Origin of the sequence: Nereida sp. NH-UV-3, assembly GCF_042939535.1 — a bacterium.
Lineage (GTDB): Bacteria > Pseudomonadota > Alphaproteobacteria > Rhodobacterales > Rhodobacteraceae > Nereida > Nereida ignava.
On the sequence record NZ_CP132157.1, the window covers coordinates 2,322,410 to 2,378,494 of the forward strand.

Here is a 56,085-nt window from a genome sequence, read left to right on the forward strand (position 1 = left end):
CGTTGCCCGCCAGACAGCGCTGACCCCCTTGGACCTGCGGGGGTATCAATGCCTTGCTCAAGCTTGGGCAAAAACGCACTGACGTGGGCCGCATCAAGGGCAGCAGCAAGCTGTTCGTCTGTGACGTTGCTCTGACCCAACAAAATATTTTCGCGGATGGTTTCATCAAAGAGCAGCGCGTCTTGTGTCACCACGGAATAAAGTGAGCGCAGCGCGTTGATGTCAAATTGGGTAATGTCCGTATCGCCCAACATTACCTGACCGGCGCTTGGGTCATTGAGGCGCGTTAGCAAGTTGAACACAGTCGATTTGCCCGCGCCAGATGCGCCCACCAGCGCGGTTGTTTGACCCGCGGCGGCGGTAAAGCTTGCGCCCTGCAACACTGGATGATCGCCGTAGCTAAGATGCACGTCGCGTAGGACAATGTCGCCGGTTTCTACAGGTAGCGGGGTTATGGAAACTGGCGCTTTGATCTGATCCGGCGTGGTTTCAAATAACTCTTTGAGCCGTTCAATCCCCGCCGCAGCCGTTTGCCAAATACCTGCAAGACCGGCCAAGCGGCGCAGGGGCTCAAACGCAAATCCCATGGCCGTAAAGAAGGACATGAATTCACCGATTGTCTTTTCGCCCGAAATGATGTCGCTCGCGCCATAAACCAGCACTGCAAAAAAGCCGATGCCTGCCACCAAATCCGCAAGACCAGACATCATTGCACGGCCAATCGCGGCTTGTACTTCAACGCGGACACGTTTCGAGATCAGTCCAGTGTAGCGGTCATCTTGATACGTCTCCAAGCGGTTCAGCTTGATGGGGGCCATGCCGTGAAAAATTTCGTCAAGACGCGTAGACATAGAGGCCGCAACATCGCGGGCATTGGTGGCTTTGCGCCGCACAAACCGCTGCATCAGCTGGCTTGGTAGGATCATAAGCGGCAGCCCGATCAGGGTAACAAGCGTCCAGACCCAATCGATGGACAGCACCACAACCAAAAGTGCCACAAGGGTCACTGCATCACGGCCCGCACCGGTGATCAGCGCCATCCAGACTTGGTTCACGCCTTGCACATCGCCTTGCACACGCTCAATCAGATATCCCGGTGGGTTCTTTTGATGAAACCCCATGTCGAGGCTCATCAGGTGGCGCGCCATATCGGATTTAATGGTGCCTTCGGTCTTTTGGGCGATGCGCGTCAGGATCGCGCGCTGACCGACAGTTGTGATGGCACGAACCGCAAAGATGCCAAAAATAACGCCGCCTACGACGTAAGCCGCACTTTTGTTGCCGCCCACAAACACCGTATCGAACATCGGCTGTAGCATATACGACAACAGCCCCAACATAGAGCCTTCGACGGCCATGAAGATCAACGCGATGATCAGCCAGCCTGTGTGCGGACGCAAAAACCGTGTCCAAAGCCAGCCAAAAAGCGCACGGTCCGTGAGGGTCCGAGGTGTGCCCGCAGCAACAGGGCTTTGCGCGGCTATATCAGTTGAAGGGGGGGATGTTTCGGTCACTGTCGTTGCGCACTTTCAGTTAGGCAGGGCAGATGCGTAACCTACGGTCTATTCTGGCAAACACGTTGGCGCAAGGGTCACGAATTGACCAACGCGCATCGGCGGTCTAGCTCTAAGCCATCGGAACAGATCCGAGCCTTTCAAGGATATTTAAAATGACATCGCTTACCCACGGTCGCCACTACCTCGCTATTCCCGGTCCTTCTGTTATGCCAGACCGCGTTTTGCAGGCGATGCACCGCCCGTCGCCCAACATTTATGAGGGTGAACTGATTGAGATCACTGAAACACTGCCTGCTGATCTCAAGGCGATGGCGCGGACCAAGCATCACGTTGCGATGTACATCGGTAACGGCCATGCCGCATGGGAGGCCGCTTTGTTCAACACGCTTTCTGCAGGTGATGAGGTGATCGTCATCATGACCGGGCTGTTCGCTAATGGCTGGGCAGATATGGCCAAGGCGATGGGCGTCACCGCGCATGTTCTGGATTTTGGCAGACGCAGCAGTTTTGATCCCGCCCGTGTCGCCGAGGCTCTTGCGGCGACGCCTCAGGCCAAAGCGGTCTTGATGGTGCACGTTGATACATCGACCTCGGTGAAAAACGACGTGTCTGCGGTGCGTGCTTTGATGGACGAGGCGGGCAGTGATGCGCTGTTAATGGCGGATTGTATCGCAAGTTTTGGCTGTGATGATTTCCGCATGGACGCGTGGGGCGTCGATGTGATGGTCGCAGGTTGTCAAAAGGGCCTGATGGTGCCGGCGGGGATGAGCTTTGTTTTCTACAGTGACAAAGCCGATGACATTCGCGAAGCAAACGGATGCCTGTCGCGTTATTGGGATTGGCGCCCGCGCACGAACCCAGAGTTTTTCTATCTGCATTGGTGCGGCACAGCCCCAACGCATCATATTTATGGATTGCGTGAAGCGTTGGATATGATCAACGAGGAAGGCTATGAGAACGTCTTGGCGCGGCACCGTGTGTTGGCTGAGGCCGTTTGGGCCGCGTTTGAGTGTTGGTCAAAAGATGGCCCTCTTGAGTTGAACATCGCAGATCGTGCGCTGCGCAGTCATGCGGTGACAACATTGCGCACCGGTGCCCCGCACGCGACGACCCTGCGAAATTGGGTGAGCGCAAATGCGGGTCTTACCCTTGGTATCGGGTTGGGTATGGCAACCGAAGACGATCCAAAGTCAGACGGTTTTTTCCGTGTCGGTCACATGGGCTATGTGAACGCGCAAATGATTTTGGGTGCGTTGGGCACAATTCAAACAGGGCTTGTAGCCACCGGTTTGCCCCATGGGGACGGAGCACTTGAAGCAGCGACGCGCCTTCTGGCGGGGCAGGGATAACAGCACAGGATGCTTAATGGTTGTCAGGCGCGTTCTTTGATTTTTTGTGGAATGCGCCTGATGATTAACAGGTCAAAACTGTAGGCAAAGAGCATCACGCCAACAGTGCCCCAATGGGTGTAGATCGCGAAGATCGCCATAAAGAGCAGCGCTCCAAAACTCCATAAGAACGGCTTTGTGTAACGCTCTGCACGGTCAGAAATGGGTTTTCGATAAGACATACTCTGCACGCTAGAAGCCAATGGTTAAACATAACTTTATGGCGGCAAAGCTCTCAGGCAAGAATTAATTCAAATTACGCTAACTTCGCCATAGTCGCTGCAAATGCCTTTTCAAATGCGTCCATGGCGTCTTGCGGGCCACAGGACACGCGGATAGCACGGCTTTGGGGGGCCACGGCGGGCTTGCGCACGAAGATGCAGCGTTCGAGCAATTCGTTCATCACCCGGACTGCGAAAGCCTCGTCACGGCCGCAATCAATTGCAACAAAATTAGTATGTGAGGGCAGGCAGGTAAGTCCGTGTGCGCTAGCGATTTCGGCAATGCGCGCCTTGGATGCGTCAATTTGTGCTACTGTTTTCTTCAGATAGCTTTGGTCTTGCAATGCGGCCAGCGCACCTGCCATCCCGACCCGCGACATGCCGAAATGGTTTCGCACTTTGTTGAATGCCGCGATGACCTCCGGCGCGCCAAGTGCGTAGCCGACCCGTGCCCCTGCAAGCCCGTAAGCCTTTGAAAATGTGCGCATCCGAATGACATTCGGGGTATTGGCATCAATCTGCGGCAGGTCATGATGGGTGTCCGCATAGGCCTCGTCGAGCACCAAAAGAACGCCTGCAGGAATGTCCTTAATGGCTGCCTCAATCACTTTTGCACTATGTGCCGTGCCCATCGGATTGTCGGGATTAGAGAGATACATCAGCTTGGTGCGCGGGGTCTGTCGCGCCTTTTCCCAGAGGGCAGTGATGTCTTCACGGTCGTCCCGGTATGGCACTGTCGCCAATGTGCCGCCAAATCCCACAACATGATAATTGAACGTGGGGTAGGCCCCCAGTGACGTGACCGCATGGTCACCTTCAGTAATTGTGAGACGCACCAGATTGGCCAGAAGACCGTCGATGCCTTCGCCAATCATGATGTGATCCGGGCTGACGTTGTGGAATTCCGCCAAAGCGTGTTTCAACTCATGCGCCTCTGGATCGGCGTATTGCCAAGCCTCAGTCGCCGCGTGCTGCATAGCCGCAATCGCTTTGGGTGAGGGGCCAAAGGCAGACTCGTTTGCGCCAAGCCGCGCGGTAAAGGCTGCACCACAGGCGCGTTCTTGCGCCTCTGGCCCAACAAAAGGGACTGAGGCCGGCAAGTCACGGGCGAGCGGCGTTAGAAAATCATTGCTCATGTTCAACACCTTTCTTTGCCGCCCGAGTGCCTGGGAACGCCTGCCTAAATTTCGGCCAAGCGGGCCAAAGCAGAGCGAACAATCTCTGCCTCGCCTTGACGTTCTGACAGGTTCGCTTTGGCTTCTTCAACCACTTCCGCAGGTGCGGATTGCGCGAACTTTGGATTGTTGACGCGGCCCTCGAGCCCTTTGATTTCCTTCTCAAGCTTGAGCAGGTTTTTGGACAGGCGGGCGTTTTCTTTGTCCACGTCGATAATGTCTTTGAGCGGCAGCGCAAAGCTTGATGCACCGGCGTTCACAGAGATCGCCCCTTTGGGGGTCTCTGCCGCATCAGACAGGTTATCGATCCGCGCAAGACGTTTGATCATTGCCTCATTGGCGGTGTAAGCCGCCCGTGCTGCCGGATCGATATTCATCGCGAGAACCGGAATATAGAGGCCCGCAGGCACGTTCATTTGCGCGCGTGCGGAACGGACCGCGTCGATGAAAGAGATTACCCAGTTCAGTTCTTCGTCCGCGGCCGGATCCACAAGGTCCGCGCCGTAGCTTGGCCATTGTGCATGGACCAACATGGATTTGCGGTCGCCTGATGTGCCCCAAAGTTCTTCGGTGACATAAGGCATAATGGGATGCAGAAGGATCAAGCACTGGTCCAAAACCCATGCCATGGTCGCTTGGGTTTCGGCTTTGTGCGTATCATCATCGCCCTGCAACAGCGGCTTTGACAGCTCCACATACCAATCACAAACCTTGCCCCACACAAATGCATAAAGCGCATTGGCCGCATCGTTAAAACGGTAAGCTTCAAGGGCTGCGTTCACGTCTGCAAGCACTTTGGCCGTCTCACCAATGATCCAGCGGTTGACTGCTGCGGTGGGCTCTGGACGCGTGCCGTTGCCGCCCACAGCGCCGTTCATTTCGGCAAAGCGGTGGGCGTTCCAGATTTTGGTGCCAAAGTTACGGTAACCTGCGATACGCTGCATATCGAGTTTCAGCACCCCGCCCAGAGACGCCATCGCCGCATTGGCAAAACGCAAAGCATCCGCGCCGTATTCGTCAATGATATCGATCGGGTCGATCACGTTGCCGGTGGTTTTCGACATCTTCTTGCCTTGGGCATCGCGCACAAGGCCGTGCAGATAGACTGTGTCGAACGGAATGTCGTTCACCACGGACAGCTGCATCATCATCATTCGGGCTACCCAGAAGAACAGAATATCTGTGCCAGTGATCAGTGTTGATGTGGGGTGATAGCGCGCCAGTTCCGCGGTTTGTTCTGGCCAGCCAAGTGTGCCGATTGGCCAAAGGCCGGACGAGAACCATGTGTCCAGAACATCGGGATCACGGGTAAGTGCAACACCGTCACCTGCAAGGGCCTGAGCCTCTGCTTCGGTTGCGGCGCAATACTGGTTGCCGTCGCCGTCAAACCAAACGGGGATCTGGTGTCCCCACCACAATTGCCGCGAGATGCACCACGGTTCGATGTTCTCAAGCCAGTGGAAATATACTTTCTCTTCGCTTTTGGGCAAAATTGTCGTGCGGCCGTCACGCACAGCATCAAGGGCGGGACCCACGATTTTCGACGCGTCGACAAACCATTGATCCGTTAGCATAGGCTCCATCACCACTTTTGAGCGGTCGCAGAACGGCTGCATGATCGGCTTGTTCTCAACAAGCGGCACGCTGCGGGTTGCCTCGTTGCCATCCTCATCTTTGAAGGTCTCTTGTGTCATCACGGCCAAACCTTCGGCTGTGATGTCGGCGATCACTTTCTTGCGGGCCTCAAACCGGTCAAGGCCGCGGTAATCATCGGGAACAAGGTTCATCGCGGCGATTTTCGCCTCGTCGAAGTCTTCCTCGCCCCGTGCGATGCGCAAAGCAGTTGCGGCTTCTTCGGCATAGCTGCGGCCATCGGCACGCATCGCTGCTTTGGTGTCCATAAGGTTATAGAGCGGGATGCCTGCGCGCTTTGCCACCAGATAGTCATTAGGATCGTGCGCGCCGGTGATTTTCACCGCACCAGAGCCGAACTCCATATCAGGATAATCATCGGTGATGATCGGGATCAAGCGGCGATGCTCTTTGGGCCCCACGGGAATTTCGCACAGCTTGCCAACGATTGGCGCATAGCGTTCATCGCGTGGATTTACGGCAACAGCACCGTCCCCAAGCATTGTTTCAGGGCGCGTGGTCGCGATGGAAATATAATCCCGCTCTTCACGCAGGATTTCGACGCCGTCAGCATCTTTTTCGATGTACGTATATGTCTCACCACCCGCGAGCGGGTATTTGAAGTGCCACATGTGGCCTGCAACTTCGACGTTCTCAACCTCAAGATCAGAGATCGCCGTTTCAAAATGGGGGTCCCAGTTCACCAGACGTTTGCCGCGGTAGATCAGGCCCTTGTTGTACATCTCTACGAAGACTTTGATGACTGCGTCGTGAAAGTTTGGTGCGCCGTTGCCGGCTTCCGGGTCACCTTTGGCGCCGCCCATCGTAAAGGCCTCACGGTCCCAGTCACAAGACGCGCCAAGACGTTTCAATTGACCGATGATATTGCCACGTGTGCGGGTTTTTTGCTGCCAGACGCGCTCGATGAAGGCGTCACGACCCATTTCAGCACGGGTGGGTTCGCCGTTGGCAGCCATTTCACGCTCGGTCACAAGCTGGGTTGCGATGCCAGCGTGATCTGTGCCCGCTTGCCACAGGGTGTCGTAGCCCTGCATGCGTTTCCAGCGGATCAAGATGTCTTGCAGCGTGTTGTTGAATGCGTGCCCAACGTGCAGATTGCCGGTGACGTTGGGGGGCGGGATCACGATAGAGAACGTCTCGGGGCGCGATGCGTTTGCACCTGCTTTGAAGGCACCGCTGTCCTCCCATGCTTTGTAAAGACGCGCCTCTGCCTCGGCTGCATTGAAAGTTTTGTCCAGTGCCATCGATCTTCATCCCTTATCAGATTGGCCCTCAGATAGCCGAGCTACGCCCCAAGGAAAAGGCCTGTGAGCAGACAACTGACCCATTGCGGCTGCGTTACGAAATATTACACTGTTTTCACGTCAGTTTGGTTGGGGTGTGATGGCCGCTTGTGCGATAGCTGGTCCAAGGAGAGCGCGTTGTGTTTAGGCGATTATTCAGGTGGATTACGCGGGGGCCTGCTCCGCAGCAAATCAAAGAGGGCACGCATAGCGCCAGCGTGACCCATGTCATTATCCTTGATGGTACCATGTCATCGTTGAGCGCGGGGCGTGAGACGAACGCGGGGCATGTTTTCAAGCTACTTCAAGAAGTCGGCGAAAGCCCGCAACTATCCGTTTATTATGAGCCGGGCATCCAGTGGTTTGACTGGCGCACAACGTGGGATGTCATGGTAGGGCGCGGCATCAACCGGCAGATCCGGCGCGCCTATGGGTATCTGGCAAGTCGCTACAGGGCAGGCGACAAAATTGTTCTGGTTGGGTTTTCGCGTGGGGCTTATGCGGTGCGCAGTTTGGCGGGCATGGTGGACCAGATTGGCCTTTTGCAGCGCGAACATGCAACAGTGCGCAATATTCGCACGGCCTACAGGCATTACGAAAGTGGCAGCAACTCAGACGTGCGGCGCGCGTTTTCGAATGCCCATTGTCACCCAGATACACCGATTGAGATGATTGGTGTTTGGGACACGGTCAAAGCCCTTGGGCTACGGTTGCCTCTATTGTGGCGGATCACCGAAAAGAAGCACCTGTTTCATTCCCACACGCTTGGCCAGAATGTCCGAAACGGATTTCACGCGTTGGCGCTTGATGAGACGCGGCGGGCATATATGCCGGTCAAATGGGAGACCCGGCCAGACTGGCGCGGTGTGCAGATGGAGCAAGTTTGTTTTCGGGCACGCACGGTGATGTGGGCGGGCAGATCGGGGCGTATGTGGTGGACCGCGGTTTGGCGAATATCCCACTGAACTGGATGTTGGGTCACTTGGATCACTGCGGCGTGCCGTTGCCCCGTGACTGGCGCGGGCGGTTTGTAGAAAACCCCAACGCGCCTTCAACGGGGAATTGGCGTGGGCTGTCAGTGGTGTTTTTGTCCCGCAAACGTCGGCGCGTCGGGCTTGATCCGTCCGAGGCGATCCACCCGCTGGCCGTTGAGATGCGCCGCGGTGTCAGGCGACTTTCTCAAGTTCGAGTTGCGGAGTAATCCCCAAGGCGTGGCATACGTCCCGGGTCATTTCTGGCTTGTTCAGCGTATAGAAATGCAGCTGTTCGACACCTTCCGTAATCAGCGTATCGCACAGTTCTGTTGCCAGGGAAATTGCCAGCAGGTCGGCACGGTTATCGCGGGTTGCTTTGTCGAATGCATCATCAAGCCAGCGCGGCGTTGGTGTGCCGCAGGCGTTGGCAAAAGCGCGCACGCCAGACCATGTCTCGATTGGCAAAATGCCGGGGATGATCGGCGCGGTGATGCCTGCTGCTGCGCAGTGATCGCGAAACCGCAGGAACGTGTCGGCCTCAAAGAAGAACTGCGTTAATGCGCTGTCGGCGCCTGCGTCTATCTTACGTTTCAGCCAGTCAACATTGGCCTTCATGTTCGTGGCATCAGGATGGCAATCTGGATAAGCGCCGACGCGAATGTGCTCAGCGCCTTCAACTTTAAGCGCGCTGATCAACTCAAGGGACGATGCAAAGCCTTCGGGGTGCGGTGTGAACTGCGCTTGGCCTTTGGGGGCGTCCCCGCGAAGCGCCACAATCTGGCGCACGCCTTGGTCCATGTAGGCGCGCGCAATTTCCAACGTCTCATCACGGGTTTGATCGACGCAGGTCAGATGTGCGGCCACGGTCAGGTCTGTCTGGCTACTCAGCGCACTGACGGCCTCGTGGGTGAGTTTGCGGGTCGTGCCGCCCGCGCCGTAGGTCACGGACACGAATGACGGATCAAGGGGCGCAAGAGTTTGCACGCAATCCCAAAGGCGGAACGCGGCGGGGATGGATTTGGGCGGAAAGAACTCGAAACTCACAGATGGGCTTGGCATGGCATATTCCTTTTTGGCTTGCGTTTTTGTGCCTGCGGGCATTACTTGAGGCAAGTTCATAACGCTCACCATCATTATGAGGACAGCATGCATATCGAGTTTCGCCATCTCCGCACGATCAAAGCGATCCATGAAGCCGGTGGGCTGTCGGCTGCTGCGGACAGGCTCAACATTACCCAATCTGCGCTGAGCCATCAGATCAAAGGTCTTGAGGATCAAGCGCAAGTTGAGCTGTTTATCCGGCGCTCAAAGCCTTTGAAATTGTCTGCGGCGGGCATGAAGCTGTTGGGTCTGGCTGAGCAAGTGTTGCCCCAAGTCGCAGCGCTTGAGGCCGAGTTTGCGGGCATTGAGCAGGGCCGCGCAGGACGCCTTCATATCGCGATTGAGTGTCACGCCTGTTTTGAGTGGTTGTTTCCGGTGCTTGAAAAATTCCGCAAAGCCTGGCCTGACGTGGACGTTGATATTTTGCCCGGCTTGGCCTTTGACGCGCTTCCTGCGTTGCAAAAGGAAAAAGTTGATCTTGTTGTATCATCGGATCCGGCGGATCTGGCTGGTGTCGATTTCACACCTCTTTTTGATTACGACGCGGTTTTTGTTGCCTCGAACCAGCACCCGCTGGCCAGCAAGCCTTTTGTCGACGCCGAGGATTTTCGCGGCGAAACTCTGATAACCTATCCTGTTGAACGCTCGCGGCTTGATGTTTTCTCACAGCTCTTGATCCCTGCCAAAGTTGAACCGGCAGAGGTCCGTCAAGCGGAACTGACGGCCGTAATCTTGTTGTTGGTTGCCTCAAATCGCGGTGTGGCGGTGTTGCCTGATTGGGTCGTACGCGAGGTAAAATACTCGTCTGACTACGTGACGCGGCCACTGACAGAAACAGGCATTACGCGCAGGCTTTACGCCGCCACACGCAGCAACGAGACCACGCTTCCCTACATGGCGCATCTTCTAAAGCTGGCTGGCATCGAAGCGGTTAAACTTCAACGCCATTAGCACCATTTAGCGCGCAGCGATCACTTGCGCCTCTACCGCAGCGATCACGTCGTGGATTGTTTGCGATGTAGTGCGGTGGTTCACGATCGCCGCGCGCAAACAGTTTTTGCCATCAACAGTCGTGGTCGAGAAAACTGCATCACCAGACAGCTGCAAGGCCGCCGCAATATCAGAGGCGTCACCGGCATTTGGCGTAAAGACGCACAGGTTTGAGATGACAGGATGCGCGAGCGTTAGATAGGGGGAGGCTTCAACCAACTCGCCCATTAGCGCGGCTTGATCACAGTTGTCCGTGATGGCGGCGCTTATTGTATCGCGGTCGTGAGTTTTGAGCGTGGTCCAGAGTTTAAGCGCGCGCATCCCGCGGCTAAGTTCGGTGCCATAATCCGTGGGCCACCAATCTCCCGCACCGATCCCTGCGGATTGCGCGGTCAAATATTCTGCACGGTCTGAGAATGTCGCGCGGTGCAGATCATGATCGCGTAGCAAACACGCGCCGCAATCGTATTGCACGCCCAACCACTTGTGCCCGTCCAGTGCGATGGAATTGGCGTGTTCAATGCCGCTCGCAAGGACGTTGAGGCGTGGTGCGGCGATACGGATCCAAAAACCGAAAGCCGCATCAACGTGCAGCCATGTGCTGTGCTCTTGGGCGATGCGCGAAAGAGTGTTCAGATCATCATAAGTGCCTGTGTTAACGCTTCCGGCGGTGCCGACAATTGCCAACGGTACAATGCCGGAAGCGGCGTCTTGGGTCAGCTGTGTTTGCAGTGCGTCCGTATCCATCGCCCCGTCTTTCAGGGCGATCTGGCACACGGCGTCCCCACCGAAGCCAAGAATTTCCATGGCCTGTTTGATGCAGCTGTGCGCACCTTGGGCGATATACACACGCACGGTTGGTAAATTTTGAACGCCTGTTTTGCGGACATCTGCACCAAATCGGGCTACTTTTGCTGCAGACAGCGCATAGATTGTGGCCTGCGATGTGCCTGTGGTCAGGATGCCGCTTGCATTTTCGCCTAGTCCCGCCAAATCGGTCAGCCAGCGGATGCATTCTTTTTCAATGCGGATGCCCCCATGATCGCGGCCTCCGCAGTTAGAATTCATCGCGGCGGCTACCATTTCCGAGGCAAGCCCCATGGCTTGGCCCGTGCCGTGGACCCACCCAAAGAACGCTGGATGCGTGTTGCCGGTGGAGGCGGGCATGATTGTGTCCGTCAATAAACTGGTCGCGTCCCCGCGCGTTGGCGTGTCAAGCGATATGGCCGCATCAAATCCATCGGGAACGGGCCGCCACGGATGATTGCGGGCATTTTCAAGGTGATCGACGCAGGCATCAAGGACCTGATGCATCTCGGCGCGAAACGCGGTCCAGTCAGTTGGGTCCATCCGGTTGCCTTCATGAGGGTTCTTGTTTGTCATGGGTTACAACTCCTTGCGCGATGGTGGATGACGTTCTATAGCCGCGGCTTGAGCTTTATAGGAGTTGAGCCATGCAGGGCAGTGCCAATCTTAATGTAATGATAAAAACTGCCCGAAAAGCGGGCCGCGCGCTTTTGAAGGATTTTGGAGAAGTTGAACAGCTCCAAGTCAGCGTCAAAGGGGCGGGCGATTTTGTGACGCGCGCTGATCTGAACGCAGAACAAATCATTCGCGAAGAACTTATGGAAGCGCGTCCGACCTATGGTTTCTTGGGCGAAGAGAGCGCCGAGATCGAAGGGCAGGACCCAACCCGCCGCTGGATCGTTGACCCGCTCGATGGCACGACAAACTTTTTGCACGGCCTGCCGCACTGGGCTGTTTCAATCGCGCTTGAGCACAAAGGCGCGGTTGTTGCCGGCGTCATTTACGATCCGGTGAAAGATGAATGTTTCTTTGCTGAAAAGGGACAGGGTGCCTGGCTGAACGAAAGCCGTATTCGGGTGTCTGGACGCAACCGTTTGATCGAATCAGTTTTTGCGACTGGCTTGCCTTGGGCGGGTCGCGCAGACCTTCCGCAGACACTCCAGGACTTGGGCCGTTTGTTGCCTGCAACATCCGGTGTGCGCCGCTTTGGTGCGGCCTCGTTGGATTTGGCCTATGTAGCGGCTGGCCGCTATGAAGGTTTCTGGGAGCGGCGCCTTAAGCCGTGGGACATCGCTGCGGGCTTGATCATCGTGACTGAGGGTGGCGGCATGATTGACGCCGTAACAGCAGGTGACGACATCATCGGCAGCGGCACAGTGATTGCTGCAAACAACGAAATCTTCGACAACTTCGCCAAAGTCATCCGCTCTTAAGGTCTGCGCCTGAAGTTTGACCGCTAGGTTTATCTGCGCCGCGTTACGCGCGGGACGTTGCTGCGCGCGTATGTGTATTGCGCTTCGGGGTGGGGCGGCTGCATCTGCCGCGCCCGCCAGAATGCAGGCCCGCCGTTTTTGACCCAGAAGGGCACAGTCGCGGCCATCCCGATCAAAAAGCCCCCCGCGTGCGCCCAGTAGGCAACGCCCGCGCCAGCAGGAGCTGTGATCCCGCTAAAGAGTTGGAAGGCAAACCACAGCCCCAGCATGATCCACGCGGGTACGGGAATGACTTTGAAGATGATCACCAAGATCAACAAAATATCCACTCGCGCCTTGGGGTAGAGGAGCAAGTACCCCCCCATCACAGCGGCGATTGCCCCTGATGCACCGACAGTGGGAATTGTGCTTAGCGGATCAGAAATAACATGTGAGAGACCTGCGCCCACACCGCACGCCAGATAGAAAACAGCAAAGCCAAAATGGCCAAAGGCGTCTTCCATGTTGTCGCCGAAGATGAATAAAAACAGCATGTTTCCGGCCAAATGCATCAGGCCACCATGCAAAAACATGGACGTCACCAACCCCGCAAAGTCCAAGCCACCCGTTACCTGACGCGGGATAAGCGACCACTCTATATAAAATCGCGTCAGCGCGCGCGGGTCGTCCATAATAGGCCAGTAACTGAGGAAAATGCCGATGTTCAGTGCCATCAACGTGTAGGTCACGAAGGGCACGCGGCCTGACGGGTTATGATCGCGGATTGGAAACATATCCGCAAAGGTGATCTGCGCCTATGCATTGGTCAAGGGCAACAGCGTGCTTGGCGGACATATACTAACGTGAGAACACATAAGCGCGGCACAAGGTGGCTTTCTTTTGATGCGGGTTCGGCGTATCGCAATGCGTATGAAATATATTCAACTCTCCGAAGCCAAGACCCTGCCGGTTTGGCGACAGCCTGTTGCTCTGCTGTTTTTGATGGCGGCCGCGATGCCAATTGCCTTTTCCACATGGTCCGCACTGCTCAATAACTTTGTGATTGAGGTCGCGGGTTTCGACGGCAGTGACATCGGCTGGCTGCACACGGTGCGCGAAATTCCGGGCTTTTTTGCAATCGGGGTGATCGCTGTTTTGATGGTGATGCGTGAGCAGGTTCTGGGAATTGTGGCGTTGGTTTTGCTGGGTGTTGCCACAGCTTTGACCGCAAAGTTTCCTTACATGGGCGGTATTTTGACGCTTACGATGCTCAGCAGCATCGGCTTTCATTATTATGAGACGGTGAACCAATCGCTTCAGTTGCAGTGGATTGATAAGGCGCGCGCGCCACAAACACTGGGCTGGATCATTGGGGCAGGGTCTGCGGCCACGTTGTCTGTCTATATCGGCCTGCAGTTTTTGTGGGAGCCGCTCGGCCTGAGTTATAACGCAGTCTATATGACAGGCGGTTTGATCACGGCGTGCCTCGCGATCTTTGCGTATTTTGCCTATCCACAGTTTGAAAGCCCCAGCCCACAGCGCAAGGAGTTCGTTTTGCGCAAGCGGTATTGGCTCTATTATGCGTTGCAGTTCATGTCCGGTGCGCGCCGCCAGATTTTTGTGGTTTTCGCAGCTTTCATGATGGTTGAGCGTTTCGGCTATAAAGTAGACGAGATCACAGGGCTTTTAATGATTACTTTGGTCGCGAACATGGTTTTTGCGCCGATGATCGGCAAAGTCGTCGCAGTCTTCGGCGAGCGCCGCGCATTGGCAGTTGAATATGTGGGACTGTTCGTGGTCTTCGTGGCATATTCTGGCATCTATTATTTGGGATGGGGCGTTGTTTTGGCGGCGTCACTGTACGTGGTAAACCATCTGTTTTTCAGTCTTGCGTTGGCGATTAAAACGTATTTCCAGAAAATCGCTGATCCTGCAGATATCGCGCCCACGGCGGCTGTGGCGTTCACCATTAACCACATCGCAGCGGTCTTTTTGCCTGCTCTGTTAGGGTATGTGTGGCTGACATCACCGGGGCTGGTATTTATCTTGGCGGCGGGGATGGCTGCTTTGTCGCTTGGCTTGTCCTTGTTGATCCCGCGTCACCCGACCCCTGGCAACGAAACTGTGTTTAGTCGCGTGCTGGCCGAGCCGGCGACCTGACCCTATATCACTGACCAAAGAAGCTGCGGAATGGAGTTTTTGCGATGATGTTATTTCAAAGAAAAAAGATGCAGATGGTAAGCGCGCAAAACGCGCTTGCGGGGCGTGCTGATCCGATTGCAACGGCTGCGACGCATTTTGTGTCGGGCCGCGATCTGACGATGGACGTGCCGACAGGCATGGAAGTGGTGCAGTTTGGAATGGGCTGTTTTTGGGGCGTTGAGCGGATTTTTTGGCAACTTGAAGGCGTGTGGTTAACCATGGTTGGCTACGCTGCGGGTCATACACCGAACGCCACATATGATGAGGTCTGCACTGGCAAGACGGGGCACAACGAAGTGGTGCGGGTGGTTTATGATCCGGCGGTTATTTCGTTCGAAGAGTTGCTTGTGGCTTTTTGGGAGGGGCATGATCCCACCCAAGGTATGCGGCAGGGTAATGACCTTGGCACGCAGTACCGTTCGGGCATTTATTGCAGCACTGAGGCGCAAATGGTTGCGGCATTACAAAGCAAATCTGCCTATCAAGAGCGCTTGGATGCGGCGGGTTTTCCAACGGTTACCACTGAAATTCTTGAGGCACCGACGTTTTATTTCGCGGAAGATTATCACCAGCAATATCTGACGAAAAACCCTACTGGGTATTGCGGGATCGGCGGAACCGGCGTCAGCTGCCCTGCAGGACTTGATGCATGATTAACGTTTTTGACGTTCTGGAGGGGTGCTCTTTCGATGCAGCTCGGGCTGAAGTAAATGCGACATTCGCACCAGACGCCACAGTCCACCTTGCCCATCCGTTTGAGACAATGTCCGTTGCTGATTTTGCCGCAGCTGACAGGGCAGTTGATGACGGTCCCTCAAGTGGTGGGCCATTGAGCGCGCTCTACACTGCGTTTCCCGATCTTGAACGCCGTCCGTTCATCAAAATGCAGGGCGTCGATACCCATGGTCAAACATGGATCGGGCACTGCGGGCATTACGCGGGTAAATTTGCGGCACCCTTCTTGGACATCCCGCCCACGGCGCGCCTTGCAACAATGCGGTTTCATGAGTTCTTTCGTGTTGAAGGCGATCAGATCGTTGAAATGCAGGCGCTTTGGGATATTCCCGAATTGATGATGCAGGCCGGTGCATGGCCGATGTCGCCCAGCTTGGGCCGCGAAATGACGGTTTTTGGACCGTCAACCTGTGACGGTCTGCGCATTGAAGGGGATGGTACTGCGGCATCTGCGGTGGTGGGCGATATGTTGCACCATCTCAGCTTTAACAACGACGGCGAAGAGGCGATGCGGCTTCCTGCGTTTTGGGATCCGCGCTGTAGTTGGTACGGGCCTGCGGGCATTGGGACCGCGCGCGGGATCGAAGGTTTTCGCAAGCACCATCAAATCCCGTTTTTGAATGCTATGCCTGACCGTAAAGGTGAGGTTGAGAAGGGGCATTATTTTGCGCAAGGCGACTATGTTGCTTTCACTGCATGGCCCGGCATGAATATGACGCTCGATGGCGGTGGATGGCTTGGAATTGCACCATCGGGCAAGCGCATCACCATGCGCAGTCTTGATTTCTGGCGGGTGAAAGGCGGTCTTATCCGTGAAAACTGGGTGCTTGTTGATTTGCTGGATGCTTACGCACAGCTTGGCGTTGATGTTCTGGCGCGGATGCGTGAATTAACCCGGTAAGGGCACGCGCTTCAAAAGTATCACGGTGAAAGTGGCGATGTTAAACGAACGGCACCGCCATATCCGCGTATCGGCTGAGAAATCTCATCACATGTCTCGACATTTAAGGCGATCACCCTAAGGGGATTGTCAGGTGTAAATCTTGGGCGTAGGGTAATCTTGCAAACCTATGCAAGAGTGAGTCTGAGCCATGATCCCCAACACCCCGTCGTTCCGTCTTGATGGCAAACGTGCACTGGTTACTGGCGCATCGCGTGGTATCGGTTTGGGCTGTGCTGCCGCTTTGGCGCAAGCAGGCGCGCATGTGGTGATGGCTGCGCGTGGCATGTCCGAGTTGCAGGCCGCCACGGATGAAATGGCCGCTCAGGGCCTTTCTGTTGAGGCAGTTCAGCTTGATGTGACGGACCTTGAAGCGGTGCGTGATGTGCTGAAAACACCTGTTGATGTTGTGTGTAACTCCGCCGGTATGGCGCGCCACGGTCCGGCGATTGATGCGCGTCCTGAAGATTTTGATGCAGTGTCAGCGATTAATTTCAAAGCGGCGTATTTTCTTGCACAAGAAGCGGCCAAAGGCATGCAGAACGGTGGCTCGATCATCCAGATCAGCAGCCAGATGGGCCACGTCGGCGGGATGGAACGTGCTGTATATTGCGGCACAAAACACGCCGTTGAGGGCATGACCAAGGCGATGGCCATCGAATGGGGCCCGCGCAACATTCGCGTGAACACCATTTGTCCGACGTTTATTCGCACACCGTTGACCGAAGCCACTTTTGAAGATCCAGCAAAGCGCGCGTGGATCGAAGAAAAGATCAAACTGCCCCGTGTGGCTGAGATCGAAGATATCATGGGGGCCGTGGTATTTTTGGCCACGGACGCCAGTGCGATGGTCACGGGAACGTCTATTTTAGTGGACGGCGGCTGGACTGCGGGATGAGGTGTGCGCGCCAAAATGGTGCCCAATGAAGGGTAAGGTCACTTCGTTTGATGTGGCGCAGCGGGCGGGTGTAAGCCAGTCTGCAGTCAGCCGCGTTTTCAGTGGTGCTAGCGCCAGCAAGGCCACCCAAGACAAAGTACGCAGCGCGGCTGATGCCCTTGGGTACCGGCCCAATAGGTTGGCGCGCGGGTTAATTACGGGGCGCTCAAAGATCATCGGGTTGGTCGTGGCTTACCTTGATAATCAGTTTTATCCAGATGCGCTTGAGCGGCTGAGTAATGTGCTCAAAGAGCAAGGTTACCACATCCTGATATTTACAACCAAAGGCCGCGGCGACGAGGTTAAACAGACTTTTGATCAGTTAATGGATTATCAGGTAGACGGCATTATCGCCGCAAGCGTGGGCATCAGTGATGAGCTGACCAATAAATGCGCCGCTGCTGGCATCCCACTGGTCCTTTTTAACCGGGGTCAACGGGGCGGCGCATTGGCCCAGGTCACCAGCGACAACCTTCAAGGTGCGGCCAAGATTGCGTCGTTTCTCGTTAAAGGCGGGCATCGGCGGATCGGTCATATTTCGGGTTGGATGGGCTCGATCACGGGCCAAGACCGCGCGCAGGGCTTTGCAAGTGGGCTACAAGCTGCGGGATCAGAACTGGTGCATCAGATTGATGGGATGTACCGCCGTGATACTGCGGCTGAGGCGGCAGAAACTCTGGTGAGCGAGCACGGTTGCGACGCAATTTTTGTGGGTAATGATCACATGGCGTTCGCAGTGATGGATCATTTGCGCGGTGCAATGAAGATATCTGTGCCAAATGATGTTTCGATCGTAGGATATGATGATGTCTCCATGGCGGCGTGGGGCGCGTATGAGCTGACGACCCTTCGTCAGCCGGTAAACCGTATGGTTCATGCAACCGTCGACACTCTTTTAGCGATGATTGAGGACGCGGATGCCTCTGCAGATCAAATTACAATAGATGGACCCCTCGTGGTCAGAACTTCAGCCAAAGTACCAAAGGAAAACTGATGCGCGGCTTCGACAATAAATTCAAAGATTTCCCTGATTATATTATCGGCATTACCAAAGAGGTTTGGGAAGATCGCGGCCTTGGCGAAGCGATGGAGCGCTATTACCACCCTGATGTCTATGTCCGGATGCCCGGTGTTTTTGCGCGCGGTGAAAAGGGTGCGACGGCGGCGACGATGGCGACGCTGGTTCAGTTTCCTGATCGGACTTTGCTCGGGGAAGACGTAATTTGGTCCGGCACGCCGGAAGAGGGGATGTTGTCGTCTCACCGGATCCGCTCAACGGCGACGCATCTTGGGGATGGTGCGTTTGGCGCGCCCACGGGCCGTAAGGTGGTTAGCCTCGCGCTGGCAGACTGTTTTGCCCAAGACAACATGATCTCTGACGAATGGCTGATCCGCGATAATGGCGGCATTGTACGCCAACTTGGCTATGAGCCACGGGAATTTGCAGCCGAGCGTTTGAACGAGATGACGCCGTTCACCCCTGCGATTGACGAAGACGGTCCCTACCTTGGACGCGGCAACGACAATGAATGGGGCGCTAAGACCGCCAATCTTATCGAGCGGATGATGCGCGCAGAATTCAGCGTAATCAGTCGTGAATATGACCGCGGCGCACAGCTTGAATACGCGGGCAACAAGAAAGGTCACAGCCACGAGTTTGCTGATGCATTCTGGCTTGGACTGCGCTCTGCGTTCCCTTCTGCAGAATTCAAGCTGAACCACGTTATCGGTCGCGAAGACCCGATGATGCCGCCACGTGCCGCGGTGCGCTGGTCACTGGACGGCAAACACGACGGATGGGGCATGTTCGGAAAACCCACCGGTGCGCCGGTCCACGTGATGGGCATCACGCACGTGGAATACGGGCCTTGGGGCCTGCGCCGCGAGTGGACGCTGATTGATGAAGTCGCCATCTGGGCGCAAATTTTGAAACACCAAGGCTGAGCCAGCCACCATACTACGGGAAGACCAACATGACTGATTTGTCAGATCGCATCGTTCGCTACGGCGAACTTAAACCCTGCCGGACCGCATTTATTGATGCACATACGCCGGGTTCTGATCAAAAAGAGAACTTCACAATCATTGGGGGCGGCGTGTCTGAAAGCGCCGACCAGCACGTCCATATTTCCGATCAGATCGGCTTTAACATCGGTGCTGCCGGACAGCCTCCTAAGTGCCGCAACTCTCTGCACAGCCACCGCACTGCAGAGGTTTTCTTTGTTCTTAAAGGCAAGTGGCGCTTTTTCTGGGGTCGTTGGGGTGATGCAGGTGAAGTCACTTTGGAAGCGGGCGATATCTTCAATATTCCAACAGGTATTTTCCGCGGGTTCGAAAACATCGGTGATGACTACGGCATGATCATGGCTATTTTGGGCGGTGATGATGCAGGCGGCGGCGTAATTTGGGCGCCGCAAGTCATTGAAGATGCCGGTGCGCACGGTTTGCTTCTGGGCGACAACGGACGTCTTTATGACACCAAAAAAGGGGAAACCTTACCTGATGGGGTTGTTCCGATGCCCGTGCTGAGTGACGCGGAATTGGCTGCGTTTCCTGAACCCACCACATCCGAAGTCGTGCCGGGATATGTGGCGCGGTATTACGACATGCTTGCATTAGCGGACAAACAGCCCGCGCGTGTTATCGGTGAGCACGGGATGCTCATTGATAAGCCCGGCTTTGATGTGGACATGATTGGCCGTGGCTCCCTGCCCGAGGCGGGATACACTACAGAAAAGCATGAGGTGCTTATGGGCATGACTGGCCATTGGAAAGTGAATGTCGAAGGCTTTGAAACGGTTCTGGCCCCGGGGGACACTTTTGCTATTCCTCCTAACAAAGCACGTACCATCACACCTGCGATGACAGGCGAGGCAGCGCTTTACCGTGTGAGTGCTACGGATGACGCTGCCGGCCTTACTTGGGTCCAGTAAAATGATTGGCCTTGCCCGACTATCGGGTTGAGGGCAGGGCCAAAATGCCTAGTGTGGCGTTGAATAATTTTGGGGATATCAGATGGTTAAAACAACGCACGTAGGCTCACTTCCGCGGGTTCAAGAAGTGGTGGATTTCATTTTTGCCCGTGAAAAAGAACAGCCATACGATCAAGCCGCATTTGACAGCTGCATGACAAAGGCAGTCGATGATGTGGTGGCGCGCCAAGTGGCCGCGGGCGTTGATATCGTCAGTGATGGTGAGACATCCAAGATCAGTTATGCGACCTATGTCAAAGACCGTTACACAGGCTTTGACGGTGACAGCCCCCGCAACGCGCCCGCTGATTTGAAGCTGTTCCCCAAGTTTCTTGAGCGCCAAGCCCAAGGTGGCGGCACCCCTACATATAACCGCCCCATGTGTGTGGGCGAGGTGAAGGCCAAACCTGTTGATGATCTGGCTAAAGACATCGCAAACCTGAAAGCCGCGATGCAAAAGCATGGCGCGTCTGAGGGCTTTATGAATGCCGCGTCCCCCGGTGTGATCAGCCTCTTTTTGCAAAACGACTACTACCCCACGCGCGAGGCTTATTTGGCGGCGCTCGCGGATGTAATGCGCGCTGAGTACCGCGCGATTGTTGATGCGGGCCTGTACCTGCAGCTTGATTGTCCTGATCTGGCCTTGTCGCGCCACATGCTTTTCCAAGACCTGACCGATGCGGAGTTTTTGAAAATCGCAGCGGGCCACGTTGAGGCGCTGAACCACGCCCTTGAAGGGATCGACCCGTCACGTGTCCGCGTTCATATTTGTTGGGGCAACTACGAGGGACCGCACGTGTGCGACATTGATATGGACACGGTCTTCAGCACGCTGATGTCGGTCGGCGCTGATCAGTTGCTCTTTGAAACATCAAATCCGCGTCACGCCCACGAATGGACAGTGTTCCGTGATCGCGTCTCTGAAATTCCTGACAGCAAAATCTTGGTACCAGGTGTTGTTGACACAACGACGAACTTTGTTGAGCACCCCCAGCTGGTTGCTGAACGCATTGCCAAGTTTACCAATATCGTCGGTGCAGACCGTGTGATCGCTGGTAGTGACTGCGGCTTTGGCACGTTTGCGGGCTTTGGTGCCGTTGATCCGGACATTGCGTATGCAAAACTTGGTTCACTTAGTGAAGGAGCCAAGTTGGAAAGCGCATGAGCGAACCAATTGTATTTTTACCCGGTATGATGTGTGATGCGCGGCTGTTTGGGCCGCAGTTGGCGGCGATGTCGTCAACACATGCTGTGATGGTCGCACCCATCACACAAGGTGAGCGGGTCGAGGATATCGCAGGTGCGCTTCTTGATCTGCTGCCGCGCCGGTTTGCATTGGCTGGCTTGTCGATGGGGGGCATCGTTGCGATGGAGTTGATGCGCCGCGCGCCTGAACGGATCACGCGGCTTTGCTTGCTGGATACGAACCCGCTTGCTGAAACTCCCCAAGTTGCTGCAATGCGCGAGCCGCAGATCGTGGCGGCGAAAACGGGTCGTTTGCTTGAGGTGATGCGCGACGAAATGAAGCCCAATTATCTGGCGCCGGGTCCTGCACGCCAAGATGTGCTTGATCTGGTGATGGAAATGGCGCGGACCCTTGGGCCTGATGTATTCATCCGTCAGTCTCGTGCGCTACAGCGCCGCCGCGACCAGCAAGGCACCCTGCGCCGTGTACATGTGCCGACCATGGTCATTTGCGGTGAACATGATGCGCTGTGCCCTGTGCGACGCCACACGTTTATGGCCGAGCTGATCGTAAACGCGCGGCTTCACGTGCTGGAAAACGCGGGCCACTTGCCCACGCTTGAGACGCCTGATGAGGTCATTGACCTGCTCTATGACTGGATGAACATGCCTACGGCAGCTTAAGCCGCCCGCGTTACCTTGGTTGATACGCAGCGGTGCGTTCGTCTGCGGTAAGAGTATAGGGTGTAACAACCGGTTCCATCGTGGATGCGTCGAAAAAGGGCGTGTCACGCCACCTTCCCGAGATACGCTCACGGGCCATGCGGCCAATCATGCGGCTCAGCATTCCGACCATATTCTTATGCGTGGTTTTTCCGCCCTTCTTGACAAAACCTTGTGCGCGCACAGGACCAAGCGCTTCGGGGCTGTCGACGTTGCTGGCAACAACGCCCACCACGGGCAGCTTCGGGCTGGCCATGGTGTTATACATCGGTGTGTCGCAGCATTTCGCATACCAGCGTAGCAGCCCGCCGGATTTATGAAGCCTCAAAACACTCAGGTTCTCACCACCCGATAGGATTTTCAGGTTTGAGGGGCTGGTTTGATAAAGATCAATCGCCGTATTTTTGGGGTCATGTACGCCGTGGTGATTGTTGGTGGCGTGGCAATCATCGCAATCACAGGAGGCATGAAAGCCGTGTTGCGGTCCCACATTTAACAGTTTTGCCGAAAGCGCGCCGCAGCTGCAGCTGAGCGTTACATCAGTAGCCATGAATGACCCCGTTTAAAGTTAAGCTGCAGTGTTTGAATTTGCAGCGTCAGTACTCGTTGTTCGTGCGTTGCTGGCCATAAAATCGATGACCAACGGACGGATATTCTCGCGCCATTTGCGGCCTGCAAAAATGCCATAGTGACCTGCGCCTGGCTCCAAATGACTAGCCTTTTTCGCATCGGGCAGGCCAGTCAATAAATCGAGAGCAGCAAGACATTGCCCAGGCCCTGAAATGTCGTCGTTCTCGCCTTCCACGATTTTGACGGCAACATCGGTGATCTTGCTGATGTCTACTTTCTTGCCGTTTACCGTGAAACAGTTACGTGCAATTTCGCGTTCTTTGAAAATGCGTTCAACCGTAGAAAGGTAGAATTCGGCGGTCATGTCCATGACGGCAAGGTATTCGTCATAAAATACGTTATGCTTGTCGTGATCACCGGCCTCATCGCGGGCAACGCGGGCGATTTGATCACCAAATGCTGTCGCGTGTTTTTCAAGGTTCATCGAGATGAACGACGAAAGCTGCAGCAAACCGGGGTATACTTTGCGCCCAACACCTTTGTATTTGAAACCGACGCGCTGGATCATTGTTTCATGCAGCTGGCCCATTGAGACCGAGTGGCCAAAGTCCGTCACATCAGTTGGGTTGGCATCAGGATCCACAGGCCCGCCAATCAAAGTCAGGCTGGCTGGCTGTGCGTCTGGGTTTTCTTCTGCAAGATAAGCCGTTGCCGCCAGCGCAAGCGGTACGGGCTGACACACTGCAACCACGTGTGTTTCTGGCCCAAGTTCGCGCATAAAGTCCGCCAGATAGAGCGTGTAGTCTTCTACATCGAACTTACCCGCGCTGACGGGAATGTCGCGGGCGTTGTGCCAATCTGTGATGTAGACCTCGCAATCTGGCAGCAGGCTCAAAACAGTTGATCGCAGCAATGTTGCATAGTGGCCGGACATTGGCGCGGCGAGTAGCACTTTGTGGCGTTTCTTTTTGCGACCCGGAATATGAAAGTGCAGCAGATCACCAAAATCGCGTGCCATGACGACACGCGGCTCAACCAGACGGTCTTGGCCTTTTGCATTGGTGAAATGCGCGATGTCCCAGTCAGGTTTGACGGTCATGCGCGAAAAACTGCGTTCGGTGACTTCGCCCCATGCACGGACCCAGTCCAGCATCGGGTTGGGCATTGCAGCCGTTGCTGGGTAGGACGTGAGGGCGCGCGCGGATGCACCAAGCCACTGGTTGGTGTTTCGAACCGTCTCCATCCAGTCATACATTGCCATATATTTCATGTTCGTCTCCTGCATCGGTTCACGCATGCGCTACGTTGATGTATGGTAACACATAGTGGGGCTGCTTTGGGAACAAAGCATGTGTTATGCTGCGACTGCACGGTATGGGGCTTAGATCGATATGACAACCAAAGAATCTTCTATCAGTGGGGGTCCTTCTGAAACAATCGATCGACCAAATGACCTTTTGGTTGGTGAGCACTCAGCAAAACTTGCGCAAAACCTATCGAAAGTCGAAGAATTGTCCAAACGGCTCACTGCTGCAATGCAGCAAAAGCGGCAGGTAAATCCCTCGCTTGAGGGGCCGGGCCAAGACTTGATGTTGAAGGCCGCTGCCAGTTTTTGGAGCGAGGCGGTCCGTGATCCATCAAAACTGTTTGAACAGCAGATTGCCTTTTGGGGCAAATCAATGGCTCATTTCGTTGAGGCACAGAATACGCTGGCAGCAGGTAAGCTTGAAGCACCAGCAGACGAGACCCCTTCTGATGGCCGGTTTTCAAACCCGCTGTGGCAGAGCCATCCGTATTTTAACTTTATCAAGCAGCAATACATGATGAACGCACAAGCGATGTCTGATGCGGTTGACGCGCTTGATGGGTTGGCCCCCGAAGATCGCAAACGCGTATCATATTTCACTCAGCAAATTGTGGATATGATGGCGCCCACAAACTTTTTGCAAACCAATCCAGATGCGCTTGAGCGCGCGGTTGAAACCGATGGTGCCTCGCTTGTGCAAGGCCTCGAAAATTTGGTGCGCGATATTGAGGCAAACGACGGTGATCTTCTGGTTACGCTTGCGGACAAAAATGCGTTCACGGTTGGTGAAAATCTCGGAACATCCCAAGGTAAGGTGGTTTTCCGTAACCGCATGTTTGAACTGATCCAATACACGCCGACCACAGACAAGGTTCATGAGACGCCGCTGATCATCTTCCCGCCTTGGATCAACAAGTTCTATATTCTCGACCTGAAAGAGCAAAACAGCCTGATCAAATGGATCGTCGATCAAGGGTTTACGCTGTTCGTTGTCTCATGGGTAAACCCAGATGACAGTTATGCGGACGTTGGGATGGAGGAGTATGTCGAGAGCGGGTATTTGACAGCCATCGAGCAGGTTAAGCAAATTTGTGATGTCAAATCGGTCAACGCTGTCGGCTACTGTATCGCGGGGACCACGCTGTCGCTGACTTTGTCCTTGCTGAAAAAGCGCGGCGATACGTCGGTGAACGCGGCCAGCTTTTTCACGACCCTCACGGATTTTTCTGATCGCGGTGAGGTGGGTGTTTTCCTTAACGATGATTTTGTTGACGGTATTGAATACCAGTGCAGCAAAGACGGCATTTTGGACAGCTATTACATGTCCCGCACGTTCAGCTATCTGCGTTCGAACGATCTGATTTATCGTCCGGCGATCCGCAGTTATATGCTGGGCGAGGCCCCGCCTGCGTTCGATCTACTTTATTGGAACGGCGACAGCACCAACCTTCCGGGCAAGATGGCGATCCAGTATTTACGTGGCCTGTGCCAGCGCGATGAGTTTGCCTCAACTGGGTTTGAGCTTTTGGGCGAAACCCTTCACATCAGCGATGTGACAGTGCCCGTCTGCGCCATTGCTTGTGAGACTGATCATATTGCTGCGTGGAAATCCAGCTATGCCGGTATTCAGAAGATGGGCAGCACGGACAAAACGTTCATTCTGTCCCAGTCAGGACATATCGCGGGCATCATCAATCCGGTGAGCCGCAACAAATATGGGCACTACCTTAATCCGGACATGTCAGGCACCGCGGAAGCGTGGCAAGAGGCGGCCGAGTTCACGCCGAAATCTTCGTGGTGGCCGACGTGGGGCGATTGGTTGGCAATCCGTTCCGGCAAGAAGTGCAAGGCGCGTATGCCTGGCGAGGCGACTCACAAAGTGATTTGTGACGCGCCGGGGACATATGTGCTGCCAAAATAATTTACGCATCTGAAGCCTGCCTTGGGGCTGCGTTTCGCTAGTTCCTTGATTGTTAACCTCTTTTTTGCCCAATGCTGCATTGCAGAAAAAGCTTGATTTGCTGCGATGCAGCATGTATCAATATTGCAGACGCAGAAAACAGCAGGGTTGTCTTGCTGGCGAATTTAAGAGGTATGACCAATGGCACAAGATTTCACAGCCGCAATGAAAGACATGATGGGCGCATTCCCTGTGGATACATTCGCAATGACAGACGCGTTCAAAACGCAGGCCTCATTGTCTGAAAAACTTTCTGCAGTTGCATTGAGTGCAGCAGACCAATCTTCCGAGATTTCTGCAAAATGGACCAAAGAAACGCTGACTAAGCTTTCTGGCGTTACCAAAGCACAAGCCGAGCCTGCTGATTACGCAAAAGCGATGACAGATTTCGCCTCTGCGTCTGCAGAAGCCTCTGCTGAATACATGGCAGCTTTCGCGGAAGTTGCGAAAAAAGTTCAGATGGAAACAGTTGAGTTGGTTTTGGCCGCTGGCAAAGACATGTCCGACGAGACAACAGCAGCAGTTAAAAAAGCGACTGCTGATGCCACTGCGGCCACGAAAAAAGCCACATCGAAGTAAATAGCCCCTTAGGCTTATCCGCGTCATTCCTCCCAATTACTGACGCGGATACAAAAGAGCGGGTGCCAGTTTTGGCGCCCGCTTTTTCTTTGCGGTACGTTCCCTGTGCAGTCTGTGCTGCGCCACAGCTTTGAACGATCACAAGTCTCTTTCCTTTTTTGCTGCACGCGCATAGGCTAATTCCCAGTGCATCATCTTGGGAGGATCGTCGCGTGGCTGAAGAAAAATCGACATTGCTAATTAAGCGCTACGCAAGCCGCAGGCTCTATAATACCGAGACCAGCGATTACGTGACCCTCGAAGATATCGCGAGCTTCATCCGTGAAGGCCGCGAAGTTCAGATTGTCGATTTGAAATCAGGCGATGATTTGACCCGCCAGTATTTGCTGCAGATTATCGCAGATCACGAAAGCCGCGGTGAAAGCGTTTTACCTGTCGGTGTGCTCAATGATTTGGTGCGTAGCTATACGACCCAGACCGCCAGTGTCGTTCCGCAGTTTTTGCAGATGTCGTTTGATATGCTTCGTGACGGGCAATCAAAGGTGGTTGATAGCATGAGCACAATCAATCCAATGGCCAAAATGCCCGGATTTGAGGCGATGCAAGCCCAACAAGAAGCCTTCATGAAGGCAATGACCAGCGGCATGACAGGGTTTGCGGCACCGCCTGCTGCGAAAGACGAAGGCCCCGCGCCAAAGGGTGAAGACCTAAGCGATATCAAAAAGCAACTGGCAGAGCTGCAAGATAAACTTTCCAAATTGTCCTAGTCCATGCGCGCATCTCAAGACCGTTTCACCCTCTGGGGCATCGAAGTATTTTTGGCTACTGTCGAGGAGGCAAGCATCAGTGCGGCTGCACGCAGGCTTGGCACATCTCCGGCCACGGTTAGTCAGCAGTTGACCAATCTTGAAGGCGCCATCGGAGTCACGCTGTTGAACCGCTCGCATCGCCCCGTGCTGCCAACCCCTGCTGGTGAGACGTTCCGGCTCCGCGCACAAAACATTGTTAACGAGGCAACCCAAGCACGCAGTGAACTGGCTCTTGATGGGCAGGCGCTGACCAGCTTTCGCCTTGGGATGATTGAGGATTTTGACGCAGATGTGACGCCGCGCCTTCTATCTGGCATGGCCAATGATCTGAAAGGGTGTCAGTTCTTGCTGGAAACGGGGGCCTCGCACCGGCTGTTTGATTTGCTGGACGCCCGCGCGCTGGATATTGTCGTGGCTGCAGATGTTGGTGCATCCGGCGAGTGGATGGATGTGCACCCGTTGATGAGAGAAGACTTCATCGTCGCCGTGCCCAAAGGCCAACCCACAGACGCGGACGCGCTTAAGAAAATGCCGCTTATTCAGTACACGCAGCGCCATCATATGGGCCGCTCGATCACGGCTCATTTGGCGCGGCAGCGGCTAAACCTTGCACATCAGTTTGAACTCGATAGCTATCACGCGATCATGGCGATGGTGGCTGCAGGGCAGGGTTGGACCATTTTCACCCCCCTTGGCTGGCTGCGTGCAGACCGGTTCCGTGAACAGGTTGATGTGGCCCCGCTGCCCTTTGGCGCGCTAAGCCGGACAATCAGCCTGACGGCGCGACGCGGTATTTTGCGTGATATGCCTGAACAAACGGCTGCGCGCCTCAAAGGCCATCTTGATGAGATGATCGTTAAACCGGCATCACAGCGGCACCCGTGGCTTAAGGATGCGCTGACCATTTTGTAGCGCGCGTCACTGTTGCGTGGCTAATTCAACTCGCCGCTAGGCAATGAGTTTAGTAATATTTCTCCGATCATGTCGCACTCTTGCGGTGTCAGGCGTGCGGGCAACCTAACATCACAGGCGCGCATCAGCATTGCGCGGGTCTTGGGTAGCTCTGGGGTATCGTTCAAAAACTGCCAGTTCCAAAATGCGCGCGCGTTGTCTGCTGACATGCCAAAGACCTGCACTTTGATGCCTTGTGCGTCCGCGCGGCGCACAAAGTCGGTGACCGCAGCATCAGTCATATCGGTCAGATTGAATTGGATGCTGTCAGGGGCGCGGTTTTCGGGGTCAAGTTTTTCGGGCACCGTCACATTGGGGTGACGATTAAGCTGTGCGGCTAGCCGGTCATTGTTGCGCCGCCCGTCCGCAACACGCCGCGCAATTTCCGGCAGCTGCGCGCGCACGATAGCTGCAGACATGTTGGACAGCCGCAAATTATAAAGCGGCAGTTTGTTTTGCCACTTTTCCACAGCTTCAGCGGCGATATCGTGTTTCTCCCAAGCGTGCTCATAGGCACCGGACATGATGGTGGCGCGCGCAACCAAGTCCGCATCATCAGTAATCAAAATGCCGCCCTCACCGGCATTGAGGAGCTTGTAGGATTGAAACGAAAAGCACCCGATCCGTCCTAACGTACCAATGTTTTTGCCGTGCCATGTCGTACCCAAGGAATGTGCCGCATCCTCAATAACTGGGATATCGCGCGCATCACAAAGACGCATAATGGCGTCCATCTCAGAGGTATGGCCACGCATATGGCTGATGATGACGGCGCTGATATCTTGTTCAAGTTTGCCCGCAAAATCGTTCAGATCGATCCGGTAATTTTCGCCCACTTCACAAAGGACTGGAACACATTCCGCGTGGACCACAGATGACGGCACCGCAGCGAACGTGAAAGCAGGAATAAGAACCCGCGCATCACGCGGCAGGTCTAGCGCCTTAAGGGATAGAAATAATGCTGCTGAACATGATGACACCGCCAGCGCGTATGTACTGCCAAGCTGTGCGGCAAACTCTCGTTCGAGCAGAGTGACAGGTGCGTTCTGGGACGTATAGCGGAACAGATCGCCTGAGCTAAGAAGCCGCTCGATTTCATCGCGCACAGCGGCGGGGATGGGTTCGGCTGTGTGAAGGTCAGAGGGCGCTTTGGTGGGCTGAGCTTGATCTAGCATTTTTATACTTTCCGAAAACTAATTTCGATAATTATAAAATACTAAAAGCTACCGGTCCATAAATATTGAGCGCCGCGGCAATTGGACCGGGGCGTGTTGTTGTCTTGGACCTGTGTCAGAAGACGGGGCTGTGCGCTTAGTGAAAGAGCCTGTCTTTGAGCGCCATCCACCGCATTGCGGCGTTGGTAATTATTCCGCCAATAAAAGCGCCGCCCGGAAGCGCGGGCGACGGAAGGCTTTGCAGCATGTCAAACTCACCGGTATCGCCGCGCATCGCGTTTACACACGCTCGGCCCGCAAAAGTGGCAAGCACAAGCCCGTGGCCTGAGTAGCCGCCCGCGCTGTAATGCCCGGCCGCGACTTGGCCCACAAATGGTAAACGTGTTGCGGTAACGGCGAGGGTGCCGCCCCACGTGTGACTGAATTTGACGTCAGACAGTTCTGGATAAATTTCAGATAGCTGCTTTCTGACGCGTGGCTCAATCTCGCCGAAGCGTTTGCCGTAGCTTTCTCCGCCCCCGAAAATAAGCCGTCCGTCACGGGATTGCCAAAAGTAATTCAGGACGAACTTGCTGTCATATACGGCCATTGGTTTTGTGATCGGTGCGCGCACGCCAAGAGGCTCGGTTGCCGCGATATAATTGTTGATGGGCAATACGCGGGCGGCGGTTTTGCGGTTTAGGTGCGCGCCGTAGCCATTTGTGGCTTGCAAGATGAACTTTGCCGAAACCGTGCCAGCATCTGTGCGCACGGTGTGGGGTGATCGGGCGGAATTGTGACCTGTACTGACATCAATTTTATGAACAGTGGACCGTTCAAAAATCTGCACGCCAGCTGCGTCGCAGGCCCGCGCAAGCCCAAAGGCGTAGCGAAGCGGGTGGCAATAGCCCGCATCCATATCAAGGACTGCGCCTGCGTAGGCTTTTGTTCCGCTATGGGCCTCAACCTGTGCTGCGTCGCACATGGTGGTGTCATATCCAAAGCGTGCGCGCATTAACTCGGCTTCTTGAGCCAGCTCATCGGCTTTTTGCGCGGTAACGGCCGCTTGTAGCAGGCCTGCGGTGTAGTCAGCGTCAGGCGCGTGTTCGGCAAGCAGTGAGCGGGTGAGTTTCTTGGCGTCCTCGGTCATGGCCCAAAGTGCATCGGCGCGTTGTTTGCCAAATGCTTTGTCGAGCACGCTAACGTCCCAATTCAAGCCCGTTCCAACTTGTCCGCCATTGCGCCCCGATGCGCCCCATCCCACACGGTGGGCGTCCAGAACGATGACTGACATGCCTGCTTTGGCTGCGTGAAGTGCAGCAGACAGACCCGTGTAGCCTGCGCCAATGATACACAGATCAGCCCGATGATCTCCGCGCAAAACAGGGTGCGGGGCAGGGGCATCAGCAGTTGCTGCGTACCAGCTTTCGGGCATCACGCCCTGTGCTTCGTTTGCAAAAAGCCAGTTCATTCAGGTCATACATTGAGCAAAAGATGCTCACGCTCCCAAGGACTGATCTGCTGCAAAAACTCTTCGTATTCCGTACGCTTTACGATGGAGTACACCCGTGCAAATTCAGGATGTAGAATGTTTTTGAGCCGCTCTGCACTATCAAAAAGTTCAAGTGCTGCGAACAGGCCACGGGGGATGTCTTCATCCGCGTCATAGGCATCACCGCGGTATTCAGGGCGTGGCGCGCGCGCTTCTTCAAGGCCCATCAACCCACACGCCAAGGAGGCGGCTATCGCAAGGTAGGGGTTACAATCCATGCCCGCCAACCTGTTTTCAACCCGCCGTGCAGCTGCGTCGCTGATGGGCACACGGATGCCCGTTGTACGGTTATCACGGGCCCATTCCAGATTGATCGGCGCTGCCAGATCTTTGACGTACCGCCGATAGCTGTTCACGTAGGGCGCTAGCACGGCGATGGTTGAAGGCACGTGGTTTTGAAGCCCTGCGATGAAGTGGTAGAAAGCGTCGGTCTCACTACCATCTGCGGCAGAGAAGATGTTGTTGCCGTCTTGATCAAGGACCGAGTGGTGGATGTGCATCGCACTACCGGGCTCGCCCTCGATTGGTTTGGCCATGAAAGTTGCGAAGCAGTCGTGCTTCAGAGCCGCTTCGCGGATCAGGCGTTTGAAGTAGAACACTTCATCAGCAAGCTTGACCGGATCGCCGTGGCGCAAGTTGATCTCTAGCTGCCCTGCGCCGCCCTCTTGGGTGATGCCGTCAATCTCAAATCCTTGCGCTTCGGCGAAATCGTAAATGTCGTCAATCACCGGGCCATATTCATCGACCGCTGACATTGAATAGGCTTGGCGTGCGGCGGCTGGTCTGCCGCTGCGGCCCATCATCGGTTCAATCGGGTTGGCGGGATTGGTGTTGCGACCGACCAGATAGAATTCCATCTCGGGAGCAACAACAGGGTTCAAGCCGCGTGCGTGATAGGCCGCAACAACCCGTTTCAATACGTTACGCGGTGCCATTGGCACAGGTTCGCCCTCGCGGGTAACCGCATCGTGGATGACTTGCAGGGTCCAATCACCAGTCCACGGCGCGGCCGTGGCTGTGCTCATGTCGGGCACAAGGGTCATGTCCGGCTCGATCCAGCCTTCGGGGCCTGCGGCCTCGCCCCAACCACCGGCGATGGTCTGAAAGAAGATCGAATTGGGCAAAAAGAACTGGGATTGTTTTGCGAATTTCTTGGCGGGAACGGCTTTGCCGCGCGCGATGCCGGACAAGTCACCGATGATGCATTCGACTTCATCAAGACGGTTCTCGTCCAAGTAGTCGTGGAATGGTGTGGGAAGGTTTGCAGTCCATGTCATGGTGCGTTGTCTTTCAAAAAATGCGCCAGCATCCGTGCGACGACCCATTCATCATTTGGGGTCTCCACATGTGCTTTGGCCTGCTCAATCAAAGCCGTCGGATACTGCGGATCTGTGCCGCGGGCGGCCAGATAATCATGCAGCACAGCGTTGGTGATTTCAGGGTGCGCCTGTGTTGTCAAAATTCGGTCCCCATAGCGGAGCGCGGCGTTCTCACAAAAAGAAGACGTGGCCACAACTTTGGCCGTTTCAGGACGCTTGACAATTTGATCTTGGTGCCACGCGTTGAACGACAGAGCCGTGCCTTCAAAATCATACGTGTGGCGGCCAACGGCCCAACCGCCTGCAAATTTCTCAACTGTACCGCCTAACGCCTGCGCGATGATCTGATGCCCAAAGCAGATGCCCACCATGGGGCGATCGCTTTGATCTACTGCGCGGATGAAGTCTTCGAGCGGAGGGATAAAAGCATGATTTTCATAGGCGCCATGTTTGGACCCTGTAACCAGCCAACCGTCCGCAGTTAGATGATCTTCGGGCCACTCATCATCGACAACATTGAAAGTCGTGAAGCTGAACCCTTCACCGTTAAACATACGTGTGAACAGGGCGTCAAAGTCGCCATGGTTTGCGTTGACCAAGTCAGGGGTGTGACCGCATTGCAAAATACCGATGTGCATCGCGTGGTGTCCTTTGACTGCGAAAATAGGGCGATGATCCGTGCTTAGCGGATGATCTGTGGACGCAACCGAAGTTTGGGGCGCGCCTGTGACGGAAGGTGGCGATTAAGTCGTTTGTTGGCAATGCCAAAGACGCCAATAATCAACAGGGTCACAAGAATGAAATACATCGCCAAGATGGGGTAGGGCACAAACGGGTTGAACGTTTTGTCCGCAAAGTAGCTGGCGTAATACAGCGCGTCTCCGCGTTGTTGGCGCGCAGGAAATCCGGTGAAGAAAATCAACGTGGTTGAGTGAAACAGAAAAATCGCTTCGTTGGTGTAGGCAGGCCACGCAAGGCGCAACATGGTTGGAAAAACGATCCGCTTGAACCTTGGCCAGCCGCTCATCCCGTATGCGTCTGCGGCCTCAGTATCGCCTTTGGGAATTGATTTCAGGGCGCCGTAAAATATCTCGGCTGAGTAGGCAGAGGTGTTACAAAAGAGCACGATCAACGCACCGAGCCACGCCGCCGAAAGGCTTTCGAACATTGGATGGATTGGTTTGAGCGATAAAAAGACGAAGTATCCGAAAAAGAACTGAATAAAGAGCGGTGATCCGCGGAATATAAAAATGAACCATTCGGAGGGTTTGCGCAAAAGCGCCTTTGGGCTGTCTTTTCCCATGGCAAGAGCGACCGCGAAACAAAAGCCAAACATCAGGGCGAACAAGCCAAAGTAGATGTTCCAGATCATGCCGGACCCGATAAGCGTAAACTGTTGGCACAACGTAAAATCACTGCGCGGCAAAAGCCGTTCGCCGTACCCGATGGCGCGTAGACCGTAATCAAGAATGGTTTGGGTGCAACTCATCACGCGGCCTTTCTTTGCGCTTCACCAGCGGCTGTGGCCTGTCCATGGGTCAAGCGCGCCATGACGCGGTCAAGAACCACTTCAGAGACTTTGGTGAAGGCCAAATAAAAGACGAGCAGCGCCAAGAAATACCACATCCGCCAATCGCCGTGGGGGTAATCTGTGAAGCGCGGGTTTTTTGTACCGCCTAGTTCGCGTGCCCAATAGACAATATCCTCAACGCCCAGCAAAAACAAAAGTGGCGTCGCTTTGATTAGTACCATCCAGAGGTTCGACAGGCCGGGCAGGGCAAACACCCACATTTGCGGCACCAAGATACGCCAGAAGGTTTGGCGCTTGTTCATGCCGTATGCCGCAGCTGTTTCGAGTTGTGCGGCCGGTACTGCACGCATAGCGCCGAACAAAACGTTGCCCGCGAAGGCCCCAAAAACGATGGCAAATGTCAGCACGGCTACGAAAAAGCCGTAGACTTCATGGACCCATTGCGGTGCGTTGCCTTGGGGCAGTTTTGCCTCGGCGCAGACGACAAAATCGTTGCCTTGACGGATTGGGTCTGTCCAATCGGGGCACAGGACTTGGTGGCGGGCCCATTCAAACCCTTGGTCCAGTGCGATCACAAAAAAGAGAAAAAACGCAATGTCAGGCACGCCGCGCACCAGCGCCATGTATGTTTTTCCAAACCATCTCAATGGCGTAAAAGATGATCTCGCGGCAGCCGCACCGCCAAAACCAAACATCAAAGCAGCGGGTGCAGTAATCGCCAACAACAAAAGAACCGTGCCCACGGACCAGTAAAGCGACATGTGCTTACCGGTGGTCAGGTAACACGCCATCCAGCGCCAGTCAGCCAACAGGCTGGGGTCTGAGCAAAATTCAAAGATGGCGGGCCTCTGCGGGTTATGGCCGAAATGTTGGCAGGTTGGGGGTGGTCACCACATATCAAAAGGGGCGCTTGTGTGCCAAGCGCCCCTTCGGGATGTTTTGACCGCTTAGAAAGGAGCGGATTCAGGCAGCCACTTTGCGATCAGTACGTTCAGTGAACCGTCTGCTTTCATGCTTTCGATTGCTGCAGAGAATTTCTCTTTCAGCTCTGTGTCGCTTTCACGGATGCCCATGCCGATGCCGCCGCCAAGCAGTACGTCATCGCCAACCATTTGCAGGTCTGCATCTTCCGCTGCGATTGGCTCGAGGAACGCACGGTCTGCAAGAACGGCGTCCGCTTCGCCTGATTTCACGGCTGCAACTGTTTCTTCTGGTGTTGCGAACTCGAGAAGTGTCGCGCCCATTGAGGCAACGTGGCCCGCTTGGATCGTACCAGTTTGCGCAGCGATCACGCCACCTGCCAGATCAACGTCAGCAGATGCTGCTACGAATGAAGAGGGATCGGGCTGTGTGTAAGGTGTTGTGAAATCGATGACTTCGTCACGCTCGGCTGTGATGGACATGCCTGCGATGATTGCGTCGTAGTTGCCGGATACGAGGTTCGGGATGATGCTGTCCCACTCGTTTGTGACCCACTCGCATGTCAGTTCAGCGCGTGCGCACAGCTCATCGCCTACTTCGCGCTCAAAGCCATCAACTTCGCCTGCGTCATTGAGGAAGTTGTAGGGAGGGTAGGCGCCCTCGGTTCCCAAACGAACCACAGAGTGGCTACCTGCGAGTGCAGCACCTGCGGTGATTGCAAGCAAAGCGGTTGCTGTAATTAGTGTCTTCATGAGGTTTCTCCCTTGTCTCATTAAGTCGGTACTGGTGTTGTTATGCGCTGCCAGCAGAAAGAAATTGCTGCAAACGCTCGGATTTTGGCGCGCCAAACAACTCGTCAGGTGCGCCTTCTTCTTCGATCAGCCCTTGGTGCAAAAACACAACGTGATCAGACACATCGCGGGCAAGGTTCATATCATGGGTGACGATCAGCATCGTGCGCCCCTCAGCGGCAAGGTCTTTGATCACGCGGATCACTTCTTGCTCAAGCTCTGGGTCAAGGGCGGACGTAGGCTCGTCAAACAGCAGGGCCTTTGGCTCCATGCACAGGGCGCGCGCGATGGCGGCACGCTGTTGCTGGCCGCCCGAAAGCTGTGCGGGATACACATCGCATTTGTCCCCAATGCCAACTTTTTTGAGATATTTGCGCGCAGAGGCCTCAACTTCTGACTTGGCGCGCCCCAAAACAGTAACAGGCGCCTCCATGACATTTTCAAGAATTGTCATATGGGCCCACAGATTAAACTGTTGGAACACCATGCAAAGATTAGTGCGGATATGGCGAACCTGAGCCGCGTCAGAGGGGCGGCGCGCTTGGGCCGTGCCGCGCCAATTTACTGGATCGCCTTCGAAAATCACATCGCCCTGCTGGCTGTCTTCGAGCAGGTTTGCACAGCGCAAAAGCGTGGATTTTCCGGAACCAGATGAGCCGATGAGCGAAACCACATCCCCACGTTCAGCGCGGATACCGACCCCTTTGAGAACCTCAAGCTCTCCGTAGGATTTGTGCAAATCCTTCAATTCGATGACAGTGTTGGCGGTCACAGCTATCCCTGCAAATGTTAGCGCTTTAATACACTTCGATTCTACAGAAATTGCAATGGTATGCGCCAAACTTGACCCAGCGGAACTTGGCGCCGCTATGGCTATTTTTAGCTTTCCTAAGTGCTGACCCGTTGGCGCGCCAAGTTGCTGTCGATATCAGAGACACCAAGGAACGACACGACCATGCGCAAAAGCGCATCTTCTTCGTCGTCACGCTCACCATCTGCCAATGCAACGGTCCATAGCGCTTCGACGACTGCGATGCGGTCCTCATAGGCGACTGCATCTTTGATAGCGCGGGTAAAGCGCACGGTATCGGGTGCTTCTTTTTCCAACTCTTCGGCCTGCAGTTTTAGGCTTTGAGCATCGCTGCCAGACAGCCCGTAACGCGCCTGAATGATCGAAACGATGCGCTGTTGTTCCGCAAGCGCGTAATCCCCGTCGGATTTGGCAAGCCGGACCAACAGTCCCGTTAGGGCAAGCCGCGCGTCAGCATCCGCAAGCTGGGCGGGTTTATCGGCTGTGAGGCGGTTTAGAAGTTGTGCAAACATATTCAACATCTATGCTTTTCAAAAGGGCTTTCAAGTGGCGTGCCACACTGCACAGCGTCTAGCCGTCATACCCTTCGACGATAACCAAATCGGTCAATGCGATTGGCTCCCGCAGGGCTTTGGCAGCTTGATATTCCGCGCTGTTGTAGCAAGCGTAGGCAGCCTCAATACTTGGGAATTCAATGACGACGGTGCGTGAGCGGGCACTACCTTCTTCAAGGGTTTGTTCGCCGCCGCGCACGACAAAACGCGCGCCAAATTCTGCGAATGGGGCGGCATTTGCGGCCTTGTAGGCTTCATAGCCTTCAGGGTCTGAGACATCTCCGTGCGCAATCCAGTATCCTTTGGGCATGTATTTCTCCGATTTGTGAGAGGGTGAATAAGTGGGCTGATTAGGCGGAAGGGACGGTAATTTGCCCTTGTGAGATTGGCACGGCGCTGCCCGCGATACGCACCGCAGTCAGCACGCCGCTTGCTACATCCGCTTTAAAGTAGATCTCGCTTGGTCGCCCCATGGAAATGCCTTGGGTCAATTGCAGTTCGGTTGTGCCGTCTTTGTCCAGCGCGCCGTTTTGCAAAAGCTGGCTGGCCAGAATTGCGCTTGCGCTGCCTGTTGCGGGATCTTCGGGAATACCGGCAGTGGGGGAAAACATTCGCGCATTAAAGCTTGGTGTATAGAGATACGCACTGTCCACCTGACAGGCTTTCATCAGTTGATCCCAAGCGGGCTGGAGTGGGCGCGCGTGTTGCAACGCGGCCTCATTCACCACGGGAATATAAAGAAAACGCGGCCCGCCTTCGTGCACGCCTGCCGTGTGTGGGCCAAGTTGCGTGGTGGTCAGGCCCAAAGCGGAGGCGGCTAATTCCGGATCGACGGCAATATTGCAGTCAAAAGGTACAACAGGCGCGGTAAATTGTGCTGTATCGTTGGTAATTGTGACGGGCACAAGTCCGGCAACTTCTTCAAGCACTACATGATCCAACCCACGCTTTTGGGCCAGATGCAGCGCGCAGCCAATGGTGGGGTGACCTGCAAAAGGGATTTCTGAAGTTGGGAAAAAGATGCGCACCTTAGCCGTGTTCGAAGTATCATCTGCCGTCTGCACAAAGATGGTTTCCGACAAGTTGAATTCACGCGCAATTGTTTGCATCTGCGCTGTGCTCAGATCGTCTGTGCCCTCAACAATGGCCAACGGATTGCCACTGAACGGGCGCTGCGTGAATACGTCGTAAGTCGTGAAGTCGAGAGTTGGCATCCGGTCCACCTTGTAGGGACGACCTAGCTGATCGTCCCGTACATTTGAATGGTTTTCGCCGGTGCGGGCAAGAGCGCTTCGATCCGCTCCAGCAAGTTGTGTTCGGGGCCCGTTTCGGGGCCGTCACAGTTTACCACAAGCAGCAAGTCATCCATCAGCGCGTCCCGCTCATGGGCGGGTGTCTCATGGGCGAGCAAACGCCCCAAAGCTTCGGTGTGGGGATATTCGCGTTCAAGCGTTTCACCGGATGCACGCAATTGCGCAGCGGCAATACCATTGAGACCCAGGCGGCGTTTTAGAACCTCATCAATCGTGGTTATCTCTGCCAAGTTGAGAGGGCCGTCGCTACGCGCAAGCCGCACCAGCAGTGCTGCAAGGGTCACGTGGTCGTCGAGTGCTGGTAAAACGGGTTCGGGTCGGGCCGGTCGTGAGACCACCCCAAGTATTCTGCCTATCATATCTGCTCCTAGCGCCGCGATTTTTCGCGATCATTACCTTAGCAATGGCCCAGAGGTGACGGTTTCCAAAGGGAAAAATGAAAAAGGCGAATCATGTCTTGGGGAGTGTTGCAAAAAAACGCGCCCTGCAGGTGCGGGACGCGTTTTAAATATTTCAACTAAGCAGGGCGGGTTTAGACGAGGCGCGAGGCCTCCTTTGCCGCTTTCACAAACCCTTCAAACAGGGGGTGCGGTGCGAAAGGCTTGGATTTCAGCTCCGGATGGAACTGTACGCCGATGAACCAAGGGTGGTCACGCCACTCAACGATTTCGGGCAGCGTGCCGTCTGGGGACATGCCCGAGAACAACAACCCACATTCTTCAAGCTGCTTGCGGTACTTCGTATCAACTTCATACCGGTGGCGGTGGCGCTCTTCGATGGATGTTGTGCCGTACACTTCGGCGACTTTAGATCCTTCGACCAGTGTTGCGTCATATGACCCCAAGCGCATGGTCCCGCCTTTATCATCATCTGCCTTGCGCTGAACTTTTGCGTTGCCCTGCACCCATTCTTTGAGGTGGTAGACAACCGGCTCAAACCGTTTTTTGCCTGCCTCATGGTCGAACTCTTCGGAACCGGCGTCCGCCAGCCCTGCCACATTTCGCGCGGCTTCAATGACAGCCATTTGCATACCAAGGCAAATCCCGAGGTAGGGAACTTTACGGGTGCGGGCGAATTCCGCCGCTTTGATTTTGCCTTCTGTGCCGCGCTCGCCAAAGCCGCCCGGAACCAAAATCGCATGGAACCCTTCGAGGTGTGGAGCAGGGTCTTCACGGTCGAATAGTTCTGCGTCGACCCATTCAATTTTGACCTTCACACGGTTGGCCATGCCACCGTGGGTTAGGGCTTCGTTGATTGATTTATAAGCGTCTTCCAGCTGAGTGTATTTGCCAACAATCGCGACTTTGACTTCGCCCTCTGGGTTATACACGCGATCAGCCACATCTTCCCAACGTTTTAGGTTGGGTTGCGGGGCAGGTGTAATGCCAAAGGCGTCCAATACTGCTTGGTCCATGCCTTCACGGTGATAGGCTAATGGGGCTTCGTAAATAGATTTAAGGTCTTGCGCCGCAATCACGCTCTCGGGGCGCACGTTGCAGAACAGGGCCAGCTTTTCACGCTCTTTTTCCGGGATTGGACCCTCCGAACGGCAAACCAGAATATCCGGTGCCAACCCGATTGAGCGAAGTTCCTTGACCGAGTGTTGGGTGGGCTTTGTTTTCAACTCGCCTGAGGCTTTGATGAACGGCAGTAACGTCAGGTGCATAAAGATACAGTCACCGCGTGGCTTATCGTTGGCAAACTGACGAATGGCCTCAAAGAAGGGCAGGCCTTCGATGTCCCCAACAGTGCCGCCGATCTCGCACAGCATGAAATCAACTTCATCATCACCAATGTCGATGAACTCTTTGATCTGGTTGGTTACATGGGGGATTACTTGGATTGTTTTGCCCAGATAATCTCCGCGCCGTTCTTTCTCGAGAACGGTTGAGTAAATCCGACCAGATGAGACGGAATCACTGTTGCGCGCCGCAACGCCGGTAAAGCGCTCATAATGGCCAAGGTCCAAATCGGTCTCTGCGCCGTCGTCCGTTACAAACACTTCACCGTGCTCAAACGGTGACATCGTGCCCGGATCGACATTGAGGTAGGGGTCCAGCTTACGCAGGCGGACAGTAAAGCCCCGCGACTGCAAAAGAGCGCCCAAAGCGGCAGATGCAAGGCCTTTGCCAAGCGAGGAAACAACACCACCTGTAATAAAAATAAACCGTGCCATGGTGTGAGATATCCCCGTGTTTTGTTGCATGCTCGGTGCAAAACAGCACCTCAGATGCGCTGTATCACGGGATTTAATCCTATCAGGATTCGGACGAGGCGCGCAACCGGTCAAACGCAATATAGGGCGGAATTAATATCGCCAAATACTATAGATAGTGTAAGAAAGCCGCTTTTAGATCAGGTGTTTAGGCTGGCTTGTGTTGTGCCGGGTTATTTAGTCAGCACGCGGTGTTGCTGGCTCATCCGCGGATGGTGGTAGCAAGTCCGCGCCCGCCGGGGCCACAGGTGCTGTCTCTGCAGAAGGAGGTGCCAATTGATCCACCACAGAGCTGCCGTTGCCATCAAGGGATGTCAAAACTGTCATTAGCAATGCGACTGTCATGAAAGCAATTCCCAAAATCCACGTCACTTTTGACAAGGCCGATGCTGCCGAGCGGCCGGTCATAACGCCGCCACCGCCGCCACCACTGCCCATGCCAAGGCCGCCGCCTTCAGACCGTTGAAGCAGCACAACGCCGATCAAAGCCAAAGCTAGCAACAACAAAACAATCAGCAGTACGTTTTCCATGGGGACGCTCGTTTATCAAAGGTTGGCCGGTATGTAGTGGGAACGGCCCAATGTCGCAAGGTCCGAATGTAGGGGATTTATCATTCATTTGGCGCTGCTGCCGAGGTAACTCTATCAGCTTTGAGGTTTGAGCGCGCCTTTCACCCTTTCCCCTGCCCTGCCTCTGTCTTATAGGGACCACGGTTTGATCTCTAGGCATGAAGGCAGAGCGCAATGGCAAACGTAGTGGTGGTTGGCGCCCAGTGGGGTGACGAAGGCAAAGGCAAGATCGTTGATTGGCTCTCAGAGCGCGCAGACGTCATTGCCCGCTTCCAAGGGGGCCACAATGCAGGTCACACGCTTGTTATTGATAGCAACGTCTACAAACTGCACGCGCTGCCATCCGGTGTGGTGCGTGGCGGCAAACTGTCCGTTATTGGGAATGGTGTTGTGCTGGACCCATGGCACTTGATGAAAGAGATCGAAACAGTCCGTGCCCAAGGTGTTGAAATCACGCCTGAGACATTGATGGTCGCTGAAAACACACCATTGATTTTGCCAATCCACGGCGAGCTTGATCGTGCCCGTGAAGAAGCTGCAAGCGCTGGCACCAAGATTGGTACAACAGGCCGCGGTATCGGGCCCGCATATGAAGATAAAGTTGGACGCCGTTCTGTTCGCGTAGCTGACCTAGCTGATGATGCGACACTTGTTGCGCGTGTTGACCGTGCGTTGCAGCACCACAACCCGCTGCGCAAAGGTTTGGGCATCGAGCCCGTAGACCGCGAAGCGCTGTTGAACGAGCTGCGCGCCATTGCGCCACAGCTTTTGCCGTACGCAGCACCGGTTTGGAAAGTGTTGAACGAGCGTAGCAAAGCCGGTCAGCGGATTTTGTTCGAAGGCGCCCAAGGCGCACTACTCGACATCGATTTCGGCACATACCCGTTTGTGACATCCTCCAATGTAATCGCAGGGCAGGCTGCGACGGGTACAGGTCTTGGGCCAACGGCGATTGACTTCGTTTTGGGCATCGTCAAAGCCTACACCACCCGTGTGGGTGAAGGGCCGTTCCCGACCGAGCTGGAAGATGCAGACGGCCAACGTCTTGGCGAGCGCGGCCATGAGTTCGGAACGACAACAGGACGCAAGCGTCGTTGTGGTTGGTTTGACGCGACCATCGTACGTCAGACCTGCGCCACGTCCGGCGTTTCTGGCATCGCGCTGACCAAGCTTGATGTTCTAGACGGTTTTGACACGCTCAAAATTTGCGTCGGTTATGACCTGGATGGCGAGCGTCTTGATTACCTGCCAACAGCTGCGGACCAACAAGCGCGCGTGACACCGATCTATGAAGAGATTGAAGGCTGGCAAGATAGCACCGCTGGTGCAAAGTCATGGGCCGATTTGCCTGCTGCGGCCATCAAATATGTCCGTCGGATCGAAGAGTTGATCAACTGCCCCGTCGCCCTAGTTTCCACTTCACCAGAGCGCGAAGACACCATTCTCGTGACAGACCCCTTTGCGGACTAAGAAATTCGCACGTTAACACTTCCGGAGGCAACCAATGGCGCTAAGCCACAAAGCAAAGAGACGTTGGTCACTGTTTATCCTGATTTTTGGGGTGCCGATTTACATCGTTATGGCGGTGACACTCATTGATCTGCTCCGGGACATGATGGGACGGCCCTCCATTTTGGTCGAGCTGGGAGTATTTGTCGTACTTGGTGTTTTGTGGGCTTTCCCGCTGAAGGCGATCTTCAAAGGGGTTGGGCAAGCTGATCCGAATGCGCCACCGGAAGATGAACAGCACTGATTGAAAAAAAGCGGCCCCAAATTTAGGGGCCGCTTTTTTGTTTCTGCTCACCGAGTCTTTCAACCAAATGGCGTTATCAAGCCTCGCGCCGCAGGGGGGCGAAATCTTGGTTGGGATTGAACCGGCTGGTTTCTTGAACCACGAACTGCCCTGGTTTTTGTTTTTGGAACTTACCTTGGCGCAATAACTGTCCGAACGAGCGTAACCCATCCTCGCGACTAAATCCGTCGTCACTTACGCTGCTTGCTTTTGACATGACTTGTGGGCGCGAGAACGTCGGCTGCCCTTCAACCACTGCAAGGTAAACTGCCGCTGCCTCAAGCAAATCAGGAAGCCCATGTGCGCCCATTTGGGCAGCGAACTCTGAAAAGCTTTCGGCCTGAAATGCCGGAATTGTAGTCGTCGGGCTTATTGCTGCCTTGGGCGGGGCCGTCTGCGGATTGGCAGCGGAGTTTTGCTGCGCAACCGGCTTTGCCCCGCGAACAACACGGCGCGGGCGGACAGGACGCACAGGGAGTGTCGTATCCTCATCTTGCATCTCAGGTTCCGGTGCTTGCGGGATGTCTACACGTTGCTCGGCCACCAACTTAAGCGGGGCTGCGGGCGCTGGGCGCACGGCGTCGGCCAAATCTGCACGGTACTCATCCGTCTGATCAGCATTGCCATTTCCAAAGCCCGCGGCGAGGTCAGCTGCTTTTGATGCAACCGCTGCTTTCAGGTGCGCAATAGCGTTTTGCTTGCGGCCTGTTTCGGCGGTGGCCAACTCGCGGTCCGCTTGCTGCATCAAGCGCTCCATATCAATTGGCGCGTCTTCCCGGGTCTGGGCAGCTGCGTCTTTGCGCGCATCGACCTCCGCCTCGGCAAGCATCGCTGCAAGAGCGTCTGCTGCGTCATCTTTTTCGGCGGTGGCGGCTTCGTCAGGCGTGTCAGCTGCAAGTTCAGGAGCGCGTGGGTCCTTTGCGCGCGCTTCAGTTTCCGGCTTAGATTTTGGGGTGAATTCTGGGGCGGTCGGTTCTGCCAGGTTTTGCACTTCGCCCTCGGCAGCAAGCGCCGCCGCGAGTTCGGCTTGCAAATCCGCTTCATCCTCGGGGCTTAGGGAAGAGGGTGTTGTGAGCATAATTTGCGGGTTGTCTGTCGCGGTGTCTGTTGTCTCCACGTCAGTTTCGTCCTCTGCATCGAGAGGGTTATCCATCAGATCATCATCGTCTTGGGCGCTCTCATCTGCTGGGCTGGCGGCTTCAACCTTACTGTCCTGCGGGACTTCGTTTTCTTCCCGTTCATCGCTTTCGTCGTCGAACAGTTCTTCCAACTCGCCGCTGTCCAATGCGCGCTCAAGATCTGCTTTTTTGACTTTGATGACCCGTGCAACGGGGCTGGTTGCGGCCTCAACTTTGGGGGCGGGCGCAACTGCGTCGTTGGCCTCATCGTTTTCGACAGTTGAGATGAAGCTATCGATATCGAAATCGTCCGCAGCTAAGTCTGTTTCGGTGTCAGTCGGTGCTTCAACTGGTATGACGGGGGCAGCGTTATCCGTTGTTGGGGCGTCATCTTTGGTATGCAAATCCGCAAAGGCCGTGTCGATACTACGTTCTGCATCGGCGTGCTGGTCTTCGATAAATTCACTGGGATTGGGTGCAATCGCAGAAGTGTTTGGTGCTGCGCTGCGCATGGCCTCGGTTTTGGTCGCTGCAGATGATTGGACCGCTGACCTGATGCGCTTGAGCTTTTCGGCAGCACTTGCAACGCCACGATCAGTCTGTGATTGGGCGCTTGCTGTGGCTGTATTTGGCACCATCGCCGCGTTTTGCGGGCCGCTTACGTCGGGCTGTACGGCGGGTGCGGGGGCAGGGCTGCTCGGGCTGGCGCTGAGTTTGACGTCATTGCCTTCAATGCGACCAATCACGCGCCGCTCAATTTCACGCTCTGCAATACGGGCCAGCATCTCGGCGTCTGGTACGGGTGGTTCTGCGCCAAAGTAGCGGTCATCAGCCGCAAGGTCGCGGAAATACTCCGCAATCGCTTTCATCGCATTGAAGGAGTAGTCGAACCCCTCAAGCGTGCATGAAAACGTCCCATATGAGACTGTTAGAATTTTATTTGGCCCTACCATGGCGTACTCGCTTTCTTTGTAATCCAGCGGGGAACGGTTTAACGTGATACATGTGTCAAATTTGAACAATGCCGCGTTGATGGCGGTATTATTTCAAGGCAGAATTGTGATCTGTTTCCAACTCAGGCAGTAATGTTAAATGTCCAAAGCAATTGTTTCACAAAACGCACCGGTTTTACTTGTTGGTGGTGGTACGACTCACCGCGATGATTGGTCTTTAGCGTCTAGGTGTGGTTGCGTTGTGGCGGTGGATGGCGGGGCGGATGCAGCCTTGGGCAATCGCGTGACACCTGATTTTGTGATCGGCGATTTGGACAGTATCAGCGGAACCGCCCATGACAAACTCGCGGATCGGGTCATTGCAGTGTCCGAACAAGACACAACGGATTTTGACAAAGCGCTGCGCAATATCGATGCGCCGCTTATCTATGCCATCGGGTTTACGGGCGCGCGCATGGATCACAGCCTTGCTGTTCTTAGCGGCCTTGTAAAAGCATCCAAGTCCCGCTGCATTGTGGTGGGCGAGGTCGATACGGTTTGTCTTGCGCCCGCACGTCTTGATTTTAGGGATGTGACTGCGCAAACGCGGGTTTCACTGTTTCCGATGGGACCCGCACGGGCAACCTCGACTGGGCTGAAGTGGGCGCTTGATGGCATTCGTTTCAGTCCCGACAGCGCAATTGGCACCTCGAACGAGGCTTTGGGCGGCGCCCTTACAATCGAAACATACGATCCCAAAATGTTGCTTATTTTGCCCCGCACGCTGATCTACGTGCTGACGGATGCACTACGTGCCGCACCCAGCTGGTAGGTGGCTAAATGCGGGCTGTGTTCAGCAGTTCGGAATATTGACGGCCAGACCGCCGAGAGACGTTTCTTTATATTTCTCTGACATATCCGCACCCGTCTGGCGCATGGTCTCGATCGCCGCATCAAGCGGGACTAGGTGTGTGCCGTCGCCGCGCATCGATAGTGATGCCGCAGACACGGCCTTGATCGCGCCAAGGCCATTACGCTCAATGCAGGGCACCTGAACCAAGCCGCGCACCGGATCGCAGGTCATGCCCAAGTGATGCTCAAGTGCGATTTCTGCGGCGTTTTCGATTTGCTCAGTCGTGCCACCTAAAACAGCCGTCAGGCCAGCGGCGGCCATTGCGGCGGCGCTACCTACTTCGGCCTGACAGCCCGCTTCTGCGCCCGAAATTGACGCATTGAATTTCACCAAACCGCCAATCGCCGCAGCGGTCAGCAAAAATTCCGGTACGCGGCTGACAGATGCGCCAGGCACGTGATCGAGGTAGTAGCGTATGGTTGCCGGCACAACGCCGGCGGCCCCATTAGTGGGCGCTGTGACCACCTGTCCACCGGCCGCGTTTTCTTCATTCACGGCCATTGCATAAACGCTCATCCAGTCGTTAATCGTGTGCGGCGCATTCAGGTTCATCCCGCGTTCGGCTAATAATTTCTCATGGATATTTTTGGCGCGTCGTTTCACAGATAAACCACCGGGCAAGATGCCGTCACGGGCAAGCCCGCGATCAATACAGTCATTCATAACGTCCCAAAGGCGCGTAAGGCCTGCTTCAAGGTCCGCGCGGGGGCGGCGCGAAAGCTCATTGGCCTCTTTCATTTGGGCGATGGTTTTGCCCGATTGCGCGGACATTTCCATCATCTCGTTGGCGGATTTGAACGGGTAGGGCACGGGCGCGCCTTCTTCGGTCGCAGCACCACTTGCAAGCTCTTCTTCGGTGAGAACAAATCCACCGCCAATAGAGTAAAAGACCTGCGACAAGATAATATCGCCTTGCGCATCGGTAGCTTGCAGGCGCATTCCGTTGGCGTGACCTGTCAGGCGGGTATCATAATCAAAGATCAGGTCTGCAGCAGGATCAAAATGCAAACTGGGCAGGCCATCATTGATGACTTCCTTGTCCGCGTTGATCGCCGTAAGGGCGGCCTCGGCTTTGGCCTCGTCGTAAGTGTCAGGCAAAAAGCCCGCCAGCCCAAGAATGGTCGCGCGGTCTGTTGCGTGACCTGCGCCCGTAAAGGCAAGTGAGCCGTGCAAAGAGGCCTTAAGCCCGTGGGCTGTGAACGGGGCCGAGCGCAGCATATCCAAAAAGCGCGCAGCAGCAACCATCGGTCCCATTGTGTGAGACGACGATGGGCCGATGCCCACTTTGAACATATCAAAGACAGATAAAAACATATGTTAACTGATACTGTCTTAGGGGCGGGGCGGACGTCTGATTGCGACGTTTCAAAGGGCCATTCGGTCAGAGGCGTAGGGCTTGGGTCAAGCGCGACGCAGACTTGTTGAATGCTGTGCACAAAACCCTCTCGCACCTTTGGCCGATGCGATTTATAGACGGCGCAACAGCAAAGATAAGGAGCACTGCCATGCCCGCTGAATTGTCACCCATCGAAAAGGCCAAATTTGTCTCGGCCAAGCGCGCGAGTGATTTCGTTGAAACCGGAATGCGTGTCGGTCTGGGGACCGGATCAACTGCGGCGTGGATGGTGCGTTGCCTTGGAGAGCGCGTGAAAAACGACGGTCTGAAAATTAAGGGCGTGCCCACATCAAGCAGAACCGCAGCACTTGCCCAAAGTCTGGGCATTGAAGTGGTCACCCTTGACGAGGCCAAGTGGTTGGACCTGACCATCGACGGTGCGGATGAATATGATGCGGACCTAAGCCTTATCAAAGGGGGTGGTGGCGCGCATTTGCAGGAAAAAGTTGTGGCCACGGCCAGCGACCGCATGATCGTGATTGCGGATGCAGCCAAGAAAGTAGACACCCTTGGCGCGTTTCCACTGCCGCTTGAGGTGATCCCGTTCGGCTGGCAAACCACAAAAACCCTTGTGGAAGAAACGCTGGTTGGCATGGATGTTTTGGGTCGCACAACTGCGCTACGGATGAATGGTGACGCGCCGTTCGTAACGGATGAGGGCAACCACATTCTTGATCTGCATCTTGAGCGCATTGGCAATCCCCGCCAGTTGAGCCTTGTGATGAACCAAATTCCGGGCGTTGTGGAAAACGGGCTATTTATCGATATTTGTAATGTCGTTGTCGTGGGGCACGGTGATGGCCGCGTTGAGGTGACAGACATTTCCAACGGCACCGTTGAACATGACAGCGTCGATCTGATGGAGCATGAAAACCTGTTTGCCGATTTGGGCTGATTGTTAGGCCCATTCGGAAATAACGGGATGCATGGCGCGCTCTCAACTCTGTGATCGATGGGGCGCGCGGCTTGCGCTTGCCAAGCGGCCGTGTGCACACTGGTGCAAGACATGAAATGAAAACGCGCAGGTGGTGACACTGCTTGCGTGTTACTGAACAAAAAGAAAAGGGCCGTCGAATGGCATATGATTTTGACTTGTTTGTCATTGGTGGCGGTTCTGGCGGCGTGCGTGCAGCGCGGGTTGCGGCGGCAACAGGTGCCAAAGTGGCTTTGGCCGAAGGGTCTCGGTTGGGCGGCACATGTGTGATCCGCGGGTGCGTGCCCAAAAAGCTGATGGTCTTTGCATCAGAGTACCCCGAAACGTTTGAAGCCGCTCGCAATTATGGTTGGGATGTGATCACTGGTGATTTCAACTGGGGCACGTTTCATGGCAAATTAGTTGCCGAGTTGGATCGCCTTGAGGGCATTTACCGCCGCTTGTTGGACAATTCTGATGTTAAAATCTTTGACGCTTTTGCAAAGCTTGTGGATCCGCACACAGTTGAGTTGAATGATGGTGAACGTGTCACGGCAAAGACTATTTTGATCGCAACCGGCGGTACGCCAACGCGGCCTGATATTGCTGGCGCCGAATTAGGCATTGTCAGCGACGATATTTTTCATGTTGAGGCATTACCCAAGACGATGCTGATCATCGGCGGCGGTTATATCGCGTCTGAATTTGCAGGCATTATGAACGGCCTCGGTGTGAAGGTCAGCCAGTGGTATCGCGGCGAGCAAATCTTGCGCGGCTTTGATGAAGAAGCGCGCAACTTTGTGGCGGAAGGAATGCGCGAGAAAGGCGTTGATTTGGTCACCGGTGCGAATGCTGCATCGCTTGAGAAAACCGATGCGGGAATTTTCGTCAAAGGCACCCACGGTATTGATGCGACGTTTGATGTGGTGATGTTTGCAACGGGGCGCCGGCCCTTGACCGATAACTTGGGTCTTGATGCGGCAGGGGTTGCTACGGGCTCAAGCGGTCAGATTACAGTTGATAAGTTTTCACGCACCAGTGTTGAAAATATTTATGCGGTAGGTGACGTCACAAAGCGTGTTGAGTTAACGCCAGTCGCGATCCGCGAAGGCATGGCGTTTGTGGAAACCGTGTTTAATGACAACCCAACTGCCGTAGATCACGAGTTGATCCCATCGGCGATCTTTACACAGCCCGAGATGGGCACAGTTGGCCTGTCAGAGGAAGATGCGGCCAAGAAAGAGCCGATTGAGGTCTACTCGACCTCGTTCCGTCCGATGCAAACCGCGTTCGCGGAAGGGCAGGGCAAAGTTCTAATGAAACTGGTGGTTTCCAAGGCAACGCAGGTTGTTTTGGGCTGTCATATTGTCGCGCCTCACGCGGGTGAGTTGATCCAGCTAGCAGGTATTGCCGTGAAAATGGGCGCCACAAAAGAGCAGTTTGACCAAACATGCGCCGTTCACCCGACCATGTCGGAAGAACTGGTGACAATGAAAACGCCTGTGCGCAGCACTTGATCGGTGGAAGTTGCTTGAAATCACGCCACAATCGCCCACATAGAGTGGCATACCGACCCATTACTTAACGAAGAGAGCTTTTCATACATGGCTGGAAATAACGGCGGCCCTTGGGGTGGCGGAGGCGGAAATCGCGGCGGCGACGACCGTGGACAGGGAAATGACGGAAACCGTGGGAACGGTGGACGGCGTCCAAACGAGGGCGCGCAGATCCCGGAAATTGATGAGCTGATGAAAAAAGGCCAAGAGCAGTTGCGCGTCCTGATGGGTGGCAAAGGCGGCGGCACTGGTTCAGGCGGCAACGGCACCGGAGGCGGTGGGCCTATGCTAACCCGCGGTACGTTTGGCCTTGCCGCGTTGGCTGGTTTGGTTTTGTGGGGCATGGCATCGTTTTACACTGTCCGTCCTGAACAACAGTCAGTTGAGCTTTTCTTGGGTGAATTCCGCGGTGTTGGCACCGAAGGTCTGAACTTTGCTCCGTGGCCGTTTGTGACAGCCGAAGTGTTCAACGTGACCACAAACCGCACCGAAGACATTGGCGTTGGTCGTGGTACAAACGGCGACAACGGCTTGATGCTGACGACTGATGAAAACATCGTCGATATTGACTTCCAAGTGGTTTGGAACATCAAGAACGCGCAAGATTTCTTGTTCAGCTTGGCTAATCCGCGCCAATCAGTCGTTTCAATCTCGGAAGCAGCAATGCGCGAAGTTATCGCACAGTCTGAGCTTGCGCCGATCTTGAACCGTGACCGTGCAGCGATTGAAGCCGAGGTACGTACCCGTATCCAAGGCACCCTTGATGACCGCGACAGTGGTATCAACATTGTGCGTGTCAACTTCAACAAAGTGGACCCGCCAAGCCAGCAGGTCGCCCTGACTGACAACGACGGCAACACCCGGAATGTCAGCGTTATTGACGCTTTCCGCGATGTTCAGGCCGCCGAACAAGAGCGTGACCGTGTTGAGCGTCAAGCGGACGCCTATGCAAACGCACGCCTTGCGGATGCACGTGGTGAATCTGCGCGTGTCCTAGAGGAAGCTGAAGCGTACCGCGCGCGCCAAGTGAACGGCGCCATCGGTGAGGCATCACGCTTCTCATCCGTTTTGACTGAATACGCGCAAGCCCCCGATGTGACCCGCACCCGTCTTTACCTTGAGACGATGGAACGCGTTTTGGGCGACGTGGACAAGATCATTCTTGAAGACACCAGCAGCGGCGGTGGGCAGGGCGTCGTGCCTTACCTGCCTCTCAATGACCTGCGCCGTGGAGGATCAAACTAATGCGTAAGAACATTTATATCTTGCCAATTCTCGTGATCGTCGTGGCAACGGCCCTTTCGTCGATCTTCATTGTTGATGAACGTAACAAAGCACTCGTGCTGCGGTTCGGTCAGATCGTGAACGTGGTTGAAGAGCCAGGTTTGGGCTTCAAAGTGCCACTTCTTGATGAAGTCGTGCGCTACGAAGATCGTATTTTGTCGCTGCAAACACCCACAATCGAGGTCACCCCCGCGGATGACCGTCGTTTGGAGGTAGATGCGTTCGTTCTCTACCGGATTGCTGACATCATCCAGTTCCGCCAAGCGGTTTCATTTGGCGGCCTGCGTGAAGCAGAAGCACAGCTTGAAAACATTCTCGACGGTCAGATCCGTGCAGTTTTGGGTTCAGAAGGTGTTACGTCGAACACTATTCTGTCACCTGAACGGAGTGCCTTGATGGAAAACATCCGCGTTCAAGCTGCCGCACGTGCGGATGCTTTGGGTCTTGCGGTTGTTGAAGTGCGCCTGCGCCAGACTAACCTGCCTGAGCAGAACTTTGACGCGACACTGCAACGTATGATCGCCGAGCGTGACCGTGAAGCAACCGATGAACGTGCCCGTGGCCGTGAGGCCGCATCACGTGTGCGTGCGCTTGCCGACCGTACATACGATGAGATCATTGCTGAAGCGACACGTGATGCGCGGATCATTGAAGGTGAAGCAGATGCGGAACGTAACCGCATCTTTGCAGAAGCCTATACGAAGGACCCGGAGTTCTTTGAATTCTACCGCTCGCTTGCCGCTTATGAAGAAGCAATCAAGGGCAGCAATTCTACCCTCGTGTTGTCGCCCGATAGTGAGTTTTTCAATTACCTGCGCTCCGACACGGGCGCATCGGCAAACTAAGGCGAACGCCTCGTGTTTGTTGATTTAACATTGGCCCAGCTCCTTCTTTTGGGGCTGGGCCTTTTGCTTTTTGTGGAGGGGCTCGTCTATGCGCTCTTTCCCAAAATAGTAGAGCAACTTTTAGAGGCGCTGCGCGACACACCCCTTGAAGCACGCCGGTTGATTGGACTTCTTTCCATGCTTAGTGGCCTTGGGTTGTTGTGGTTTTTATCGTGACAATAGCGGGTGTTGCGCGGCGTAAATCCGCGCAACAATAGTCACAGCACCGTTATATCCGGCCCAAAGACTTGGCCATTTGCGCAAACGTCCCTACTTCTAAGTTCACAGCGGGAACGGTCCCCGCGTTTGATGCAATCTGACCTATGCAAAACATGCAGTCGAACGAGGAGTTTACATTGCAGTATTTGGCGAAAAACCTTCCTAGCCGCAGACAGCCTGCCCGAAGTGCTGTCAAAGTAGCGACCCAACCAAAAATGTCTCTGCCGATGTTTGCTGTCGCCCTGACGGCCTTGTTGGCGTTCTGCGCAATTGTGTTGGCGTCGGTGCCAGCAAATGCCCGCAGCGCCCCTGCAAGTTTTGCGGATTTGGCGGAGAAAATCAGCCCAGCAGTGGTCAACATCACCACGTCCACAGTTATCGCGGGCCGGACCGGTCCCCAAGGGATCGTGCCTGAGGGCTCGCCTTTTGAAGAGTTCTTCAACAACCGTCCCCGCAATAACGGACCCCGCCGCTCGTCCGCGTTGGGATCTGGCTTTGTGATTTCCGAGGACGGTTTCATTGTCACCAACAATCACGTCATTGAGGGCGCTGATGAAATCCAGATTGAATTTTTCCCCGGCGAAGGCCAGCCGACCGAGTTGTTGAACGCAGAACTGATCGGGACAGATAAAAACACTGATATCGCCCTTCTGAAAGTTGATGCAGATACGCCACTGCGCCATGTGCCGTTTGGGGACAGTAATATCGCGCGTGTGGGTGATTGGGTGCTTGCGATGGGTAACCCGCTTGGGCAGGGGTTCTCGGTTTCTGCGGGCATTATTTCTGCGCGCAACCGTGCCCTTCAGGGAAGTTATGACGACTACATCCAGACAGATGCGGCGATCAACCGTGGCAATTCGGGCGGACCATTGTTCAACATGGACGGCGAAGTGATTGGCGTGAACACAGCGATCCTGTCGCCCAACGGTGGGTCAATCGGGATCGGTTTTGCGATGTCTTCTGACGTTGTCACCCGCGTTGTGGCGCAACTGAAAGAATACGGCGAAACCCGTCGTGGCTGGTTGGGTGTGCGTATCCAAGACATCGCGCCTGATATGGTTTCTGCGATCGAAGGTCTTGAAAATGAGAAAGGTGCGCTTGTCACGGATGTACCAGATGGCCCTGCTAAGAACGCTGGTATTCAAGCAGGCGACGTTATTCTAAATTTTGACGGCGATGACGTTGAGGACACCCGTGGCCTTGTGCGCCGTGTCGGTAACACCGATGTGGACAAGACGGTGCGCGTGGTTGTGCTGCGCGACGGTAGCCGTGAAACGCTGCGTGTTACTTTGGGCCGTCGTGAGGCGGCGGAAGCGGCTAGCGCATCTGGCGATGATACACCGCAAGAGCCAGACAGCTTGGACATTCTCGGCATGACTTTGTCAGAACTGAGTGATGATATGCGTCAAGAGCTTGGACTAAACGAAGGTGCGGCGGGTCTGGCTGTTGTTGATCTTGATGAGGCGTCTGAGGCGTTTTCAAAGGGACTACGTGCGGGCGATGTGATCACCGAGGCTGGGCAAGAAAAGCTCGAGACTGTTGGTGATTTTGAAGACCGTGTCGCAGATGCACGCGATGCTGGGCGGACGTCACTACTGCTTCTCATCCGTCGTGATGGGCAGCCTCGCTTTTTGGCGTTGTCCCTAGACGACTAATCATCGCACGATGTGAAAAATCCAAAAGGCGCGTCAATTTCTGGCGCGCCTTTTTCACTGGTTTATGGATCACCGTAGTTCGCGTTTAATTGGGGCGAGCCCCAACTGCCGCGCGGCGGCAGTGGACAAAAGCGCGCTATCAAGGCCCTGCGCTTTTTGATAGCGCCGGATCGCCATGCGTGTCCTAAGATCCAGACCGCCTGTGATTGCGCCTGAGTAAATGTCGCGTGCCGCTAAGGCGCGCTGGACTGAAGAAACAAACGTCGGGGTTAGTTCGTCACTACATAGGGCTTCAAACCACAGCTCTTTGCGTTCCGTTACAATCCGCTGCAATGTTTCAGAGCGATACATCGGCGGTGACAGCACAGTTCCATCGCTGCTGAGTTGTGCGGGTTGCACCAGAATTTGCTGGGTCACAGTTTCTACCACAGCGGGGCTCACATCGCGGCCATAGCAAATCCCATCTTCGGCGTTGGGTGGCCCAATGCCAAACGCAGCCGTAGCTTGGTCTGCGCGAATGGGTTGTTCAACGGGCGTGCAGGCCGCAGAAATAGCAAGTACTCCAAGGCCCAGAATTTTGGGCAATTTGTTGAAGTGACAAAGACGCATTTGGGGTCCTGACGGCTAAATCCGAGATAAATCTTGGCACATGATAAGGTAATCTGCGGCCTCATCGCAAACCCTATGACCTTCGCTCTAGAAAAACTCTCAACGCGCCGCTACATCTTACGCCAGATATTTAAACTGGAGGCCATCTCATGGCGAAAATTACCTATATTGAATTTGGCGGCACCGAGCATGTTGTCGAAGTTTCGAACGGCCTTACGGTTATGGAAGGTGCGCGCGATAACAACATTCCGGGCATCGAAGCGGATTGTGGTGGCGCGTGTGCGTGTTCCACATGCCACGTGTATGTGGACCCTGCATGGGCTGATAAGTTGCCTGCTTTGGACGGCATGGAAGAAGATATGCTTGATTTTGCGTTTGAAGCAAAACCGGGTCAGTCACGCTTGACCTGTCAATTGAAAGTGACTGACGAGCTGGACGGGCTGATTGTCCGGATGCCTGAAAAGCAAGTTTAATGATTTGGCGCGCCGCTTGGTTGGTCGCGACGCTTGTCTGCTTAGCGGGCGGTGGCGCGGCTCAGACAATCCAAGCGGCGCGCTTTACCGACCCCACAACACGCTACGCGCATGGGGTGCTTGGGGATGCGGTTGAATACGGTGGCTTGCAGATCACCGTTTTATCGAGCAGCTGTAAGCGCATCATTCGCAGTATTATGTTACCCGTCAGTCATGTGTTTGAAGACATTGCCCCACGGCTTTGGGATGTAACCGGAGACGGTTTACCTGAGGTTGTAGTGATTGAGACTGATGTCGCACGCGGTGCGGCGCTTGCGATTTATGGCCCCAATGGCAAACTGGCTGAGACGCCTCATATCGGGCGCACGAACAGGTGGCTTGCCCCAATTGGTTCGGCTGATTTGGACGGCGACGGAATAATCGAGATTGCTTATATTGACCGCCCGCATTTGGCCAAAGAGCTGCGAGTTTGGTCGTTTGTGAACGGTGATCTTCGCCCGTTGGCGCGCGCGTCGGGGCTGACCAATCACCGCATCGGCGAAGACTTTATTTCCGGTGCGTTGATCCAGTGTAATGACATTCCTACGATCATTACCGCAAACGCAGATTGGTCACGTCGCATGGGGACTGTGCTTCAGGCGGGCACGCTTATTAGTCGTGATTTGGGCCCATTTGCTGGGCGCAAAAGTCTTGAACGCTGTTAAATTATGATGCGCCTTAAAGGGCGCGCCAACCGATATCGCTCCGGCTGAACCCTTCAGGCCAATCGATTTTATCCAGCATTGCGTAAGCCGCTTTGTGAGCCTCGGCCAATGTCGCGCCGCGCGCTGTGATGTTCAGCACCCGTCCACCGTTGGAGACAATCGCACCGTCTTTCTGTGCGGTTCCAGCGTGGAAACACATTTGCGTGCTGCTTTCAGGTAGGGCGTCTAGGCCGCGAATTTCTGTGCTTTTGGTATAATCGCCCGGATAGCCATTTGCGGCCATCACGATGGTCATTGCGTGGTCGTTGGCCCAGTTGACCTGTGCCGATGAAAGCGTGCCATCGGCACAAGCCAGCATCAAATCCAGTGCTTGCGCCCCAAGTCGCATCATCAATACCTGACATTCCGGGTCCCCAAAGCGCGCATTATATTCAACCAATCGCGGCTGGCCGTCTTTGATCATCAGGCCCGCATAAAGCACCCCTTGGTAAGGCGTTCCACGTCTCGCCATTTCGG

The 56,085-nt window shown here is 55.0% G+C and carries 56 protein-coding genes (2 of these 56 only partly in view); 29 read left to right on the top strand and 27 right to left on the bottom strand.

Annotated features, from left to right (window positions below):
• Positions 1-1,514, bottom strand: partial view of an ABC transporter ATP-binding protein gene (locus NeNHUV3_RS11425; protein WP_391481524.1) — the 5' portion only. The gene continues 394 nt to the left of window position 1, outside the view; 1,514 of the gene's 1,908 nt are visible here — the first part of the coding sequence; its start codon is at positions 1,512-1,514; its stop codon lies beyond the left edge, outside the window.
• A gap of 155 nt (positions 1,515-1,669) precedes the next feature.
• Here NeNHUV3_RS11425 and NeNHUV3_RS11430 point away from each other — a divergent pair, with 155 nt between their 5' ends.
• Complete coding sequence (locus tag NeNHUV3_RS11430) at positions 1,670-2,866, top strand: pyridoxal-phosphate-dependent aminotransferase family protein (RefSeq protein WP_391481525.1); 1,197 nt, start codon at positions 1,670-1,672, stop codon at positions 2,864-2,866.
• A 23-nt stretch (positions 2,867-2,889) separates the two neighbouring features.
• Here NeNHUV3_RS11430 and NeNHUV3_RS11435 read toward each other — a convergent pair whose 3' ends face one another.
• The 3 genes from NeNHUV3_RS11435 to NeNHUV3_RS11445 form a co-directional block, all read right to left on the bottom strand.
• Complete coding sequence (locus tag NeNHUV3_RS11435; RefSeq protein ID WP_391481526.1) at positions 2,890-3,087, bottom strand: hypothetical protein; 198 nt, start codon at positions 3,085-3,087, stop codon at positions 2,890-2,892.
• Between the two features lie 74 nt (positions 3,088-3,161).
• Positions 3,162-4,262 (bottom strand): pyridoxal phosphate-dependent aminotransferase, encoded by a 1,101-nt coding sequence (locus tag NeNHUV3_RS11440; protein WP_391481527.1) that lies wholly within the window; start codon positions 4,260-4,262, stop codon positions 3,162-3,164.
• Between the two features lie 44 nt (positions 4,263-4,306).
• Complete coding sequence (locus tag NeNHUV3_RS11445; protein WP_391481528.1) at positions 4,307-7,198, bottom strand: valine--tRNA ligase; 2,892 nt, start codon at positions 7,196-7,198, stop codon at positions 4,307-4,309.
• Between the two features lie 257 nt (positions 7,199-7,455).
• Here NeNHUV3_RS11445 and NeNHUV3_RS11450 point away from each other — a divergent pair, with 257 nt between their 5' ends.
• Both NeNHUV3_RS11450 and NeNHUV3_RS11455 read left to right on the top strand, forming a co-directional pair.
• Positions 7,456-8,202 carry a DUF2235 domain-containing protein gene (locus NeNHUV3_RS11450; protein ID WP_391481529.1) on the top strand — a complete coding sequence of 249 codons (747 nt, stop codon included), beginning with the start codon at positions 7,456-7,458 and terminating at the stop codon, positions 8,200-8,202.
• Positions 8,184-8,438, top strand: coding sequence for a hypothetical protein (locus NeNHUV3_RS11455; protein WP_391481530.1), 255 nt, complete (start codon positions 8,184-8,186; stop codon positions 8,436-8,438). The genes NeNHUV3_RS11450 and NeNHUV3_RS11455 overlap by 19 nt, the downstream gene beginning before the upstream one ends.
• Here the strand turns inward: NeNHUV3_RS11455 and metF are convergent.
• Positions 8,404-9,270 (bottom strand): methylenetetrahydrofolate reductase [NAD(P)H], encoded by an 867-nt coding sequence (gene metF, locus NeNHUV3_RS11460; protein WP_391481531.1) that lies wholly within the window; start codon positions 9,268-9,270, stop codon positions 8,404-8,406. The two genes, NeNHUV3_RS11455 and metF, sit on opposite strands and share 35 nt — an antisense overlap.
• An 87-nt stretch (positions 9,271-9,357) precedes the next feature.
• On the opposite strand from metF, the gene NeNHUV3_RS11465 reads away from it, so the two are divergent.
• Positions 9,358-10,263, top strand: a complete 906-nt coding sequence (locus NeNHUV3_RS11465; protein ID WP_391481532.1) for a LysR family transcriptional regulator — start codon at positions 9,358-9,360, stop codon at positions 10,261-10,263.
• A 6-nt stretch (positions 10,264-10,269) separates the two neighbouring features.
• Here NeNHUV3_RS11465 and NeNHUV3_RS11470 read toward each other — a convergent pair whose 3' ends face one another.
• The gene (locus NeNHUV3_RS11470) at positions 10,270-11,685 is read right to left on the bottom strand and encodes a pyridoxal phosphate-dependent decarboxylase family protein (RefSeq protein ID WP_391481533.1); all 1,416 of its coding nucleotides are present in this window, start codon (positions 11,683-11,685) and stop codon (positions 10,270-10,272) included.
• Positions 11,686-11,756: 71 nt separating this feature from the next.
• On the opposite strand from NeNHUV3_RS11470, the gene NeNHUV3_RS11475 reads away from it, so the two are divergent.
• Entirely contained in the window at positions 11,757-12,542 is a 786-nt protein-coding gene (locus tag NeNHUV3_RS11475) for an inositol monophosphatase family protein (RefSeq protein ID WP_341246627.1), read from the top strand.
• Positions 12,543-12,571: 29 nt separating this feature from the next.
• Here the strand turns inward: NeNHUV3_RS11475 and NeNHUV3_RS11480 are convergent, their stop codons facing one another.
• Positions 12,572-13,315: a rhomboid family intramembrane serine protease gene (locus NeNHUV3_RS11480; RefSeq protein ID WP_391481534.1), complete on the bottom strand. Its 744-nt coding sequence runs from the start codon at positions 13,313-13,315 to the stop codon at positions 12,572-12,574.
• A 136-nt stretch (positions 13,316-13,451) separates the two neighbouring features.
• On the opposite strand from NeNHUV3_RS11480, the gene NeNHUV3_RS11485 reads away from it, so the two are divergent.
• The 9 genes from NeNHUV3_RS11485 to NeNHUV3_RS11525 all read left to right on the top strand — a co-directional run bounded on the left by NeNHUV3_RS11485 (position 13,452) and on the right by NeNHUV3_RS11525 (position 22,176).
• Complete coding sequence (locus NeNHUV3_RS11485; protein ID WP_391481535.1) at positions 13,452-14,681, top strand: MFS transporter; 1,230 nt, start codon at positions 13,452-13,454, stop codon at positions 14,679-14,681.
• A gap of 44 nt (positions 14,682-14,725) precedes the next feature.
• On the top strand, positions 14,726-15,376 hold the full coding sequence (gene msrA, locus NeNHUV3_RS11490; RefSeq protein ID WP_391481536.1) for a peptide-methionine (S)-S-oxide reductase MsrA: 651 nt from the start codon (positions 14,726-14,728) through the stop codon (positions 15,374-15,376).
• Positions 15,373-16,359: an ester cyclase gene (locus NeNHUV3_RS11495; RefSeq protein ID WP_391481537.1), complete on the top strand. Its 987-nt coding sequence runs from the start codon at positions 15,373-15,375 to the stop codon at positions 16,357-16,359. Before msrA ends, NeNHUV3_RS11495 begins: the two co-directional genes overlap by 4 nt.
• Before the next feature lie 190 nt (positions 16,360-16,549).
• Positions 16,550-17,296 carry an SDR family NAD(P)-dependent oxidoreductase gene (locus NeNHUV3_RS11500; protein ID WP_391481538.1) on the top strand — a complete coding sequence of 249 codons (747 nt, stop codon included), beginning with the start codon at positions 16,550-16,552 and terminating at the stop codon, positions 17,294-17,296.
• 25 nt (positions 17,297-17,321) lie between these two features.
• On the top strand, positions 17,322-18,329 hold the full coding sequence (locus NeNHUV3_RS11505) for a LacI family DNA-binding transcriptional regulator (RefSeq protein WP_391481539.1): 1,008 nt from the start codon (positions 17,322-17,324) through the stop codon (positions 18,327-18,329).
• Positions 18,329-19,279, top strand: coding sequence for a nuclear transport factor 2 family protein (locus NeNHUV3_RS11510; RefSeq protein WP_391481540.1), 951 nt, complete (start codon positions 18,329-18,331; stop codon positions 19,277-19,279). Before NeNHUV3_RS11505 ends, NeNHUV3_RS11510 begins: the two co-directional genes overlap by 1 nt.
• Before the next feature lie 29 nt (positions 19,280-19,308).
• Positions 19,309-20,268, top strand: coding sequence for a cupin domain-containing protein (locus tag NeNHUV3_RS11515; protein ID WP_391481541.1), 960 nt, complete (start codon positions 19,309-19,311; stop codon positions 20,266-20,268).
• Between the two features lie 82 nt (positions 20,269-20,350).
• Positions 20,351-21,472 (top strand): cobalamin-independent methionine synthase II family protein, encoded by a 1,122-nt coding sequence (locus NeNHUV3_RS11520; RefSeq protein WP_391481542.1) that lies wholly within the window; start codon positions 20,351-20,353, stop codon positions 21,470-21,472.
• Positions 21,469-22,176 (top strand): alpha/beta fold hydrolase, encoded by a 708-nt coding sequence (locus NeNHUV3_RS11525; RefSeq protein WP_341246636.1) that lies wholly within the window; start codon positions 21,469-21,471, stop codon positions 22,174-22,176. Before NeNHUV3_RS11520 ends, NeNHUV3_RS11525 begins: the two co-directional genes overlap by 4 nt.
• A 10-nt stretch (positions 22,177-22,186) precedes the next feature.
• On the opposite strand, the gene NeNHUV3_RS11530 is transcribed toward NeNHUV3_RS11525, so the two are convergent.
• Both NeNHUV3_RS11530 and phaZ read right to left on the bottom strand, forming a co-directional pair.
• Positions 22,187-22,765 carry a DUF6151 family protein gene (locus tag NeNHUV3_RS11530; RefSeq protein WP_391481543.1) on the bottom strand — a complete coding sequence of 193 codons (579 nt, stop codon included), beginning with the start codon at positions 22,763-22,765 and terminating at the stop codon, positions 22,187-22,189.
• Between the two features lie 18 nt (positions 22,766-22,783).
• A complete protein-coding gene (gene phaZ, locus NeNHUV3_RS11535; RefSeq protein WP_391481544.1) occupies positions 22,784-24,055 on the bottom strand; it encodes a polyhydroxyalkanoate depolymerase in 1,272 nt (423 codons plus the stop codon).
• Positions 24,056-24,176: 121 nt separating this feature from the next.
• On the opposite strand from phaZ, the gene NeNHUV3_RS11540 reads away from it, so the two are divergent.
• The 4 genes from NeNHUV3_RS11540 to NeNHUV3_RS11555 all read left to right on the top strand — a co-directional run bounded on the left by NeNHUV3_RS11540 (position 24,177) and on the right by NeNHUV3_RS11555 (position 28,351).
• Complete coding sequence (locus NeNHUV3_RS11540) at positions 24,177-26,012, top strand: PHA/PHB synthase family protein (protein ID WP_391481545.1); 1,836 nt, start codon at positions 24,177-24,179, stop codon at positions 26,010-26,012.
• Positions 26,013-26,192: 180 nt separating this feature from the next.
• A complete protein-coding gene (locus NeNHUV3_RS11545) occupies positions 26,193-26,630 on the top strand; it encodes a phasin, PhaP (RefSeq protein ID WP_391481546.1) in 438 nt (145 codons plus the stop codon).
• Between the two features lie 212 nt (positions 26,631-26,842).
• Complete coding sequence (phaR, locus tag NeNHUV3_RS11550; protein ID WP_391481547.1) at positions 26,843-27,397, top strand: polyhydroxyalkanoate synthesis repressor PhaR; 555 nt, start codon at positions 26,843-26,845, stop codon at positions 27,395-27,397.
• Between the two features lie 3 nt (positions 27,398-27,400).
• Positions 27,401-28,351 (top strand): LysR family transcriptional regulator, encoded by a 951-nt coding sequence (locus NeNHUV3_RS11555; protein WP_391481548.1) that lies wholly within the window; start codon positions 27,401-27,403, stop codon positions 28,349-28,351.
• A 20-nt stretch (positions 28,352-28,371) separates the two neighbouring features.
• On the opposite strand, the gene NeNHUV3_RS11560 is transcribed toward NeNHUV3_RS11555, so the two are convergent.
• The 14 genes from NeNHUV3_RS11560 to secG form a co-directional block, all read right to left on the bottom strand.
• Positions 28,372-29,565 (bottom strand): DegT/DnrJ/EryC1/StrS family aminotransferase, encoded by a 1,194-nt coding sequence (locus tag NeNHUV3_RS11560; protein WP_391481549.1) that lies wholly within the window; start codon positions 29,563-29,565, stop codon positions 28,372-28,374.
• A 136-nt stretch (positions 29,566-29,701) separates the two neighbouring features.
• Positions 29,702-31,015, bottom strand: a complete 1,314-nt coding sequence (locus NeNHUV3_RS11565) for an NAD(P)/FAD-dependent oxidoreductase (protein ID WP_391481550.1) — start codon at positions 31,013-31,015, stop codon at positions 29,702-29,704.
• Positions 31,016-31,020: 5 nt separating this feature from the next.
• A complete protein-coding gene (locus tag NeNHUV3_RS11570; RefSeq protein ID WP_391481551.1) occupies positions 31,021-32,373 on the bottom strand; it encodes a glutamine synthetase family protein in 1,353 nt (450 codons plus the stop codon).
• Positions 32,370-33,053: a type 1 glutamine amidotransferase gene (locus tag NeNHUV3_RS11575; RefSeq protein ID WP_391481552.1), complete on the bottom strand. Its 684-nt coding sequence runs from the start codon at positions 33,051-33,053 to the stop codon at positions 32,370-32,372. The genes NeNHUV3_RS11570 and NeNHUV3_RS11575 overlap by 4 nt, the downstream gene beginning before the upstream one ends.
• Before the next feature lie 44 nt (positions 33,054-33,097).
• Complete coding sequence (locus tag NeNHUV3_RS11580; protein ID WP_341246646.1) at positions 33,098-33,904, bottom strand: ABC transporter permease subunit; 807 nt, start codon at positions 33,902-33,904, stop codon at positions 33,098-33,100.
• Positions 33,904-34,785, bottom strand: a complete 882-nt coding sequence (locus NeNHUV3_RS11585; protein ID WP_391483253.1) for an ABC transporter permease — start codon at positions 34,783-34,785, stop codon at positions 33,904-33,906. The genes NeNHUV3_RS11580 and NeNHUV3_RS11585 overlap by 1 nt, the downstream gene beginning before the upstream one ends.
• 108 nt (positions 34,786-34,893) lie before the next feature.
• Positions 34,894-35,619 carry a transporter substrate-binding domain-containing protein gene (locus NeNHUV3_RS11590; protein WP_048598283.1) on the bottom strand — a complete coding sequence of 242 codons (726 nt, stop codon included), beginning with the start codon at positions 35,617-35,619 and terminating at the stop codon, positions 34,894-34,896.
• A 40-nt stretch (positions 35,620-35,659) separates the two neighbouring features.
• Complete coding sequence (locus NeNHUV3_RS11595; protein ID WP_391481553.1) at positions 35,660-36,430, bottom strand: ABC transporter ATP-binding protein; 771 nt, start codon at positions 36,428-36,430, stop codon at positions 35,660-35,662.
• A 116-nt stretch (positions 36,431-36,546) separates the two neighbouring features.
• Positions 36,547-36,981, bottom strand: coding sequence for a TerB family tellurite resistance protein (locus NeNHUV3_RS11600; protein ID WP_391481554.1), 435 nt, complete (start codon positions 36,979-36,981; stop codon positions 36,547-36,549).
• Between the two features lie 58 nt (positions 36,982-37,039).
• Entirely contained in the window at positions 37,040-37,333 is a 294-nt protein-coding gene (locus tag NeNHUV3_RS11605; protein WP_391481555.1) for a DUF1330 domain-containing protein, read from the bottom strand.
• 40 nt (positions 37,334-37,373) lie between these two features.
• Positions 37,374-38,237, bottom strand: coding sequence for a PhzF family phenazine biosynthesis protein (locus NeNHUV3_RS11610; protein ID WP_391481556.1), 864 nt, complete (start codon positions 38,235-38,237; stop codon positions 37,374-37,376).
• Between the two features lie 23 nt (positions 38,238-38,260).
• Positions 38,261-38,695: a TerB family tellurite resistance protein gene (locus NeNHUV3_RS11615; RefSeq protein WP_391481557.1), complete on the bottom strand. Its 435-nt coding sequence runs from the start codon at positions 38,693-38,695 to the stop codon at positions 38,261-38,263.
• A gap of 173 nt (positions 38,696-38,868) precedes the next feature.
• A complete protein-coding gene (locus tag NeNHUV3_RS11620; RefSeq protein ID WP_048598278.1) occupies positions 38,869-40,512 on the bottom strand; it encodes a CTP synthase in 1,644 nt (547 codons plus the stop codon).
• A gap of 216 nt (positions 40,513-40,728) precedes the next feature.
• Positions 40,729-41,082 (bottom strand): preprotein translocase subunit SecG, encoded by a 354-nt coding sequence (gene secG / locus NeNHUV3_RS11625; protein WP_048598277.1) that lies wholly within the window; start codon positions 41,080-41,082, stop codon positions 40,729-40,731.
• A 213-nt stretch (positions 41,083-41,295) separates the two neighbouring features.
• Between secG and NeNHUV3_RS11630 the strand changes: the two genes are divergently transcribed.
• Positions 41,296-42,591 carry an adenylosuccinate synthase gene (locus NeNHUV3_RS11630; protein WP_048598276.1) on the top strand — a complete coding sequence of 432 codons (1,296 nt, stop codon included), beginning with the start codon at positions 41,296-41,298 and terminating at the stop codon, positions 42,589-42,591.
• Between the two features lie 34 nt (positions 42,592-42,625).
• On the top strand, positions 42,626-42,874 hold the full coding sequence (locus tag NeNHUV3_RS11635) for a DUF2842 domain-containing protein (protein WP_391481558.1): 249 nt from the start codon (positions 42,626-42,628) through the stop codon (positions 42,872-42,874).
• A 76-nt stretch (positions 42,875-42,950) separates the two neighbouring features.
• Here NeNHUV3_RS11635 and NeNHUV3_RS11640 read toward each other — a convergent pair whose 3' ends face one another.
• Positions 42,951-44,984 carry a hypothetical protein gene (locus tag NeNHUV3_RS11640; protein ID WP_391481559.1) on the bottom strand — a complete coding sequence of 678 codons (2,034 nt, stop codon included), beginning with the start codon at positions 44,982-44,984 and terminating at the stop codon, positions 42,951-42,953.
• Between the two features lie 139 nt (positions 44,985-45,123).
• Here NeNHUV3_RS11640 and NeNHUV3_RS11645 point away from each other — a divergent pair, with 139 nt between their 5' ends.
• The gene (locus NeNHUV3_RS11645; RefSeq protein ID WP_391481560.1) at positions 45,124-45,795 is read left to right on the top strand and encodes a thiamine diphosphokinase; all 672 of its coding nucleotides are present in this window, start codon (positions 45,124-45,126) and stop codon (positions 45,793-45,795) included.
• A gap of 21 nt (positions 45,796-45,816) precedes the next feature.
• Here NeNHUV3_RS11645 and NeNHUV3_RS11650 read toward each other — a convergent pair whose 3' ends face one another.
• On the bottom strand, positions 45,817-47,190 hold the full coding sequence (locus tag NeNHUV3_RS11650; RefSeq protein WP_391481561.1) for an L-serine ammonia-lyase: 1,374 nt from the start codon (positions 47,188-47,190) through the stop codon (positions 45,817-45,819).
• A gap of 191 nt (positions 47,191-47,381) precedes the next feature.
• Here NeNHUV3_RS11650 and rpiA point away from each other — a divergent pair, with 191 nt between their 5' ends.
• The 6 genes from rpiA to NeNHUV3_RS11680 all read left to right on the top strand — a co-directional run bounded on the left by rpiA (position 47,382) and on the right by NeNHUV3_RS11680 (position 53,783).
• A complete protein-coding gene (gene rpiA, locus NeNHUV3_RS11655) occupies positions 47,382-48,167 on the top strand; it encodes a ribose-5-phosphate isomerase RpiA (RefSeq protein ID WP_391481562.1) in 786 nt (261 codons plus the stop codon).
• 179 nt (positions 48,168-48,346) lie between these two features.
• On the top strand, positions 48,347-49,702 hold the full coding sequence (gene gor / locus NeNHUV3_RS11660) for a glutathione-disulfide reductase (protein ID WP_391481563.1): 1,356 nt from the start codon (positions 48,347-48,349) through the stop codon (positions 49,700-49,702).
• Between the two features lie 87 nt (positions 49,703-49,789).
• Positions 49,790-50,986, top strand: coding sequence for an FtsH protease activity modulator HflK (gene hflK / locus NeNHUV3_RS11665; RefSeq protein WP_177193435.1), 1,197 nt, complete (start codon positions 49,790-49,792; stop codon positions 50,984-50,986).
• The gene (gene hflC, locus NeNHUV3_RS11670) at positions 50,986-51,870 is read left to right on the top strand and encodes a protease modulator HflC (protein ID WP_048598269.1); all 885 of its coding nucleotides are present in this window, start codon (positions 50,986-50,988) and stop codon (positions 51,868-51,870) included. Before hflK ends, hflC begins: the two co-directional genes overlap by 1 nt.
• A gap of 12 nt (positions 51,871-51,882) precedes the next feature.
• Positions 51,883-52,086, top strand: coding sequence for a DUF2065 family protein (locus NeNHUV3_RS11675; RefSeq protein WP_341246657.1), 204 nt, complete (start codon positions 51,883-51,885; stop codon positions 52,084-52,086).
• A 269-nt stretch (positions 52,087-52,355) separates the two neighbouring features.
• Positions 52,356-53,783, top strand: coding sequence for a Do family serine endopeptidase (locus NeNHUV3_RS11680; protein WP_391483254.1), 1,428 nt, complete (start codon positions 52,356-52,358; stop codon positions 53,781-53,783).
• A gap of 69 nt (positions 53,784-53,852) precedes the next feature.
• Here the strand turns inward: NeNHUV3_RS11680 and NeNHUV3_RS11685 are convergent, their stop codons facing one another.
• Positions 53,853-54,392, bottom strand: a complete 540-nt coding sequence (locus NeNHUV3_RS11685; RefSeq protein WP_391481564.1) for a peptidoglycan-binding protein — start codon at positions 54,390-54,392, stop codon at positions 53,853-53,855.
• A gap of 149 nt (positions 54,393-54,541) precedes the next feature.
• Here NeNHUV3_RS11685 and NeNHUV3_RS11690 point away from each other — a divergent pair, with 149 nt between their 5' ends.
• Both NeNHUV3_RS11690 and NeNHUV3_RS11695 read left to right on the top strand, forming a co-directional pair.
• Positions 54,542-54,865 carry a 2Fe-2S iron-sulfur cluster-binding protein gene (locus tag NeNHUV3_RS11690; RefSeq protein WP_048598267.1) on the top strand — a complete coding sequence of 108 codons (324 nt, stop codon included), beginning with the start codon at positions 54,542-54,544 and terminating at the stop codon, positions 54,863-54,865.
• On the top strand, positions 54,865-55,569 hold the full coding sequence (locus NeNHUV3_RS11695) for an FG-GAP repeat domain-containing protein (protein ID WP_391481565.1): 705 nt from the start codon (positions 54,865-54,867) through the stop codon (positions 55,567-55,569). The genes NeNHUV3_RS11690 and NeNHUV3_RS11695 overlap by 1 nt, the downstream gene beginning before the upstream one ends.
• A 13-nt stretch (positions 55,570-55,582) precedes the next feature.
• Here NeNHUV3_RS11695 and purD read toward each other — a convergent pair whose 3' ends face one another.
• Positions 55,583-56,085, bottom strand: partial view of a phosphoribosylamine--glycine ligase gene (gene purD, locus NeNHUV3_RS11700; RefSeq protein ID WP_391481566.1) — the final stretch only. Its footprint extends 760 nt past the window's final position; 503 of the gene's 1,263 nt are visible here — the last part of the coding sequence; its start codon lies off the right edge, out of view; the stop codon is at positions 55,583-55,585.

Excerpts from the sequence above, each read along its gene's own strand:
- NeNHUV3_RS11575 (WP_391481552.1), bottom strand. The coding sequence starts at position 33,053 with ATGCACATCGGTATTTTGCAATGCGGTCACACCCCTGACTTGGTCAAC.
- NeNHUV3_RS11615 (WP_391481557.1), bottom strand. The coding sequence starts at position 38,695 with ATGATAGGCAGAATACTTGGGGTGGTCTCACGACCGGCCCGACCCGAA.
- NeNHUV3_RS11600 (WP_391481554.1), bottom strand. The coding sequence starts at position 36,981 with ATGTTTGCACAACTTCTAAACCGCCTCACAGCCGATAAACCCGCCCAG.
- NeNHUV3_RS11475 (WP_341246627.1), top strand. The coding sequence starts at position 11,757 with ATGCAGGGCAGTGCCAATCTTAATGTAATGATAAAAACTGCCCGAAAA.
- secG (WP_048598277.1), bottom strand. The coding sequence starts at position 41,082 with ATGGAAAACGTACTGCTGATTGTTTTGTTGTTGCTAGCTTTGGCTTTG.
- NeNHUV3_RS11505 (WP_391481539.1), top strand. The coding sequence starts at position 17,322 with ATGAAGGGTAAGGTCACTTCGTTTGATGTGGCGCAGCGGGCGGGTGTA.
- NeNHUV3_RS11515 (WP_391481541.1), top strand. The coding sequence starts at position 19,309 with ATGACTGATTTGTCAGATCGCATCGTTCGCTACGGCGAACTTAAACCC.
- NeNHUV3_RS11605 (WP_391481555.1), bottom strand. The coding sequence starts at position 37,333 with ATGCCCAAAGGATACTGGATTGCGCACGGAGATGTCTCAGACCCTGAA.
- NeNHUV3_RS11465 (WP_391481532.1), top strand. The coding sequence starts at position 9,358 with ATGCATATCGAGTTTCGCCATCTCCGCACGATCAAAGCGATCCATGAA.
- NeNHUV3_RS11495 (WP_391481537.1), top strand. The coding sequence starts at position 15,373 with ATGATTAACGTTTTTGACGTTCTGGAGGGGTGCTCTTTCGATGCAGCT.
- rpiA (WP_391481562.1), top strand. The coding sequence starts at position 47,382 with ATGCCCGCTGAATTGTCACCCATCGAAAAGGCCAAATTTGTCTCGGCC.
- NeNHUV3_RS11530 (WP_391481543.1), bottom strand. The coding sequence starts at position 22,765 with ATGGCTACTGATGTAACGCTCAGCTGCAGCTGCGGCGCGCTTTCGGCA.
- NeNHUV3_RS11645 (WP_391481560.1), top strand. The coding sequence starts at position 45,124 with ATGTCCAAAGCAATTGTTTCACAAAACGCACCGGTTTTACTTGTTGGT.
- NeNHUV3_RS11565 (WP_391481550.1), bottom strand. The coding sequence starts at position 31,015 with ATGAACTGGCTTTTTGCAAACGAAGCACAGGGCGTGATGCCCGAAAGC.
- NeNHUV3_RS11445 (WP_391481528.1), bottom strand. The coding sequence starts at position 7,198 with ATGGCACTGGACAAAACTTTCAATGCAGCCGAGGCAGAGGCGCGTCTT.
- NeNHUV3_RS11635 (WP_391481558.1), top strand. The coding sequence starts at position 42,626 with ATGGCGCTAAGCCACAAAGCAAAGAGACGTTGGTCACTGTTTATCCTG.
- metF (WP_391481531.1), bottom strand. The coding sequence starts at position 9,270 with ATGCCAAGCCCATCTGTGAGTTTCGAGTTCTTTCCGCCCAAATCCATC.
- NeNHUV3_RS11510 (WP_391481540.1), top strand. The coding sequence starts at position 18,329 with ATGCGCGGCTTCGACAATAAATTCAAAGATTTCCCTGATTATATTATC.
- NeNHUV3_RS11555 (WP_391481548.1), top strand. The coding sequence starts at position 27,401 with ATGCGCGCATCTCAAGACCGTTTCACCCTCTGGGGCATCGAAGTATTT.
- NeNHUV3_RS11435 (WP_391481526.1), bottom strand. The coding sequence starts at position 3,087 with ATGTCTTATCGAAAACCCATTTCTGACCGTGCAGAGCGTTACACAAAG.
- NeNHUV3_RS11480 (WP_391481534.1), bottom strand. The coding sequence starts at position 13,315 with ATGTTTCCAATCCGCGATCATAACCCGTCAGGCCGCGTGCCCTTCGTG.
- NeNHUV3_RS11620 (WP_048598278.1), bottom strand. The coding sequence starts at position 40,512 with ATGGCACGGTTTATTTTTATTACAGGTGGTGTTGTTTCCTCGCTTGGC.
- phaZ (WP_391481544.1), bottom strand. The coding sequence starts at position 24,055 with ATGAAATATATGGCAATGTATGACTGGATGGAGACGGTTCGAAACACC.
- NeNHUV3_RS11520 (WP_391481542.1), top strand. The coding sequence starts at position 20,351 with ATGGTTAAAACAACGCACGTAGGCTCACTTCCGCGGGTTCAAGAAGTG.
- NeNHUV3_RS11430 (WP_391481525.1), top strand. The coding sequence starts at position 1,670 with ATGACATCGCTTACCCACGGTCGCCACTACCTCGCTATTCCCGGTCCT.
- NeNHUV3_RS11580 (WP_341246646.1), bottom strand. The coding sequence starts at position 33,904 with ATGAGTTGCACCCAAACCATTCTTGATTACGGTCTACGCGCCATCGGG.
- hflC (WP_048598269.1), top strand. The coding sequence starts at position 50,986 with ATGCGTAAGAACATTTATATCTTGCCAATTCTCGTGATCGTCGTGGCA.
- NeNHUV3_RS11610 (WP_391481556.1), bottom strand. The coding sequence starts at position 38,237 with ATGCCAACTCTCGACTTCACGACTTACGACGTATTCACGCAGCGCCCG.
- NeNHUV3_RS11590 (WP_048598283.1), bottom strand. The coding sequence starts at position 35,619 with ATGAAGACACTAATTACAGCAACCGCTTTGCTTGCAATCACCGCAGGT.
- NeNHUV3_RS11540 (WP_391481545.1), top strand. The coding sequence starts at position 24,177 with ATGACAACCAAAGAATCTTCTATCAGTGGGGGTCCTTCTGAAACAATC.
- NeNHUV3_RS11440 (WP_391481527.1), bottom strand. The coding sequence starts at position 4,262 with ATGAGCAATGATTTTCTAACGCCGCTCGCCCGTGACTTGCCGGCCTCA.
- NeNHUV3_RS11525 (WP_341246636.1), top strand. The coding sequence starts at position 21,469 with ATGAGCGAACCAATTGTATTTTTACCCGGTATGATGTGTGATGCGCGG.
- NeNHUV3_RS11470 (WP_391481533.1), bottom strand. The coding sequence starts at position 11,685 with ATGACAAACAAGAACCCTCATGAAGGCAACCGGATGGACCCAACTGAC.
- NeNHUV3_RS11500 (WP_391481538.1), top strand. The coding sequence starts at position 16,550 with ATGATCCCCAACACCCCGTCGTTCCGTCTTGATGGCAAACGTGCACTG.
- gor (WP_391481563.1), top strand. The coding sequence starts at position 48,347 with ATGGCATATGATTTTGACTTGTTTGTCATTGGTGGCGGTTCTGGCGGC.
- NeNHUV3_RS11650 (WP_391481561.1), bottom strand. The coding sequence starts at position 47,190 with ATGTTTTTATCTGTCTTTGATATGTTCAAAGTGGGCATCGGCCCATCG.
- NeNHUV3_RS11640 (WP_391481559.1), bottom strand. The coding sequence starts at position 44,984 with ATGGTAGGGCCAAATAAAATTCTAACAGTCTCATATGGGACGTTTTCA.
- msrA (WP_391481536.1), top strand. The coding sequence starts at position 14,726 with ATGATGTTATTTCAAAGAAAAAAGATGCAGATGGTAAGCGCGCAAAAC.
- NeNHUV3_RS11485 (WP_391481535.1), top strand. The coding sequence starts at position 13,452 with ATGAAATATATTCAACTCTCCGAAGCCAAGACCCTGCCGGTTTGGCGA.
- NeNHUV3_RS11695 (WP_391481565.1), top strand. The coding sequence starts at position 54,865 with ATGATTTGGCGCGCCGCTTGGTTGGTCGCGACGCTTGTCTGCTTAGCG.
- NeNHUV3_RS11570 (WP_391481551.1), bottom strand. The coding sequence starts at position 32,373 with ATGACATGGACTGCAAACCTTCCCACACCATTCCACGACTACTTGGAC.
- NeNHUV3_RS11630 (WP_048598276.1), top strand. The coding sequence starts at position 41,296 with ATGGCAAACGTAGTGGTGGTTGGCGCCCAGTGGGGTGACGAAGGCAAA.
- NeNHUV3_RS11690 (WP_048598267.1), top strand. The coding sequence starts at position 54,542 with ATGGCGAAAATTACCTATATTGAATTTGGCGGCACCGAGCATGTTGTC.
- NeNHUV3_RS11560 (WP_391481549.1), bottom strand. The coding sequence starts at position 29,565 with ATGCTAGATCAAGCTCAGCCCACCAAAGCGCCCTCTGACCTTCACACA.
- NeNHUV3_RS11685 (WP_391481564.1), bottom strand. The coding sequence starts at position 54,392 with ATGCGTCTTTGTCACTTCAACAAATTGCCCAAAATTCTGGGCCTTGGA.
- NeNHUV3_RS11545 (WP_391481546.1), top strand. The coding sequence starts at position 26,193 with ATGGCACAAGATTTCACAGCCGCAATGAAAGACATGATGGGCGCATTC.
- hflK (WP_177193435.1), top strand. The coding sequence starts at position 49,790 with ATGGCTGGAAATAACGGCGGCCCTTGGGGTGGCGGAGGCGGAAATCGC.
- NeNHUV3_RS11680 (WP_391483254.1), top strand. The coding sequence starts at position 52,356 with ATGTTTGCTGTCGCCCTGACGGCCTTGTTGGCGTTCTGCGCAATTGTG.